Annotated in this window: 52 protein-coding genes (2 of these 52 running past the window's edge); 19 read left to right on the top strand and 33 right to left on the bottom strand. The window is 68.3% G+C overall.

The features are described from left to right. The 3 genes in view from Q9R08_RS12480 to mtrA are tightly spaced (at most 7 nt apart) and all read right to left on the bottom strand, a layout consistent with a single transcriptional unit that may run on beyond the window. A protein-coding gene (locus Q9R08_RS12480) for an LpqB family beta-propeller domain-containing protein (RefSeq protein WP_308868354.1) crosses the window boundary here: on the bottom strand, positions 1-200 show its start. 1,510 nt of this gene lie to the left of the window's left edge; the window shows 200 of its 1,710 coding nt (coding positions 1-200); its start codon is at positions 198-200; its stop codon lies off the left edge, out of view. Continuing rightward, complete coding sequence (gene mtrB / locus Q9R08_RS12475; protein ID WP_308868353.1) at positions 197-1,933, bottom strand: MtrAB system histidine kinase MtrB; 1,737 nt, start codon at positions 1,931-1,933, stop codon at positions 197-199. Before mtrB ends, Q9R08_RS12480 begins: the two co-directional genes overlap by 4 nt. Positions 1,934-1,940: 7 nt before the next feature. After that, positions 1,941-2,621, bottom strand: coding sequence for an MtrAB system response regulator MtrA (gene mtrA / locus Q9R08_RS12470; RefSeq protein WP_308868351.1), 681 nt, complete (start codon positions 2,619-2,621; stop codon positions 1,941-1,943). A 224-nt stretch (positions 2,622-2,845) separates the two neighbouring features. On the opposite strand from mtrA, the gene Q9R08_RS12465 reads away from it, so the two are divergent. From Q9R08_RS12465 to aqpZ, 6 genes are all read left to right on the top strand, one after another. Then, on the top strand, positions 2,846-4,330 hold the full coding sequence (locus Q9R08_RS12465; RefSeq protein ID WP_308868350.1) for a DUF7847 domain-containing protein: 1,485 nt from the start codon (positions 2,846-2,848) through the stop codon (positions 4,328-4,330). After that, positions 4,321-5,007 (top strand): DUF4129 domain-containing protein, encoded by a 687-nt coding sequence (locus Q9R08_RS12460; protein WP_308868348.1) that lies wholly within the window; start codon positions 4,321-4,323, stop codon positions 5,005-5,007. Before Q9R08_RS12465 ends, Q9R08_RS12460 begins: the two co-directional genes overlap by 10 nt. Continuing rightward, complete coding sequence (locus Q9R08_RS12455) at positions 5,004-6,203, top strand: DUF4350 domain-containing protein (RefSeq protein WP_308868347.1); 1,200 nt, start codon at positions 5,004-5,006, stop codon at positions 6,201-6,203. Before Q9R08_RS12460 ends, Q9R08_RS12455 begins: the two co-directional genes overlap by 4 nt. Further along, complete coding sequence (locus Q9R08_RS12450; RefSeq protein WP_418001346.1) at positions 6,200-7,222, top strand: AAA family ATPase; 1,023 nt, start codon at positions 6,200-6,202, stop codon at positions 7,220-7,222. The genes Q9R08_RS12455 and Q9R08_RS12450 overlap by 4 nt, the downstream gene beginning before the upstream one ends. Before the next feature lie 75 nt (positions 7,223-7,297). After that, positions 7,298-8,599, top strand: a complete 1,302-nt coding sequence (locus tag Q9R08_RS12445; RefSeq protein WP_308868495.1) for a DUF58 domain-containing protein — start codon at positions 7,298-7,300, stop codon at positions 8,597-8,599. A 202-nt stretch (positions 8,600-8,801) separates the two neighbouring features. Beyond that, the gene (gene aqpZ / locus Q9R08_RS12440; RefSeq protein ID WP_308868346.1) at positions 8,802-9,599 is read left to right on the top strand and encodes an aquaporin Z; all 798 of its coding nucleotides are present in this window, start codon (positions 8,802-8,804) and stop codon (positions 9,597-9,599) included. A 72-nt stretch (positions 9,600-9,671) separates the two neighbouring features. Here aqpZ and katG read toward each other — a convergent pair whose 3' ends face one another. The 3 genes from katG to Q9R08_RS12425 all read right to left on the bottom strand — a co-directional run bounded on the left by katG (position 9,672) and on the right by Q9R08_RS12425 (position 13,607). After that, positions 9,672-11,981, bottom strand: coding sequence for a catalase/peroxidase HPI (gene katG, locus Q9R08_RS12435; RefSeq protein ID WP_308868345.1), 2,310 nt, complete (start codon positions 11,979-11,981; stop codon positions 9,672-9,674). 46 nt (positions 11,982-12,027) lie between these two features. Beyond that, entirely contained in the window at positions 12,028-12,510 is a 483-nt protein-coding gene (locus Q9R08_RS12430; protein WP_308868343.1) for a Fur family transcriptional regulator, read from the bottom strand. A 101-nt stretch (positions 12,511-12,611) separates the two neighbouring features. After that, entirely contained in the window at positions 12,612-13,607 is a 996-nt protein-coding gene (locus Q9R08_RS12425) for a stage II sporulation protein M (protein ID WP_308868342.1), read from the bottom strand. 16 nt (positions 13,608-13,623) lie between these two features. Here Q9R08_RS12425 and Q9R08_RS12420 point away from each other — a divergent pair, with 16 nt between their 5' ends. From Q9R08_RS12420 to Q9R08_RS12410, 3 genes are all read left to right on the top strand, one after another. Further along, positions 13,624-14,469 (top strand): RDD family protein, encoded by an 846-nt coding sequence (locus Q9R08_RS12420; RefSeq protein ID WP_308868340.1) that lies wholly within the window; start codon positions 13,624-13,626, stop codon positions 14,467-14,469. Positions 14,470-14,806: 337 nt separating this feature from the next. Continuing rightward, a complete protein-coding gene (locus Q9R08_RS12415) occupies positions 14,807-16,417 on the top strand; it encodes a DUF2142 domain-containing protein (protein WP_308868339.1) in 1,611 nt (536 codons plus the stop codon). Beyond that, positions 16,404-17,561 (top strand): glycosyltransferase family 4 protein, encoded by a 1,158-nt coding sequence (locus tag Q9R08_RS12410; RefSeq protein WP_308868338.1) that lies wholly within the window; start codon positions 16,404-16,406, stop codon positions 17,559-17,561. Before Q9R08_RS12415 ends, Q9R08_RS12410 begins: the two co-directional genes overlap by 14 nt. A gap of 7 nt (positions 17,562-17,568) precedes the next feature. Here the strand turns inward: Q9R08_RS12410 and Q9R08_RS12405 are convergent, their stop codons facing one another. From Q9R08_RS12405 to Q9R08_RS12395, 3 genes are read right to left on the bottom strand one after another with little or no spacing between them, the layout of a single operon-like run. Next, positions 17,569-18,669, bottom strand: coding sequence for a glycosyltransferase family 4 protein (locus Q9R08_RS12405; protein ID WP_308868337.1), 1,101 nt, complete (start codon positions 18,667-18,669; stop codon positions 17,569-17,571). Then, positions 18,666-19,865, bottom strand: coding sequence for a hypothetical protein (locus tag Q9R08_RS12400; RefSeq protein ID WP_308868336.1), 1,200 nt, complete (start codon positions 19,863-19,865; stop codon positions 18,666-18,668). The genes Q9R08_RS12405 and Q9R08_RS12400 overlap by 4 nt, the downstream gene beginning before the upstream one ends. Next, complete coding sequence (locus Q9R08_RS12395; RefSeq protein ID WP_308868335.1) at positions 19,862-20,734, bottom strand: glycosyltransferase family 2 protein; 873 nt, start codon at positions 20,732-20,734, stop codon at positions 19,862-19,864. Before Q9R08_RS12395 ends, Q9R08_RS12400 begins: the two co-directional genes overlap by 4 nt. A 57-nt stretch (positions 20,735-20,791) precedes the next feature. Between Q9R08_RS12395 and Q9R08_RS12390 the strand changes: the two genes are divergently transcribed. Further along, the gene (locus tag Q9R08_RS12390; RefSeq protein ID WP_308868334.1) at positions 20,792-21,967 is read left to right on the top strand and encodes a glycosyltransferase family 2 protein; all 1,176 of its coding nucleotides are present in this window, start codon (positions 20,792-20,794) and stop codon (positions 21,965-21,967) included. Between the two features lie 167 nt (positions 21,968-22,134). Here the strand turns inward: Q9R08_RS12390 and ahcY are convergent, their stop codons facing one another. Continuing rightward, entirely contained in the window at positions 22,135-23,634 is a 1,500-nt protein-coding gene (gene ahcY, locus Q9R08_RS12385; RefSeq protein ID WP_308868333.1) for an adenosylhomocysteinase, read from the bottom strand. A gap of 117 nt (positions 23,635-23,751) precedes the next feature. On the opposite strand from ahcY, the gene Q9R08_RS12380 reads away from it, so the two are divergent. After that, entirely contained in the window at positions 23,752-24,666 is a 915-nt protein-coding gene (locus tag Q9R08_RS12380; RefSeq protein WP_308868332.1) for a class I SAM-dependent methyltransferase, read from the top strand. Positions 24,667-24,682: 16 nt separating this feature from the next. On the opposite strand, the gene Q9R08_RS12375 is transcribed toward Q9R08_RS12380, so the two are convergent. Further along, positions 24,683-24,889: a DUF3499 family protein gene (locus tag Q9R08_RS12375; RefSeq protein WP_163616793.1), complete on the bottom strand. Its 207-nt coding sequence runs from the start codon at positions 24,887-24,889 to the stop codon at positions 24,683-24,685. Positions 24,890-25,027: 138 nt separating this feature from the next. Between Q9R08_RS12375 and Q9R08_RS12370 the strand changes: the two genes are divergently transcribed. Beyond that, positions 25,028-25,468, top strand: coding sequence for a metallopeptidase family protein (locus Q9R08_RS12370; RefSeq protein ID WP_308868331.1), 441 nt, complete (start codon positions 25,028-25,030; stop codon positions 25,466-25,468). A 34-nt stretch (positions 25,469-25,502) separates the two neighbouring features. Here the strand turns inward: Q9R08_RS12370 and Q9R08_RS12365 are convergent, their stop codons facing one another. The 4 genes from Q9R08_RS12365 to manA all read right to left on the bottom strand — a co-directional run bounded on the left by Q9R08_RS12365 (position 25,503) and on the right by manA (position 31,627). After that, positions 25,503-26,909 (bottom strand): DUF5719 family protein, encoded by a 1,407-nt coding sequence (locus Q9R08_RS12365; protein ID WP_308868329.1) that lies wholly within the window; start codon positions 26,907-26,909, stop codon positions 25,503-25,505. After that, entirely contained in the window at positions 26,906-29,884 is a 2,979-nt protein-coding gene (locus tag Q9R08_RS12360; protein ID WP_308868328.1) for a glycosyltransferase, read from the bottom strand. The genes Q9R08_RS12365 and Q9R08_RS12360 overlap by 4 nt, the downstream gene beginning before the upstream one ends. Positions 29,885-29,971: 87 nt before the next feature. Further along, on the bottom strand, positions 29,972-30,298 hold the full coding sequence (locus tag Q9R08_RS12355; protein WP_163616798.1) for a WhiB family transcriptional regulator: 327 nt from the start codon (positions 30,296-30,298) through the stop codon (positions 29,972-29,974). 183 nt (positions 30,299-30,481) lie between these two features. Continuing rightward, positions 30,482-31,627, bottom strand: a complete 1,146-nt coding sequence (gene manA / locus Q9R08_RS12350) for a mannose-6-phosphate isomerase, class I (RefSeq protein WP_308868327.1) — start codon at positions 31,625-31,627, stop codon at positions 30,482-30,484. An 84-nt stretch (positions 31,628-31,711) separates the two neighbouring features. Here manA and Q9R08_RS12345 point away from each other — a divergent pair, with 84 nt between their 5' ends. The 4 genes from Q9R08_RS12345 to Q9R08_RS12330 all read left to right on the top strand — a co-directional run bounded on the left by Q9R08_RS12345 (position 31,712) and on the right by Q9R08_RS12330 (position 36,439). Beyond that, entirely contained in the window at positions 31,712-33,211 is a 1,500-nt protein-coding gene (locus Q9R08_RS12345) for an O-antigen ligase family protein (protein WP_308868326.1), read from the top strand. Beyond that, positions 33,208-34,560 (top strand): O-antigen ligase family protein, encoded by a 1,353-nt coding sequence (locus Q9R08_RS12340; RefSeq protein WP_308868325.1) that lies wholly within the window; start codon positions 33,208-33,210, stop codon positions 34,558-34,560. The genes Q9R08_RS12345 and Q9R08_RS12340 overlap by 4 nt, the downstream gene beginning before the upstream one ends. Before the next feature lie 56 nt (positions 34,561-34,616). Beyond that, positions 34,617-35,609 carry a glycosyltransferase family 2 protein gene (locus Q9R08_RS12335; protein ID WP_308868324.1) on the top strand — a complete coding sequence of 331 codons (993 nt, stop codon included), beginning with the start codon at positions 34,617-34,619 and terminating at the stop codon, positions 35,607-35,609. Between the two features lie 68 nt (positions 35,610-35,677). After that, the gene (locus Q9R08_RS12330) at positions 35,678-36,439 is read left to right on the top strand and encodes a polysaccharide deacetylase WbmS family protein (protein ID WP_308868323.1); all 762 of its coding nucleotides are present in this window, start codon (positions 35,678-35,680) and stop codon (positions 36,437-36,439) included. 47 nt (positions 36,440-36,486) lie between these two features. On the opposite strand, the gene Q9R08_RS12325 is transcribed toward Q9R08_RS12330, so the two are convergent. After that, positions 36,487-37,935, bottom strand: a complete 1,449-nt coding sequence (locus Q9R08_RS12325; RefSeq protein WP_308868321.1) for a hypothetical protein — start codon at positions 37,933-37,935, stop codon at positions 36,487-36,489. Positions 37,936-38,118: 183 nt separating this feature from the next. Between Q9R08_RS12325 and Q9R08_RS12320 the strand changes: the two genes are divergently transcribed. Then, a complete protein-coding gene (locus Q9R08_RS12320; RefSeq protein WP_308868320.1) occupies positions 38,119-39,030 on the top strand; it encodes an LbetaH domain-containing protein in 912 nt (303 codons plus the stop codon). Positions 39,031-39,083: 53 nt separating this feature from the next. Here Q9R08_RS12320 and Q9R08_RS12315 read toward each other — a convergent pair whose 3' ends face one another. The 10 genes from Q9R08_RS12315 to Q9R08_RS12270 all read right to left on the bottom strand — a co-directional run bounded on the left by Q9R08_RS12315 (position 39,084) and on the right by Q9R08_RS12270 (position 48,216). Next, positions 39,084-40,091, bottom strand: a complete 1,008-nt coding sequence (locus Q9R08_RS12315; protein ID WP_308868319.1) for a 3-oxoacyl-ACP synthase III family protein — start codon at positions 40,089-40,091, stop codon at positions 39,084-39,086. 28 nt (positions 40,092-40,119) lie between these two features. Then, the gene (locus tag Q9R08_RS12310; RefSeq protein WP_308868318.1) at positions 40,120-40,887 is read right to left on the bottom strand and encodes an SDR family NAD(P)-dependent oxidoreductase; all 768 of its coding nucleotides are present in this window, start codon (positions 40,885-40,887) and stop codon (positions 40,120-40,122) included. Continuing rightward, entirely contained in the window at positions 40,880-41,104 is a 225-nt protein-coding gene (locus tag Q9R08_RS12305) for an acyl carrier protein (protein WP_308868317.1), read from the bottom strand. Before Q9R08_RS12305 ends, Q9R08_RS12310 begins: the two co-directional genes overlap by 8 nt. Before the next feature lie 36 nt (positions 41,105-41,140). Further along, a complete protein-coding gene (locus Q9R08_RS12300; RefSeq protein WP_308868316.1) occupies positions 41,141-42,385 on the bottom strand; it encodes a glycosyltransferase family 4 protein in 1,245 nt (414 codons plus the stop codon). Positions 42,386-42,455: 70 nt separating this feature from the next. Continuing rightward, positions 42,456-43,196 carry an ABC transporter ATP-binding protein gene (locus Q9R08_RS12295; protein ID WP_308868315.1) on the bottom strand — a complete coding sequence of 247 codons (741 nt, stop codon included), beginning with the start codon at positions 43,194-43,196 and terminating at the stop codon, positions 42,456-42,458. Continuing rightward, complete coding sequence (locus Q9R08_RS12290) at positions 43,196-44,002, bottom strand: ABC transporter permease (RefSeq protein ID WP_308868314.1); 807 nt, start codon at positions 44,000-44,002, stop codon at positions 43,196-43,198. Before Q9R08_RS12290 ends, Q9R08_RS12295 begins: the two co-directional genes overlap by 1 nt. A 10-nt stretch (positions 44,003-44,012) precedes the next feature. Next, positions 44,013-45,230: an L-2-hydroxyglutarate oxidase gene (lhgO, locus tag Q9R08_RS12285; protein ID WP_308868313.1), complete on the bottom strand. Its 1,218-nt coding sequence runs from the start codon at positions 45,228-45,230 to the stop codon at positions 44,013-44,015. A 28-nt stretch (positions 45,231-45,258) separates the two neighbouring features. Further along, positions 45,259-46,404, bottom strand: coding sequence for a UDP-galactopyranose mutase (glf, locus tag Q9R08_RS12280; RefSeq protein ID WP_308868494.1), 1,146 nt, complete (start codon positions 46,402-46,404; stop codon positions 45,259-45,261). A 7-nt stretch (positions 46,405-46,411) separates the two neighbouring features. Next, on the bottom strand, positions 46,412-47,095 hold the full coding sequence (locus Q9R08_RS12275) for a UDP-N-acetylglucosamine acyltransferase (RefSeq protein ID WP_308868312.1): 684 nt from the start codon (positions 47,093-47,095) through the stop codon (positions 46,412-46,414). Next, positions 47,092-48,216: a lysylphosphatidylglycerol synthase domain-containing protein gene (locus Q9R08_RS12270; RefSeq protein WP_308868311.1), complete on the bottom strand. Its 1,125-nt coding sequence runs from the start codon at positions 48,214-48,216 to the stop codon at positions 47,092-47,094. The genes Q9R08_RS12275 and Q9R08_RS12270 overlap by 4 nt, the downstream gene beginning before the upstream one ends. Here Q9R08_RS12270 and Q9R08_RS12265 point away from each other — a divergent pair. Both Q9R08_RS12265 and Q9R08_RS12260 read left to right on the top strand, forming a co-directional pair. After that, the gene (locus Q9R08_RS12265; protein WP_308868310.1) at positions 48,194-49,309 is read left to right on the top strand and encodes a DegT/DnrJ/EryC1/StrS family aminotransferase; all 1,116 of its coding nucleotides are present in this window, start codon (positions 48,194-48,196) and stop codon (positions 49,307-49,309) included. The two genes, Q9R08_RS12270 and Q9R08_RS12265, sit on opposite strands and share 23 nt — an antisense overlap. After that, a complete protein-coding gene (locus tag Q9R08_RS12260) occupies positions 49,309-50,256 on the top strand; it encodes a Gfo/Idh/MocA family protein (RefSeq protein WP_308868493.1) in 948 nt (315 codons plus the stop codon). The genes Q9R08_RS12265 and Q9R08_RS12260 overlap by 1 nt, the downstream gene beginning before the upstream one ends. On the opposite strand, the gene Q9R08_RS12255 is transcribed toward Q9R08_RS12260, so the two are convergent. From Q9R08_RS12255 to Q9R08_RS12225, 7 genes are all read right to left on the bottom strand, one after another. Beyond that, positions 50,218-50,724 carry an acyltransferase gene (locus Q9R08_RS12255; protein ID WP_308868309.1) on the bottom strand — a complete coding sequence of 169 codons (507 nt, stop codon included), beginning with the start codon at positions 50,722-50,724 and terminating at the stop codon, positions 50,218-50,220. The two genes, Q9R08_RS12260 and Q9R08_RS12255, sit on opposite strands and share 39 nt — an antisense overlap. A 56-nt stretch (positions 50,725-50,780) precedes the next feature. Continuing rightward, a complete protein-coding gene (locus Q9R08_RS12250) occupies positions 50,781-51,707 on the bottom strand; it encodes an NAD-dependent epimerase/dehydratase family protein (RefSeq protein ID WP_308868308.1) in 927 nt (308 codons plus the stop codon). A gap of 37 nt (positions 51,708-51,744) precedes the next feature. Beyond that, positions 51,745-52,875 carry a DegT/DnrJ/EryC1/StrS family aminotransferase gene (locus tag Q9R08_RS12245; protein WP_308868307.1) on the bottom strand — a complete coding sequence of 377 codons (1,131 nt, stop codon included), beginning with the start codon at positions 52,873-52,875 and terminating at the stop codon, positions 51,745-51,747. Positions 52,876-53,037: 162 nt separating this feature from the next. Beyond that, positions 53,038-53,904 (bottom strand): glycosyltransferase family 2 protein, encoded by an 867-nt coding sequence (locus Q9R08_RS12240; protein WP_308868306.1) that lies wholly within the window; start codon positions 53,902-53,904, stop codon positions 53,038-53,040. Continuing rightward, a complete protein-coding gene (locus tag Q9R08_RS12235; protein WP_308868305.1) occupies positions 53,897-55,108 on the bottom strand; it encodes an ABC transporter ATP-binding protein in 1,212 nt (403 codons plus the stop codon). The genes Q9R08_RS12240 and Q9R08_RS12235 overlap by 8 nt, the downstream gene beginning before the upstream one ends. After that, the gene (locus Q9R08_RS12230; RefSeq protein WP_308868304.1) at positions 55,108-56,019 is read right to left on the bottom strand and encodes an ABC transporter permease; all 912 of its coding nucleotides are present in this window, start codon (positions 56,017-56,019) and stop codon (positions 55,108-55,110) included. The genes Q9R08_RS12235 and Q9R08_RS12230 overlap by 1 nt, the downstream gene beginning before the upstream one ends. Positions 56,020-56,086: 67 nt before the next feature. Continuing rightward, positions 56,087-57,461, bottom strand: the 3' portion of a protein-coding gene (locus tag Q9R08_RS12225; protein WP_470365358.1) for a rhamnan synthesis F family protein. 494 nt of this gene lie beyond the right edge of the window; only the last 1,375 of its 1,869 coding nucleotides appear in the window; its start codon lies beyond the right edge, outside the window; the stop codon is at positions 56,087-56,089.

Below are 57,461 nucleotides of genomic sequence, written 5' to 3'. Positions count from 1 at the left end.
AAGCCCTCGACGATCTGCTGCGGCGTGGCACCGGGCTGCGGCCGGTTCGGGATGAAGGCCACATTCTGCGAGCCGTCGCCTGTTCCGCCGTTCTGCATCCCGTACTCGGGGGGACCGTCCGTCGGGAACCCGGCGCACCCGGTGACGACCACCGCGCACAGCGCCAGGAGGAGGGCGAGGATGCTGCGTGCCCGGGTCATGCGGTTCCTCCCTGCGGCGCGGACGCGCCGTGACCCGATCCGCCGCCCGGCGCTCCCGCGCCCGATGCAGGGGGCACGTCGATCGGGGCGGTCAGCCCGAGGTCTTCCAGCGGTGCGACGGCGTCGTCGCCCGGATCGACCGGGATGGGCGACGCGCCGTTCAGGGGCGCGCCCTGTCGCGGAAGCGTGAGCACGAAGTTGGTTCCCCGGCCGGGCTCCGACCACAGTGCGAGCTCGCCGCCGTGCAGCTTGGCGTCTCCCAGCGCGATCGACAGCCCGAGGCCGGTGCCGCCGATGGTCCGCTTGCGGGAGGGGTCGGCACGCCAGAAGCGGTCGAAGACGTGCTCGACGTCCTCCGGCTTCATGCCCATGCCGAAGTCGCGCACCCCGATGGCGACGGCCTGCTGGTCGCTGTCGACGGTGACCACGATCGGGCGGCCCTCGCCGTGCTCGATCGCGTTGCCGAGCAGATTGCGCACCACGCGCCGCACCCGCCGCGGGTCCATCTCGACCGGGGAGTATCCGCCCGGCGCCACCAGGCGCACGTCGGTGCCGTGCTGCTCGGCCAGCTGCTGCATCGAGCCGATGACGTCTTCCGCCAGGTGCGCGAGGCTCGTCGGTTCGAGCTCGAGCTGCACCGATCCCGCGTCGTAGCGGCTGATCTCGAGCAGATCGGTCAGCAGCGTCTCGAACCGCTGCACCTGGGCGTTCAGCAGTTCGGCCGCCCGCGCGGTGGCAGGGTCGAAGTCGGCACGCTGGTCGTTGATCATGTCGGCCGCGAGGCGGATGGTGGTCATCGGCGTGCGCAGCTCGTGCGAGACGTCTGAGACGAAGCGCTGCTGCACGAGAGAGAGCTCGGCGAGCTCCTTGATCTGCGACTCGATGCTGTCGGCCATCGCATTGAAGGAGCGGCCGAGAGTGGCCAGCTCGTCCTCGCCGTGAACCTGCAGTCTCACGTCGAGCCGTCCGGCCGCGAGCATGGCGCTGGTGTCGGCGGCCTCGCTGATCGGTGCCGTGACCGATCGCAGCACGAACCAGGCGATGCCGCTGATGAGCAGCACCAACCCGATGCCGACGACCCAGAGAGTGCGCTGCACGAACGTCAGGGTCTGCGGCGCGTTCGCGAGATCGTAGGCCAGGTAGAGCTCGTACGAGGCGACGCCCTCGATGGCGAGCTGCTGGCCCACCATGATGCCGGGGACGCTGGTGTCGGCACCGTCGGGCAGCGCGATGGGCTGCCAGATCTGCTGATCGGGATTGGTGCGCACGAGCGCGCGCATGGACGTCGTCAGGAGGCCGGGCATCACGGCCTCGGCCGTGCTGAAGTCCTGAGGCGCGTTCGGCACGGGCGGCCCGATGCGGTAGGCGGCGACCATCTCGGCCGACGACTGGCCGCGCAGCGTATTGAACGCGAGAGTCATGACGTTCTGCATCGGCACGGCGTCGCTCTGCACGGCGGCATCGAGCGTGCGCTGCGCCGCGGCGCGCGCCTGCTCCGCATCGACGAGGACTTGGTCCTTGCGCGAGGCGAAGAGATCGTTCTGGATCGCGAGCCCCATCCACACGCACGCGACGACGACCGCGAGCGCGGTGAGGCCGATCGTCACGAGCAGGGTGCGGAACCGCAGCGAACGCCGCCAGAGGCCGGCGATGTCACCCGGCCAGGCTCGCCACAGACGCCACCACGCGACGCGCGCACGGGTCGGGGCCACGCCCGTGATCGGCGCTGTCATGGGGACCTCAGACCACGGCGCCGGCGCGGTATCCGACGCCGCGCACCGTCGTGACGATCTTGGGGTTGTCCGGGTCCTTCTCGACCTTCGCGCGCAGACGCTGAACGTGCACGTTCACGAGGCGTGTGTCGGCCTTGTAGTGGTAGCCCCAGACCTGCTCGAGCAGCATCTCGCGCGAGAACACCTGCTGCGGCTTCGACGCGAGCGCGACCAGCAGCTCGAATTCGAGAGGCGTGAGCGCGATCGGCCCGTCGCCGCGGCGCACCTCATGCGCGGCGACATCGACGGTCAGATCACCGATGCGCAGCGAGTCGTTCGCCTGCTGGCTCGCCGGGCGCAGCCGCGTGCGGATGCGGGCGACCAGCTCCTTCGGGTTGAAGGGTTTGACGATGTAGTCGTCGGCTCCGGACTCGAGTCCCTTCACCACGTCGGCCGTGTCGGTACGCGCGGTGAGCATGATGATCGGGATGCCGGACTCGGCGCGGATCCGGGTGCAGATCTCGATGCCGTCCATGCCGGGCAGCATCAGGTCGAGGAGGATCAGGTCGGGGCGCTCGGTGCGCCAGACGTCGACGGCCTCGGCGCCGTCGGCGCAGAACACCGTCTCGAATCCCTCCGTGCGCAGCACGATGCCGATCATCTCGGCGAGGGCGGTGTCATCGTCGACCACCAGGATGCGTGAAGTCATCGCGCGCGTTCGTTCCTTCTCTCCAGGCACAGACGGCACGCGCCGTCCCCATGCGCTTCACACAGAGTAGTCGACACGGCCTGTGGAGCGGCCGAGCCTCGCCCGAGCGGGCGCCGAGAGACACCCGAGCCCGGCGGGTGCGGCATCCGGTCGATGTGGAACGATAGGGACCAAGCCGACCCGCGCCGTCACCGACGTCGGGCCGCTGACGGAAAGGGGAAACCGTGACCGCGTACCCGGCCTGGACGCCGGCGTCCCGCCCCGGGATCATCCCGCTGCACCCGCTGTCGTTCGGGACGATCCTGGGCCGCTCCTTCGCGGCACTGCGCCAGAACCCGCGCGTGCTCCTCGGCTTCGCCCTGGTAGTGCAGACGCTGGCCTACGTCGTCGTGCTCGCCGGTGTGCTCGGTGTCATGTGGGCCACATTCTCACGCTTGAACACACTGCAGCCCGGCAGCGACGAGTACGAGACGGTCATGGCCGGTTCGATCGCCCTGACCGCCGTGGCGGGCATCGTGCTGTCGCTGGCCGCCGGCGCCCTGAGCGTGATCGTGCAGGGCATCGTCGTCGTGGAGGTGACGCACGCCGGCCTCGCCGAGAAGCTCACCCTGGGCGCGCTGTGGCGGCAGGTCAAGCCGATCGCCTGGCGGCTGATCGGGTACTCCCTCCTGGTGATCCTCGCGGTCGCGGCTCTCGTCACCGTCGTCGTCCTTGCGATCGTCGGCATCGCCATCGCCGCACCCCCGGCGGCCATCGCCCTCACGATCGTGGTCATCCTCGCCGCCATCCCGCTGACCTGGTGGCTGATGATCAAGCTGCTGCTCGTACCCGCCGCGATCATCGTCGAGCACGCGACGATCCTGCAGGCGCTGTCGCGCTCGTGGACGCTCACGCGCGGCCGCTTCTGGCCGGCGCTCGGCGTGATCATCGTGATCAGCGTCATCTTCGCGGCCGTGGCGCAGGTCGTGAGCCTGCCTATGAGCTTCCTGTCGATGGGGCTGACGACGATCATCGCGCCGACCGGCGCCCCCGAGCCGACCGCCATCATCGGCTTCATCGCAGCGGCCCTGCTCACCCAGGTGCTCACGCTCCTGCTGCAGGCGGTCGCGGTCGTCGTGCAGTCCACCGCGACGGCGCTCATCTACATCGACTGCCGCATGCGCCGCGAAGGGCTCGACCTCGACCTGCTGGCGTATGTGGAGCGACGGGATGCCGGAGCGACCGACCTGGCCGATCCGTACCGCGAGCACATCGGACGCGCGATCGCACCCCGTGGCGTGGCGGCTGCGTACCCGGCCCCGGGGTATCCGGCGTACCCGCCGGGATACGCGGCTCCGGCGTACGCCGGGCAGCAGCCCGTATACGGGGCCCAGCCCGGCTACGGAGCGCCCCCCGCGTACGCCGCACCGCCGGCGTACGGCGCACCGCCGGCGTACGGCGCACCGCCGGCGTACAGCGCACCTTCGCAGTACGACGCGCCGGCCGGCCACCCGGCCCATGCCGCTCCCGCGCAGCCGGCGGCATATCCGGCAGCGGTCGCGCCGCCTCCGTACCCGCCGGCGGCGAACCCCGGTGCCGCACCGCGGACTGCTTCCCCGGCCACGGACGCCCCGGGCGATGTCGCACCCGAGGACGCCACCCCGGCGACGGCCTGGACGGCGCCCGGAGCCGCGCCCGACGGCACGGACCGCGACTCGCCGTGGGCCTGACCACCGCCCTCACGCAGGCGTTCGCGCGTGCCGCCGACGCCGTGCCACCGCTCACCGCCGACGGTGACGAGGCGCGGCGCTGGGCGGAGCAGGAGCTGTCCGATCCGGCCTACGACGTCGCCGAGCCCACCCCGTTCGACCGCATCGCGCGGGCGATCGGCGACTTCATCGCCTCGCTGCTGAATCCCGACCTCTCCGGCGGCTGGGGATCCACCTTCGCGCTGGTCGCGGCCGTCGTCGTCGTCGTCATCATCGTCGCCGCCTTCCTCGTGTGGGGCGTGCCGCGAGTGACCCGCCGCGCGGCAGCGCGCCCGCCGCTGCTCTTCGGTGAGGCGGAGCGTCGCTCGGCCGCCGAACTGCGGGCCGCCGCCGCCGAGCGCGCGGGGGCGGCCGACTGGGAGGCGGCGATCGTGCTGCGCTTCCGGGCGCTCGCCCGCGGGTGCCTCGAGCGCGGCGTGGTCGACCCGCCGCCGGGCGCGACGGTGCACGCCTTCGCCCGCGGCGCCGGTCGCTCCTTCCCTACGCTCGCATCGCAGCTGGAGGACGCCGCGACGGCGTTCGACGACGTCCGCTACCTGCGGCGTCCCGGCACCGCGGAGCTCTATCGCCTCGTCGCCGCTGTCGACGACGCGGTCGCCGCGGCGCGGCCGGCTGCGCGCGAGGAGGTGCCGGCGTGACCGCGACAGCCGCTCCCCCGCGGCGGGAGGCCCCTGCCATCCCCGCGACAGCCGGCCGGCGCCGCCGCGTCGCAGCCTGGATCGCCATCGGGCTCGCACTGCTCGTCGTTGGCGGGATCGGCGGGGCCATCTCGGCTGCGAACCAGTGGGCGCAGCGCGGCGCACTGGACCCCGATTCCACCGGCCCCGCGGGCACGCGGGCGATCGCCGAGATCCTGCGCGAACACGGCGTCGACGTGGTCGTCGTGCGGGATCGGGCTGCAGCGGCGGATGCGCTCGCGACCGCGGAGGCGACCCTCGTCCTGCCCGATGCACCGGCGCTGTCCGACGACGCGGTGACCGCTCTCGCCGAGGCCGCCGCCGACGTCGTGCTCATCGAACCGCGCGCCCGGACGCTCGACCTGCTCGTCGCCGGCTCGGCGCCCGCGGGCGTCGCGCCCGACGAGAGCGTCGACCCCGATTGCGAGGTGGAGGACGCCGTCCGCGCCGGAGCTCTCGCTCCCGGCGGGGTGTACAGCGCCGGCGACGGCACGTCCCCTTGCTATCCGGCCGCCGGCGGCTTCGGACTGCTCGTCAACCCCACCGACGACGGCCGGGTCGCCGCGGTCGACGGTCGGGCCCTCTTCACGAACGAGCACCTCGCCGACGACGGCAACGCGGCGCTGGCGGTCAACCTCATGGGGCGGCATGCGCTCGTCGTCTGGTACATGCCGGGCGCGGGCGACACCGACCTCGCCGACGCCGACCCCTCGCTGGGCGAGCTCACGCCACCGTGGGTGAGTCCCGTGATCGTGCTGCTGCTGGTCGCGGGGGTCGCCGCCGGCATCTGGCGCGGCCGCCGGTTCGGCCCGCTCGTGGCCGAGCGGCTCCCGGTGACCGTCCGGGCATCCGAGACGACGGAGGGCCGGGCGCGCCTGTACGCGCGCGCCAGCGACCCGTTGCATGCCGCGGACCGCCTCCGGATCGGCGCGCTGCGTCGACTTGCCACGCTGCTCGGGCTCGCCGCGAACGCAGCCGCCCCCGAGATCGCCGACGCCGCGGCGGGCCGCACCGGCATCGACCGCCGCGCGGTGCGCGGCATCCTGCTCGATGAGACCCCGCGAAATGACGCCGAGCTCGTCGCCCTGAGCACACGCCTGAGAGACCTGGAGGACGCCGTACGCGCGGCCGTCCGCCCCGAAAGGAGCCCCCGATGACGGATTCGCCTGTGGCACCGAGCGCGACCGCGTCCGACGCGGTCGACCGCCCGACCGCACCCCCCGACGATGCCGCGCTGCGCGAGGCGATGAACCGCGTGCGCCTCGAAGTGGGCAAGGCCGTCATCGGCCAGGACGGCACCGTGACGGGCCTGCTGATCGCCCTGCTGGCGCGCGGGCACGTGCTGCTCGAGGGTGTGCCGGGGGTCGCGAAGACGCTGCTCGTGAGGTCGTTCTCGACGGCGCTCGGCCTCGACACCACGCGGATCCAGTTCACCCCCGACCTCATGCCGGGCGACGTGTCGGGCTCGCTGGTCTACGACGCGAAGACCGGAGAGTTCGAGTTCCGCGAGGGGCCCGTGTTCACGAACGTGGTCCTCGCCGACGAGATCAACCGCACGCCGCCCAAGACGCAGGCCGCGCTGCTCGAGGCGATGGAGGAGCGTCAGGTCTCGACCGACGGCGTGACACGGTCGCTTCCCGACCCGTTCCTCGTCGCCGCGACGCAGAACCCCATCGAGCACGAGGGCACCTACACCCTGCCCGAGGCGCAGCTGGACCGGTTCCTGCTCAAGCTGATCGTCGACGTGCCGGCTCGGGATGCCGAGCTCGCGGTGCTGCGCCGCCATGCAAGCGGCTTCGATCCCCGGGATCTGGCGGGGGCAGGCCTGCGCCGCGCCGCGACGGCCGAGGAGATCCGCGCTGCGCAGCGGGCCGCGGCATCCGTCACCGTCTCGGACGACGTGCTCGGCTACATCGTCGACCTCGCGCAGGCCACGCGACGCAGCCCTTCGGTGCAGCTCGGCGTCAGTCCCCGTGCGGCGACCGCCCTGCTGGCGGCGTCGAAGGCGTGGGCGTGGCTGGGCGCCTACCCCGCCATCACACCGGACCACGTGCAGACGATGCTGCTGCCGACGTGGCGGCACCGCATCCGCCTGCGCCCCGACGCCGAGCTCGAGGGCGTGTCGGTCGACGCCGTGCTCGGCTCGGTGCTGCAGCAGACCCGCGTCCCCATCTGACGCGGGACGATCGCCGCGACCGCCGACGACGTCGATGCGGCCCGGGTGAAGATCGAAGCGAGATCGAAGGAGAACATGTACCTGACCGGCCGCCTGCCGCTGCTCCTCGCCGTAGGAGCGGTGCCCGTGGTGCTGCTCTCGGCGGCAGGTCTCGACCCGTGGCTCGCGGCGGCGGGGTGGATCCTGCTGTGCCTGATCGCCGCGCTGAGCGACGCGGCGGCGGCACCGGATCCGCGCCGGATGACGGTCGAGCGGCGCCTTCCGAGCCGCGTGCTGCTCGGCCAGGCGGTACGCGCCGAGCTCGTGCTGCGCAACACCGGCGATCGCACCGTCCGCGGTCGCGTGCGCGATGCCTGGCAGCCCACCGCAGGTGCGCCGGCGGAGCGCCCGGCCGTCGACATCCCGCCCGGCGAGTCCCGGGCGATCGGAATCCCGCTCCTTCCCCGTCGACGTGGCGAGCTGCGATCCCGATTCGTCGTGGTGCGATCCGACGGTCCGCTGCGTCTCGCCGGACGCCAGACACGGCTCGACGAGCCGGGCGCGCTGCGCGTGCTCCCGCCGTTCACCGCGCGACGGCACCTCCCCTCGCGGCTCGCACGGCTGCGAGAGCTCGACGGCAACACGAGCATCCAGGTACGCGGTCAGGGCACCGAGTTCGACGCCCTGCGCGAGTACGTCCGCGGCGACGACGTGCGCTCCATCGACTGGCGCGCGACGGCGCGCTCGAGCACGACAATGCTGCGGACGTGGCGCCCGGAGCGCGACCGGCACGTCGTGATCGTGATCGACACCGGACGCACGGCGGCTGCGCGCGTCGGCGACGGCGTTCGGATGGATGCCGCGATGGAGGCGGCGCTGCTGCTCGCCGCACTCGCGACCCGGGCCGGCGACCACGTGCACCTGCTGATGTTCGACCGCACGATCCGCGCCCGCGTCACCCGCGTCGACGGCCCGGGACTGCTGCCCGCGATGGTCGACGCGATGGCGCCGGTCGAACCGCAGCTCATCGACACCGAGTGGGACGCCGCGTTCGCCCAGGTGCGCGCGCTCACGTCACGCCCGTCGCTGGTCGTGCTCCTCACGGCTCAAGACGCCCCCGAGGCCGCGCGCGGATTCCTGGGGTCGCTGCCCGCGCTCTCCCGCGGGGCGCACGTGCTGGTCGGCGCGGTGACCGATGAGCAGGAGCCCCTTCCCGAGCGCCCCGACGCCGCCGACGTCTATCGCGCCGCCGCGATGGAGCGGAGCGCGCACGACGCGGCCGTCGTGGCAGCGGCGATCGGTCGCGCGGGCGGAGAGGCGATCGCCGCCACCCCGGAGGACCTGCCGCCCCGCATCGCCGACCGCTACCTCGCACTTAAAGCCGCCGGCCGGCTCTGAACCCCAGCTTCGGGCAAGGTCGTGCGCCGGCTCTGGCGCGGATCTCGGGGCGCGGCATCCGTCAGCCGAACGGATGAGAACGAACCCCTGAATACGAGGGGAAACCTCACGAGATCACCCGTCACAGTGAGACACTCCGCGCGCGGTTCCTGGGAATCCGCTGGGCGTAGCGCTAGCCTCACGACGAGGAAAGGAGTCCGCCATGTCGGATACCACCATCCCGCCCACCACGGTGAACAGGCTCGTCGCGGAGGCTCTGGGAACGTTTCTGCTCGTCTTCGGCGGTGTGGGCGCGGCCCTGTTCGCAGCCAACTTCCCGGCCGACTCGGAGAGCAACCCGCTGGGCATCGCCTTCGTCGGCGTCTCTCTCGCCTTCGGTCTGACCGTCGTCGCCGGCGCCTATGCCTGGGGACCGATCTCGGGCGGACACTTCAACCCCGCGATCACCCTCGGACTCGCCGCGGCGGGGCGTTTCGAGTGGAAGAAGACGATCGGCTACATCATCGCCCAGGTGATCGGCGGGGCCCTCGGCACGACCCTCATCGTGCTGATCGGCATCTTCGGGACCGACAACTGGCTGGCGAACGCTCAGGACGGCGGTTTCGCGTCGAACGGCTACGGCACCGGCGACTTCGGGTCCCCCGGTGGCTTCGAACTGGGTGCGGCGATCATCGCCGAGGTGGTGCTGACGGCGATCTTCGTGCTCATCATCCTCGGCGTGACGCACTCGACGCGCGGCACCGCAGCGCTCGCGCCCCTGGCGATCGGTCTCACGCTGACCCTCATCCACCTCATCTCGATCCCGATCGACAACACCTCGGTGAACCCGGCCCGCTCGATCGCCGCGGCGATCTACGGCGGCCCCGGTCCCCTCTCGCAGCTGTGGGTCTTCATCGTGTTCCCGATCGTCGGCGGCCTGCTCGCCGGCGTCCTGCACCGCGCGCTGTTCGAGCCCAAGGGCACGCTGCCGCCGGTCCAGGCCGAGGCACGCGTCAAGTAGACACGGACGCATCAGACGAAAGAGCGGCCCGCCCCCTCGCCGGGACGGGCCGTTCTTTCGTGCGTCGCGAGGTCAGACGAGGTCGAACCGGTCGAGCTCGGTGACCTTGCCCCACGCCTTGACGAAGTCGCGCACGAACTTCTCGTTCGCGTCGTCCGACGCGTACACCTCGGCGACGGCGCGCAGCTCCGAGTTCGAGGCGAACAGCAGGTCGACGCGCGTGCCGATGCCGACCGGCTCACCCGAGCCGTCCTTCGAGCCCGAGAACGCGTGCGCGCCGGGGTCCAGCGGCTTCCAGGTCGTGCCGAGGTCGAGCAGGTTCACGAAGAAGTCGTTCGTGAGCACGCCCTTGCGGTCGGTGAAGACGCCGTAGTCCGAGCCGTCCCAGTTCGCACCGAGCACGCGCAGACCGCCCACGAGGACCGTCAGCTCCGGGGCGCTCAGCGTGAGCAGGTTCGCCCGGTCGATGAGGTGGTGCTCCTCGGGCATGAACGCCCGCGGCCCGTAGTAATTGCGGAATCCGTCGGTGATCGGCTCGAGGAACGCGAACGACTCCACGTCGGTCTGCTCCTGCGTCGCGTCGGTGCGGCCCGGGTGGAACACCACCTCTGCGTCGACCCCCGCGTCCTGGGCGGCCTTCTCGACCGCCGCGTTGCCGGCGAGCACGATGAGGTCGGCCAGCGACACCTTCTTGCCGTCGGTGCGGCCGTCGTTGAACGAGGCCTGGATCTGCTCGAGCTTCGCGAGCACCGTGGCGAGCTGGGCGGGCTTGTTGACCTCCCAGTCCTTCTGGGGTGCGAGGCGGATGCGGGCGCCGTTGACGCCGCCGCGCTTGTCGCTGCCGCGGAACGAGGATGCCGCGGCCCACGTCGTCTCGACGAGCTCCGAGACCGTGAGGCCCGCGTCGAGAATCTGAGCCTTCAGCGCCGCAGCGTCCGCCGCGTCGATGAGCTCGTGGTCGACGGCCGGCACGCGGTCCTGCCACAGCAGCTCCTCGGCCGGGACCTCGGGGCCGAGGTAGCGGTCGATCGGGCCCATGTCGCGGTGCGTGAGCTTGAACCACGCCCGCGCGAACGCGTCGGCGAACGCCTCGGGGTCGTCCTTGAAGCGGCGCGAGATGGCGTCGTACGCCGGGTCGGTGCGCAGCGCCAGGTCGCTGGTCAGCATGCGCGGCTCGCGACGGCCGTTCGAGTGCGCCAGCGGCACCATGTCGGCGCCGCCGCCGTTGATCGGACGCCACTGGTGGCCGCCGCCCGGGCTGCGCATGAGCTCCCACTCGTACGCGTAGAGGATGTGGAAGAACTCGTTGTCCCAGCGGGTGGGGTGGTAGGTCCACGTGACCTCGAGGCCCGACGTGATGGTGTCATCGCCGTGCCCGGTGCCGTGGTTGTTCTTCCAGCCGAGGCCCTGCTGCTCGAGTCCGGCGGCCTCGGGGTTGTGCTCGATGTTGGTGTCGGGCGCGGCGCCGTGCGTCTTGCCGAACGTGTGGCCGCCCGCGATGAGCGCGACGGTCTCCTCGTCGTCCATCGCCATGCGGCCGAAGGTCTCGCGGATGTCGCGGGCGGACGCCAGCGGGTCGGGGTTGCCGTTGGGGCCCTCGGGGTTCACGTAGATGAGGCCCATCTGCACGGCAGCGAGGGGCTTCTCGAGCTCGCGGTCGCCCGAGTACCGCTCGTCGTCGAGCCAGGTGGTCTCGGGGCCCCAGTACACGTCGGCGTCGGGCTCCCACACGTCGGGGCGGCCACCGGCGTAGCCGAACGTCTTGAAGCCCATCGACTCGAGCGCCACGTTGCCGGCGAGGATCATCAGATCGGCCCACGAGAGGGACTGGCCGTACTTCTTCTTGACGGGCCAGAGGAGACGGCGAGCCTTGTCGAGGTTGACGTTGTCGGGCCAGCTGTTCAGCGGCGCGAAGCGCTGCTGACCGGCACCGCCACCACCACGGCCGTCGGTCACGCGATAGGTGCCGGCGCTGTGCCACGCCATGCGGATCATGAGCGGACCGTAGTTGCCGAAGTCGGCGGGCCACCAGTCCTGCGACGTCGTGAGGGTCTCGGCGATGTCGGCCTTGACCGCGGCGAGGTCGAGCGACTCGAAGGCCGCCTTGTAGTCGAAGTCCTCGCCGAGCGGGTTGGCGACGGCGGGGTTCTTCGCGAGGATCTTGAGGTTCAGCTGGTTGGGCCACCACACGCTGTTGGCGTTGCCGGTGGTCGGGTGCGGCTGGCCGCCGTGGATCACCGGGCAGCCCTCAGACTCGTTCGGGCGCGGGCGGCTCTCGCCGTCCTCGCGCTCGTCGACCGGCGTGTCGATCGGGGTGACCGCCTGATCGGCGTCGGTGGGGTTCTCGCCGATCTCCGGGATCGTGTCGTTGGTGTCGGTCATGAGCTTCCTTCCAATCGGGATGGGCTATCAGAGGTCGGACAGGATGTCAGGGGCGAGCGGCGGTGGCCGGCTCGGCGGTGCTCGCCCCGGCCGTCGCGCAGGCGGGGCACACTCCCCAGAACGTCACCTCGGCCGCCTGCACCGCGTAGCCGTGCGCGTCGGACGGCGTCAGGCAGGGCGCTTCCCCCACGACGCAGTCGACGTCCTGCACGGCGCCGCACTCGGAGCAGATGAGGTGGTGGTGGTTGTCGTCGACACGCAGCTCGAACAGACCGGGCCGGCCCGCCGGCTCGATGCGGCGTGCGAGCCCCGCATCGACGAAGTCGCCGAGCGCGTTGTACACCGACTGCAGGCTCGTGCCCGGCACCGAGCGCGCCACGATGCCGAACAGCTCGTCGGCGCTGGCGTGCGGGCGCTCCTTGAGCGCCTCGACGACCGCGCGCCGGGAGTCGGTCACCCGCAGCCCCGCCGCCCGCAGTCGTGCCGCGGTGTCGACGACATGCGTGTCGACGACTGTGTGCGGGTGCATGCCGTCAGCTTACCGTTGTTTTGATCCATTCAAAACAGTGGTATGCGGCATCCGCCCTCTCCTTCACCGCCACTCGGAACGGGGAAGCTCGGCGGGCGGGGTCAGCCGACGACGAGGGTCGGGGTGCCGGCTTCGTACTCGGTGAGGTCGCCGCTCTCCCCCAGGCGGTGCGCCCGGCGCCCGACCACGAGCATGTAGACCAGGAACAGGCCGAGCGCTGCCGCGCCGATGCCGATCTTGACCGGCCACGGCCAGGGCTGCGCTGTGACGAAGCCCTCGATGATCCCCGAGAAGCCGAGCGCGATCACCAGTCCGATCGCGATCGTTGCGAGAGAGCGCCCGGCTGCGGCCAGCGACTCGCCGCGTGAGCGCGGGCCCGGGGCGACCCATGCCCAGAAGATCTGCAGGCCCGCCGCTCCGGCTACGAAGATGCAGGTGAGCTCGAGCATCCCGTGCGGGAGGATGTACAGCACGAAGACGTCGCCGCGGTCGAACGCCGCCATGATGGCCGCCGCCGTGCCGACGCCGACCGCGTTCTGAACCAGCACCATGATCGGCCACACACCGGTGATGCCGAAGAGCACGCACTGGGCCGCGATCCAGGCGTTGTTGGTCCACACCGTGCCCGCGAACACCGCGGCGGGGTTCTCGCTGTAGTACTCGGTGAACTGGTTCTCGGCGTAGTGCTCGAGCTGCGCCTGGCTGCCCAGGCTCGCCACCAGCGCCGGGTCACCCGACACCCACAGAGCGACGACGGTGACGACGGCCACGAAGCCCAGCGCGATGGCGAGGGTCGTCCAGCGCACGCGGTACAAGGCAGCAGGGAGCTGCAGCGCGAAGAAGCGCGGGATCTGGCGCATGACGTTCTCGGGTGCGCCCGTGAGCCGCAGCCGCGCACGCCCGAGCATCGTCGAGATGTGATCGCCCTGCAGACTGCGTCCGGCGGACGTCTTCGCGTCGGCGAGATCGGCGGATGCCGCTCGGTACCGCGTCACGAGCTCGTCGACCTCCGCGCCGGAGAGGTGCCGGCGCCGGCTGAGTTCGTCGAGCCGCGCCCATTCCTCGCGCCGAGCGGCCGTGAGCGCGTCGAGGTCCATGTGTTTCACTGTAGCCATGACCGCTGAGCGCCCCGCGATCGTCGACATCCATCAAGACGAGGTGCTCACCGGCGAGGCCGTCGCACTGGACGTGCAGCCGCTCGGCTACTTCCTGCGGGCGCTCGGCGTGCTCATCGACATGCTGCTCGGCGTCGCGGTGCTGCTGCTGTTCGCGTGGGGGCTCAGCTGGCTGCTCGGCCTGGGCGCGATCGACCCGGCGGTGGTGCCCATCCTGACGATCGTCGTCCTGGTCCTCGTGATGATCGTCATCCCGACGGTGGTCGAGACGACCACGCGGGGGCGCAGCCTCGGACGTCTCGCGGTCGGCGGGCGCATCGTCCGCGCCGACGGCGGTGCCGCAGGATTCCGGCATGCGTTCATCCGGGCACTCGTCGGCGTCTTCGAGCTGTGGTTCACGGTCGGCGCGGTCGCTGCCCTCGTCGGAGCCTTCACCCCCCGTTCGCAAAGGCTCGGCGACCTGCTCGCCGGCACTTACTCGGAACGCACGCGCACCCCTCGTCTGCCCGACGCGCAGCTCGGCATCCCACCCGTCCTCGCGGAGTGGGCGGCCGTGGCCGACGTCGCGCGCCTGCCGGAACGGCTGTCTCGACGCCTCGCGCAGTTCGCACGCTCGGCCGCCAACATGGAGCCGACGGCGCGTGCCCGGGTGGCGGCATCCCTCGCCCGGGAGACGGCCGTGCACGTCTCGCCGGTGCCGGCCGTCGACCACGAGACCTTCCTCATCGGCGTCGCGGCCGTGCGGCGCGAGCGCGAGCTGCGCGCGCTGCGTCTGGAGACCGCGCGCGCCGACGCGCTCGCGGCTCCGGTCTCTGTGCCGCCCCGCGGCTTCCCCGAGCGCTGATCCCGGAAAAGCCGCGTTCTCCCCGTTCGTTCCTCACATATGTATGCGGAAATCGCGGGCGATCTCGAGTGGATGACGAACGAACATCAGCGGCGGGGCGGGACGAATGCCGCTGCCGGCGTGCGATCCGGGGCTCAGGTATGAGGTCGGCGCTGCCGATATCGACCAGACGACCGGCACGGTCGGCCGCGGGACAGATTTCATCTGCGGGCGTGGGTGCGGTTGCCGGTCCGGTGCGCGCGACGGGTTATCCTGGACCGAGCTCGAGGCAGTAGAGGGCCGAGCAAGGCGTAGCGGGGAGGCCTCGCGCAGACTGAAAGGTTCATCGGCACGCGCGATGGCGACACCGCACACACAGACCGTCTCCGCACTGACTCCTGATGCGCCGCGCATTCCGACACTGCGGATCTGGCTCTCCTCTTTCATCCTGTTCTCCGTACTGTCGGGTCTGTGGGCGCTCGCGAGCCCGATCTTCTCCGTCCCGGACGAGAACGCCCACGCCGTGAAGGCGATCGGGCAGCTGCAGGGTCAGGTCTTCGGGCGCACGGTGGAGGGAGTACGCCACCTCGTCGTGGACCTCGCGCCTGAGGACCAGTACACGCAAGACCTTCTCTGCTACGCGACGCACCCCGAAGTCCCCGCTTCTTGCGACGCCGAGCTCGGCGATCCGGGCGGCCAGATGTGGTTCAACACGTGGGTAGGCACCTACAACCCGCTGTACTACTACATCGTCGGATGGCCGACCGTGTTCCTAGATGGCAACGCCGGGGTCTACGCGATGCGTCTGGTGAGCGCGCTCGTGGGCTCGGCGTTCCTGGCGAGCGCATTCGTCTTCGCCGTCGCGGGGCGCCGCTCCCGGTGGATGCCGTTGGGCGTCGCGTTCGCGGCGGTGCCGATGAACCTGTATCTGATGGGCGCGGTCAATCCGAACGGGCTCGAGATCGCGGGATCCGTCGCCCTGTGGGTGGGTGTGTTGAGGCTGCTCGAGACTTTCGACCGCGAGCACGCAGACGCGCCGACTCTGGACCGCGCGCCGCTGTGGGCGCTGGTCACGGTGTCGGCGATCGTGGTCGCGAACGTGCGCGCCCTCGGCCCGCTGTGGGTCGTCGTGATCGTCGCGCTCGCCGCGATCACCGCCGGGTGGAAGCCCGTACGCCGGCTGTTCACAACCCGCGCGAGCTGGGGGTGGCTCACCGCCATCGCTGCGGGCGCCGTGTTCTCGGTCGCGTGGACTCTCGGCGGCGGCTCGCTGTCGGGTCGGGCTCAGCCAGGCGATGCACCCCTGGTGGGGGCGAGCCTGCTCCGCGGCGCCGCGTACATGGTGCGCACGACACCGGACTTCCTTCAGCAGGCGGCAGGATGGTTCGGCTGGTTTGACACCGTGCTCCCCACATGGGCGTACTGGCCGCTCGTGGCGGCTGTCGCGGTGCCCCTGACGCTTGCTCTGAGTGCCCTGCGGCGACGCGCCACGATGGTGATGGCAGCGGTGCTCGCCGCTGCCTTCCTCGTGCCTGTGGTCGTGCAGGCGCGAAGCGTCGCGCAGACGGGCATCATCTGGCAGGGGCGCTATGGCCTGTTCCTCTATCTCGGCGTGGTGATCGTCGCGGCGTGGCTGCTCTCTGGTCGTGACGGGCGGCGCATCGCGCACCTCTCGGTGCGGATCACGGCGATCGCCGCGACGCTCGTCGCGGCGTTCGGGCTGTACGCGTTCTGGTTCGCTCTTGTGCGCTACGTCGTGGGCATGGAACAGCCGCTCAGCGCGATGTGGCGGGATCCGCAATGGCAACCGCCGCTCGGCTGGCCCGCCCTCACGCTCGTGTTCACGGCCGCATCCGCGGCGTACGTCGTCTTCGTGGCGTGGCTCGCGAGGGGCGCGGCGCGGCGCGAGGCGGACCCGCAGCCCGAGCAGCCTGCTCCCGAGGCAGAGCGCGTCGATGCGCGCGACTGAGCCGCGGATCGCGATCGCGTACGACTGCTTCTTTCCTCTGCAGACCGGTGGCGGCGAGCGCGTCTACCGCCGCATGGCCGAACTGCTCGTCGAACGTGGCGCACACGTCACGTACGTGACCCGCTCCGAATGGGAGACGGATGCCGCACCTCCCGCGCCGTTCGACCTGCACGGCGTCTGGCGGGGCGAGATCTACGACGCGAACGGCACCCGCACGACTTCGAGCGCGGTGGCGTTCGCGTTTGCGCTCTTCAGCCACTTCGTGCGCCGGCGTGATGCCTACGACGCGGTCGTGGTCGCGGCGCTGCCGGTGCTGAACGTCTTCGCGGTTCGCCTCGCCCTGCTCGGCAGCGGCACGCGGCTGGTCGTGGACTGGCTCGAGGTCTGGTCCGCGCGCAAGTGGCGCGCGTACGGGGGCGTGCTCACCGGGACGATCGCCTGGCTGCTCCAGTCGCTCGCGATCCGGATCGGCGATGTCGCCACCGTAAACAGCGGATTCACGCGGAACCGGCTGCGGGTGTATCGGCCCAGGGCGCAGCCTATCGTCCTGGGGCTGGTCGACTTGGTCGGGTCGGAGCCCGAAGCCTCGGTCGTGCCGTCCGCGCCGCCCATCCTGCTGTTCGTGGGTCGCCATATCCCTGACAAGCGGCTCGACGCATTGCCGGGAGCCCTCGCGCACGCACGGCGGGAAATCCCCGAACTCGTCGCGCAGATCGCGGGGCGCGGCCCCGAGACCCAGCGGGTACGTGCGGCCGCGGCAGCGGCGGGCGTCGCCCATGCCATCGAGTTCGTGGGTCGCATCGACGACGACGATCTGCGCCGCCGCTATCGCGCCGCCGCCGCGCTCGTGAACCCGTCCGCCCGCGAGGGCTTCGGGCTCGTGGTCGCCGAGGCGGCCGCGGCCGCAACCCCGAGCGTCGTCGTAGCGGGGGACGACAACGCGGCCGCCGAGCTCGTCGAGCCGGGGGTGAACGGCGCGATCGCGGTTGATGCGTCGGCTGCCACGCTCGGCGACGCCATCGTGCGTGTGGTGAACGCGGGTAAGCCACTGCGTGCATCGACGCTGGCTTGGTTCGAACGCGAGCGCGTCGAGCGCGGGCTCGCGCGGTCGGTGGACGAGCTGCTGCGGCGGCTCGGGTACTGACGCGGGCTCAACCCTCGAGCGCGCGTAGGAGCGCCGTACGCGTCGCCCGGGCTGTGGCATCCCAGGAGAACGTTGCGGCGCGTGCGAGACCGGCATCCGCCATCCGCGCGCGCCGTGCGGGGGAATCACGCAACGCCCGGATCGCGGCGGCGATCGCCTCGGCGTCCGCCGGATCGACATAGACCGCCGCGTCGCCGGCGATCTCGCGCACGACGGGAATGTCGGACGCGATGACTGGGCAGCCGCGCGCCATCGCCTCCAGCGGCGGTAGGCCGAATCCCTCGAAGCGCGTCGGGAACACGAGAGCCGTCGCTTGGGCGTAGAGCTCGTCTAGCTCTTCGCGGCCCAGCCACCCACGCAACTGGACGGATGCCTCCAGCCCGAGTCGTTTCACGATCGGGGCGAGCGGGTCCTCGCCGTGGCTCCCGGTGATCACGAGCGTCGGCCGCTCGTCCGGTGCGATGCGGGCGAGGGCGTCGAGCAGAGTTTCGAATCCCTTGTGCGGCATCCTGTTGCCTACTGCGAGGAGCAGGTCGTCCCGGCGGGCGGGGCGCGCTCCACTGTCAAAAGGTGCGTGCGCCGACCCGGCGAGCGGAGTCACGTCGATGCCGCCGGGAGGGACGCCGAGAAGGCGCACGATGTCATCGCGCGATGCGCCGCTCACCGTGACGACGCGTCGGGCGGCCCGCGCGGCGCAGCGGATCATCATGCGCAGCACCCGTGCGTATGGTCCAGGGACGTACTCCGGATGCCGGAACGCGATCAGATCGTGAATCGTGAGCACGACTGGCACGCGCGAGCGCAGTGGGCCGAAGTTCGCTGGGCAGTGCACGAGCGCCGCGCCGTGCGTGCGAGCCGCGCGGGCCACGCCGAACAGCTCGCCGCATGCCCACGCGGCCCGGTCATCGCCGCGGACGCTCGACGCGATCACTGTTCCCGGGAACCACGACGTGTCAGACGCTGCGAGCTCGCGCGAGACATACGCGACGTACTCAAGTTCGGGGTCGTGGGGCGAGAGCCGCGAGTAGACCTCGCGCGCGTACGACTCCATGCCGCCCTTGGTTCCGGTGAAGAACTGCAGGTCCACGAGGACGCGGCGCCGAGTCATGCGTCCTCCGCGTCGGCGTCGAGGGTGGTGGTCTCGCGGTGGCTCGCGGCGGCACGGCGCCTTCGGGCCACCTCGTAGAAAAAGGCCGACAGTAGTTCGGCAAGCAGGAGCCCGAAGAACACGGTCGGCAGGCTCTGTAGCGCCAGCCCCAGCGCCGCCAGAGCGAAGGTGAGCGCCGATGAGATCGCGCGTAAGCCCGTAAGCAAACGCACTTCGCCCATGCGACGCAGACTCGTGAAGGGGAGCGTGGTCGCCAGCGACGCGGCGCGCCAGCCACACGCGAGCAGCAGGGGGAGCAGCGTGGCTGACCCGGTCCACGCCGTGCCGAACAGGAATCCGAAAATGCCAGTGAACTCGAGGACGAGCAGTGCGACCACTGCGGCGAGGACTGATGCCGCCGACAGCACGACATCGGCGCGCGAGTGCTCCTTCAGAAGCCGCAGTCGCATGAAGTTCAGCGGGATCGCGAGCAGTCCAGACACCGTCGCGATCGAGGCGAACAGCACAGCGTCGGCCGAGCCGAGAAACGCGAGGATCATCGAGTTCAAGAGGGGATACACGACGCCGGTGATGGCGGTGTCGGCGATCACCCAGCCCATCACAGCTGGGTGTGGGCGGCTCGCCCGGTGCTGCACCGGCAGCGAGCGCACGCACGTCGCGAACGCGATGCCGAGCACGAGCGGAATCAGCGCCCACTGCAGGCTCGCGAAGCCGGCGAGCACGCCGATCAGGGCGCCCGCGCCGACCGCGATCGATGCGGCGATCTCACGACGGTCGAGGCGCTCGGCGACCGAAACCCCGCGCCCGACCTCCAGAGCCGCGAGCAGGATCGGCAGGGCGACGGCGAGCAGAACTGCGTTCGGCGGCACGATCGAGACCACCAGCGCAGTCACGACCGCGATCGATGCGAGCCATAGCGGGAAGACGACGCGCCGCTCGCTAACCACCGAGCTGAGGCGCGACTCCACCACAACGGCGAATGTGATTTGCCCGGTGAACGTCGCCACCAGTACGGCGACCGCCAGCAGGCCCTGCTCGGGCACCGTGAAGAGGCGAGACGAGATGGAGATCGTGGCAGCGGGGATCACCGCCAGCGACACGCCGCCGAGCAGCGTAATCAGGCTCATCGCGGCGCCGCGCAGCCGGATGGGGGCCGGTAGGCCGTCGCCTGCGGGTCCGCCCGCGAGGTCGGTCATCGCGACACCGCCGTACGCGCGGTGCCGATGGTGCGCCCGAGTGCGCCCTCGGCGCGGCCGAGGAACACCCATCCGCCGTCGGCGACGACATTCGTCGCGCGATGACGGAGGCCGAAGGCCAGTCCCCCGCCCACGAACGCGCACCGCCACCACCAAGGGTATGGATGTCGCATCACGAGGCGACCGAGACCGCGCCCATACGCGCGCAGCTTGCGGCGACGCTCCGGCGTGCTGAGGCCGCGCGCATCGGCCACGCCGCCCACGGCGACATCGTCGGGTAGCCAGCGGAATCGCTCGGCGAGATCGGGCCTGCGCGCGAGAAGACGCAGCAGCAAGTCCGTTGCTTCGCCCGCCTGCCATGGAGTCTGCGCGCCGGTACCGATGCCGGAATCGAATCCGCCGAGCTCGTCGAACACCGTGCGGCGCAACAAGAGACCCATCTCGATCACGCTCCACACGTTCCAGCGGTCCAACGGGGTCTCCGGGGCAGGCAGCTTGAACTTCGGACCGTTCTCGTCGATGACAGTGAGTGCACCGACTTCCGTGTCGTCCGCGTACTCCCGCAGAGCGGCGATCGATCCGCCGGGGAACCACGTGGTGTCGTTCGGGAAGAGCAGCAGGAACTCGCCCGCCGGGAGGTGCGCGACGCCGGTGTTGCGTCCGAGCGAGGCCCCTCGCTCGGACGCCGTGACTGTGATCGCGAAGTCAGGGCCGCGGTACGCGGCCGCGAGGGCTTCGACTTCGGGTGCGCGCTCCTGCGCGACGATCACGAGGCGGTCGCCGGCCTCGAGCTGGCCGACAAGGGACCCGAGAAGTCGTTTCAGAGGGTCAACCCGACCGAGCGTTGTCACCACGAGTCCGAGATCCACCCGCACCATTCTGTACGATTAAGTGCCCACCCGCGCACCGTCAGGAACCCCCCTCGCATGTCAACTTCTACCGAGACGATTGAGCTGTCGATCGTCATGCCGTGCCTCAACGAGGCCGAGACGCTTGCCGTCTGCATCGACAAAGCCCAGCGGTATCTCGCCCGCAGCGGTGTTGTCGGCGAAGTCGTGATCGCTGACAACGGCAGCAACGACGGGTCGCAGGAGATCGCGCGCGCCCACGGCGCCCGTGTCGTCGACGTTCCCGCGAAGGGATACGGCAGCGCGCTCATGGGCGGAATCGACGCCGCGCGTGGGGAGTACGTGATTATGGGCGACGCGGATGACAGCTACGACTTCTCGCAGCTCGACCCTTTCGTGGAGCGCCTGCGCGCAGGCGATCAACTCGTGATGGGCAATCGGTTTCAGGGCGGGATCGCCGAGGGCGCGATGCCGCCGCTGCACAAGTACCTCGGGAACCCAGTGTTGTCGTGGATCGGACGGGCACTGTTCCGATCACCGATCGGTGACTTCCACTGCGGACTTCGCGGTTTCGACCGACGCGCGATCCTCGATCTGCACCTGCAGACGACGGGCATGGAGTTCGCGAGCGAAGTCGTTGTCAAGTCCACACTCGGCGGGCTGCGCGTCTCGGAGGTGCCGACGACGCTGTCTAAGGATGGCCGCAGCCGTCCACCACACCTGCGCAGCTGGCGGGACGGCTGGCGTCACCTGCGGTTCCTGCTGATCTTCAGCCCGCGGTGGCTGTTCCTGATTCCAGGAGCGACTGCGTTCTTCCTCGGGCTGCTGGGCACGATCTTCCTCGCGATCGGCCCCATCGAGATCGGCGGCCTCGGGCTCGACACCATCAGCCAGGTCTACCTCGCCGCGCTGTGCGTCGTCGGCTACCAGTCGGTAATCTTCGCGATTCTGACCAAGATCTATGCCCAGCACGAAGGTTTCCGCATCCCACGCTCCCGCAACTTCGAGCGCCTCGAGCGGCGCATCAGCCTCGAGAGCGGTGCGCTCGCCGGTCTCGCGCTGTTCCTGGTGGGACTCGTGATCGCAATCTGGCAGTTCGCCGCGTGGGCGGCGCTGGGTTTCGGGGCACTCGATCTCGCACCAACGCTGCGGATTTCCGTGCCGGCCACACTCCTGATGATCCTCGGTGCGCAGACGATCATGTCGGGCATGTTTCTGGGGGTTTTGAACGTGGGCCTCAGGCGCGAGCGCTGAGCACGCGCGCACCCTTGCGCGACGGGGCGGCTCGACCTGTCTGCCGGCCCCTCCTGATCTTCTCTCGCCGGGTGTGAACGCGTATTCCACGGCGACTTCGTGTGGTGTCTGGCGAACGAACGCGGAAGATGCTCCGCGCGACTGGGCGCGGACGGATGGTGCCTGCCTCAGTAGCGGTAGTGGTCGAGCTTGTAGGGGCCCTTGACCGGGACCCCGATGTACGACGCCTGCTCGGAGGTGAGCTCGGTGAGCTGTACGCCGAGCGCGTCGAGGTGGAGGCGCGCGACCTTCTCGTCGAGGTGCTTGGGCAGCGTGTACACGGCGATCGGGTACTCGTCGCGCTTCGTGAACAGCTCGATCTGCGCGAGCACCTGGTTCGTGAACGAGGCGCTCATGACGAACGACGGATGCCCCGTGGCATTGCCGAGATTCAGCAGGCGGCCTTCACTCAGCACGAGCACGCTGCGTCCGTTCGGGAGCCGCCATTCGTGCACCTGGGGCTTGATCTCCACCTTCTCGACCTCGGGCAGCGCCTCGAGTCCCGCCATGTCGATCTCGTTGTCGAAGTGGCCCACGTTGCCGACGATCGCGAGGTGCTTGAGCTTCAGCAGGTCCGCGATGGTGACGACGTCCTTGTTCCCCGTGCCCGTGATGACGATGTCCACCTGACCGGCGATGTCGGCGAGGCGCGCCACCTGATAGCCGTCCATCGCGGCCTGCAGCGCGCAGATCGGGTCGACCTCGCTGACGATGACGCGGGCGCCCTGACCGCGCAGGGCCTCGGCGGCACCCTTGCCCACGTCGCCGTAGCCGCAGACGAAGGCGACCTTGCCGCCCATCAGCACGTCGGTCGCGCGGTTGATGCCGTCAGGCAGCGAGTGGCGGATGCCGTACTTGTTGTCGAACTTCGACTTGGTCACCGAATCGTTCACATTGATGGCCGGGAAGAGCAGGTCGCCGGCCGCCGCCAGCTCGTACAGCCGGTGGACGCCCGTGGTCGTCTCCTCGGTGACGCCGAGCAGGTCCTCCGCCATCCGCGTGAAACGCTGCGGGTCGCGCGCGAGGCTGGCGCGGAGCGTGTCGAGGATGATCCCGTACTCCGCGGAGTCGTCGGCCGCGGCATCCGGAACCGATCCTGCCTTCTCGAACTCGACGCCCTTGTGCACGAGGAGAGTCGCGTCACCGCCGTCGTCGAGGATCATGTTCGGACCGTCGAAGCCCTCCGCCGACCAGTCGAAGATGCGGTCGGCGAGACGCCAGTACTCCTCGAGGGTCTCGCCCTTCCACGCGAAGACGGGGACGCCGGCGGGTGCGTCGACCGTGCCCGTCGGACCGACCACGACGGCCGCGGCGGCTTCGTCCTGCGTGGAGAAGATGTTGCAGCTCGCCCAGCGCACCTGTGCGCCGAGCGCGACGAGCGTCTCGATGAGCACCGCGGTCTGCACCGTCATGTGCAGCGAGCCGGCGATGCGCGCACCCTTCAGAGGCTGCGACGGGCCGAACTCATCGCGCAGCGCCATGAGGCCGGGCATCTCGTTCTCGGCGAGGCGCAGCTGATGGCGGCCCGCTTCGGCCAGCGAAAGGTCGGCGACCTCGTACTCGAACCCCTCAGCGAGCTCTGAGACCGCAGGGGTGGAAGGCGTGGCGACGGGCGTGTGGGTCGGCATCCGCCCATTCTCCCACGCAAGGACCCGAGCCCGCCGCTTCTCGCGCACGTATGCTGGCAGGACCTCGAGCGACGGAGCAAAGAGTTGACCATGCCCTTGGCGTCACGACGAGCACCGATGATGGACCAGAGCGCTTTCTGGTTGCGGCCGACCTCGTACTGGCTGCCGGTCCAATTCCCGGTGAGTGCGTGGAACACGCACGCACCCTTCGCTGCGTGGCTCATCGACGTTTTGCGTCCGGCATCGGTCGTGGAACTCGGGACGCACAACGGATTCTCATGCTTCGCCTTCGCGGAGGCCGCCGCGCGTCTTGGTCACACGATGGTCATCAGCGCACTCGACAGCTGGCAGGGGGACGACCACGCCGGGTTCTACGGTGAGGAGGTCCTGGAGTCAGTTCGGTTAATCGCCGAGCGCGACTATCCGGGCTCGGTCAGGCTCGTGCGCGGGTGGTTCACCGAGTCCCGCCCGCTCTTCGAAGACGCCTCCGCGGATCTGCTCCACATCGACGGCCGGCACGGGTATGAGGACGCGGTCGAGGACTACGAGGAGTGGCGGAGCGTCGTTCGCGAAGGCGGTGTCATCCTGTTCCATGACATCGCGGAGCGAGACCGAGGATTCGGCGTCTGGCGGCTCTGGGAGCGACTCGAGAGGGAGCACCGGACGTTCGTCTTCCATCACGGCCACGGGCTCGGCGTGCTTTCGGTCGGCGATGTGAAGGTCGACGCACTCCAACGGCTGTTCTCGGCGGACGAGGCGACTGCCCAACGCATCCGCAACGACTTTGAGCGCCTGGGTGCAGAGGTCGAGTTACGAAGCCGCCTTGCCCCGTTACCCGAGGAACTTCGTCACACGGAGCTTCATGCAACCCAACTCGAGGACAAGGTCGCGTGGCTGGTACGCGAGGCAGAGGCCTTACGGCAGGCCGTCTCCGAACGGGATCAGCGCATCAGTGAGCTGGAATCGAGTACGAGCTGGCGGGTGACCGCGCCATTGCGGGCGGTAGGCCGCATGTTGCCCCACCGCGATTGATGACGTCTGCGCCGGCTCAGGCGCGGAGGGTCTCGTGCCGCACGACCACCCAGCCCTTGGGCACCGACAGCCGGTCGGTGTGGATGGCGCACAGGTCGTGCGCGTGAGGATCGCCGCCGGCGCCGAGCGGACCGAGTGCCGCCATCTGGTCGCCGTAGTCGTAGGTGAGCGTCGACACCGCCTCACGGGCGCAGCCGACCTTGGAGCAGACTCTCTCGCGCATCGGGTCGACGCTACCGCGCGCCGGGCACATGCCGACGGATGCCGCGCCGCGCCGTCTCAGCCGCGCCGGCGTTCGCAACGCCCGCACCACCTCCTCGGGAAGCGGAGCCGGGCCGCCACCCCGTTCTAGGATGGGCGTATGGCGTGGCGGCGTACCCGGACGAGCGAGCGCGCGCAGCCGCGCGCGTCCCGCCATGGACGGCACGGCCGCGAGGGCCGCAGCCCCGTGGTGCGTCCTCCCCTCCCGCCGCTGGACACCCGTGTCGACCGCTTCGACCTGTCCGTCGGCACCGCGGCGGAGTTCCTCCGCTCGGCCTGGCCCGAGCTCCGTGACGTGCGGTTCGAGGTCGCCGACATGCCCGCCGCGACCGACGACGACGGCATCCCCCGCTGGACGGTGCTTCCCGACGCGGGCCGCATCATCCTCTATCGGCTGCCGATCGAGCGGCTCAGCCACCTGCACCGCGACGACGAGCTGCATCGGCGCATGCTCGTCGAGGGCGCCGTCTTCCGGGCCGCGGCGGAGTATCTGGACCGCGACCCGTGGGATCTCGGCCCGGAGCGGTTCCGCTACTTCTGACGCCAGACGGGTCGATGCCCTGCCGTGCGCATCGTCAGGGGTAGACGACGATCTCGGACGTCGCGACGTCGGCCGGCCACAGCGGCACGCCCGCGAGCGCACCGTCTCCCGCGAACGACAGGCCGGCGCGCACGGGCGCCTCGGGCTCGAACCGGTACACCGTGCGCGCCGCCAGTCGCACGGCGACGGAGCCGTTCGCCGGGATCGTGAGATCGAGCGGGGATCCGCCGTCGACCGCCGTGACGGCGACCGCGACCGGTTCGCTCGACGGGTTCACCACCGAGAGCGACGGGGTCGGTCCTCCCGGCGTCGCGAAGAGGGATGCCACCCCCACCTCGGGCGCCGGGGTGTACCACGCGAAGTCGTCGCCCTCGCCGACACCGGTCGCCTGCCACACCGCCGCCACGACGGGCGTGTCCGCGTCGATCGTCACCGAATACGAGCCGGCGGTCAGGCCGTCCAGCGCAAGCTCGAGTGGCTTGCCGGCCTCGAGCGCCACCTCCTGCGGCTCGCGCACCGGTTCGCCGCCGCCGACCGAGGTGACGGTCACCCGCGCGGTCGCCGGGGCAGCGGGGGCCAGCATCCGCAGCACGGTCACCTCGTCCGTCGCGCCGTCCGCGGCTGTCGCGCGCGTCACGGTGACGCCGGTGATGACCTCTGTCGTCTCGGCCTGGGCCACAGGACCGACCTGGTCCACGCCGCCCGGCGTCAGCGTGCGCGTGATGCTCGCCTGCAGCGACGCCCGGATCGGGGCGCCGACAGCCGACACCCGCACGACCGGGGTCTCTTCGCCCAGCGCGATGCCGGCGAGCGGCACGACGCGCTGGGTGCCGGGCGGGACGACGAGGTCGACGCCGCCCGGAGGCGCTTGCGGCCCCGCAGCCCCGAAGACGGTCAGCTGCACCGTCGCGGGGACGGTGCCCGGGTTCGCGAGCAGCACGAGGTCGGAGGCGCCGGTGGCACCGGAACCGCCGACGAGCCATGAGTCCAGCAGCGGCGGGCGGCACGCCGAGGCGGCGAACCCCGAGAGGTCTTCGGCCGACGCGGTCGCCGCACCCGTGGCCGCCACGTCGACCGCCTGACCGTCGCGCGGCGGAGCCGTGTAGGCCAGCGGGCCGGGCCCGACGTCGGTGGTGTCGAGTCGCTGCTCCGCAGGCGGTTCGCCGTCCGCCACGCCGACGACGACCGATTGCGGCGCGACAACGGTGACGGCGTCGGCGGCCGTGGGGTTGCGGCCGATCGACAGCAGCGCGCCGTCGCAGGCGATCACGGACGCCGCGGGCGCCGGTGTGGCCGGCACGCTGAGCGGCTCGCGCACGACCGTCGGCCACGGCACCGAGACGGCGGTGACGACGGCGACCGCGGCGACGATCGACACGGCCGTGCCGATCAGCAGGCGGGCGCTCGTCGTCGCCCAGCGGAACACCCGTCGGTCGCTCATCGACCCTCCTGCCAGTGAGGTCCCACCACGCGTGGTGTGCGCCGGGCCTCGCGGATCGACGTCGCCGTCGGCAGCGCGAGGAGCAGGGCGATGCCCAGGACGGCGAACTGACCGAATGCGATCCATCGTGCGAGGGCCGACACGGATGCCGCTTCCGTCGGACGCGGCGCGATCTCATCGACGACGCGCCAGAGCTCGCCTTTGGCGGTGTCGCCCACGACGACGAGCGTGTCGCGCTGGCCGAGCGCCGTCATCGCCGACAGCCGCATCGTCCGGGCGGCATCGGTCTCGGGCGGCGTCGTCGGCGCCAGCAGGATGAACCCGATACCGCGGTCGGCGAGTTCGGCGACGACATCCTCCGACGACGGGGTGACCAGATCGGCGGCGAGAGACGCCAGTTGTTGATCCTGAGGACTCGCCTGGGTGCGGGTCGACAGCAGTGTGGTCTGACCGCCGACGGTCTCGCTCGCACCCCAGACCACCTGGGCAGCGACGCCGGCGTCGGCCTGCGGCGTGAGCACGATGGTGCCGACGTCCGGGTCGTCGCGCCCTTCAGCCGCGACGAAGGCGGGAAGCGTGCTGGCCGGTCCATTGGCGATCGTCGCCGTGCCCCGGGTGAAGGCGGTGAGCGACGGCACGGCGAGCATCACGGCGGCGACGAAGACCAGCGTGGCCGCCAGCCCGCGCGCCAGCGCGACGCGCGGGGCGAGACCGGCGTCCAGGGCGACCAGCGCGCCTCCGAGCGCTCCGAGCCACGCGAGGCTCAGCCCGGTACCAGGCCACAGCGGGACGGTGAGCGACTGCACGAACGACACCGACACCCCGACCGCGGCGAACGCCGTGCCGAGACCGAGCGCCGTCACCACGAGCAGCACGATTCCGGCGGCCCAGCGCTGAGTCAACGGCGCCGCCAGAGCGAGCAGAGCCAGCGGCACGCTGAGCAGGGGCACCCACCACGTCGGCCCCTCCGGCAGGAGAGTCGCCCAGCCGGCGAGATCGGGGGTGGGGATGCCGGCCGCCAGAAGCGCGCGGCCGGCGGCGTCGGCCGCGACCTGCGGTCCTGCCCAGGGCACGCCCGGGTCGGCGACGAGTCCCCACGCCCGTCCGTGTGTCAGCGCGTTCCATACGAGCGGGGCCGCGAGCGCGAGCGACGGCACGAGGGTCCACACCGTCCGCGCGACGCCGCGGCCGGCGCGGACGACGATGCCGAGCACGACGGCACCGAACCACAGCAGCGCCATCGCCGGCGCCAGGGACGGCGCCGCCGCCAGCACGGCGGCGAGCAGCAGCGAGGCCGCTCCGGCACCTGCCCACGACCGATGCGCGACCGCCCCGGCATAGAACAGCCACGGCAGCAGCAGGTGCACGAGCACCCCGGTGGGCCGGCCCTGGGTGAGTGCGACGAGCAGCGTCGGCGACAGCGCCCACACCGCGCCGCCGAGGAGCCGCAGGCTCGCCCGTTCGGTGACCCGCGTCGCGGCGAACCAGCCGCCGAGCGCGGCGAGCGGCAGCGCGAGGATCCAGAGCAGTACGAGTGCCCGCGACGGCGCCCACGGCCAGAGCGAGCCGAGCACCGCGATCACGGCCGAGAACGGATCCGCGGGACCGATCGTGTCGAGTCCGAGCGCCCGCTGTCCGTATGCCGCGTCATCCCACAGCTGACCGACGGTGTTCGCCAGGGGCTGGAGCGCTCCCCCGCCCAGCACCGGCCACGCCAGCAGCGCGGGAAAGGCGGCGACCGAGACCGTGAGCGCGGCGAGGACCAGCCACGCCCCGCCGCCGGCGAAGAACCTGAGGTCGCTGCGCCGGTGGCCGCCGATCGCGACTTCGGGGTCGTCGTCGAGCCGTTCGCGGAGGTCGGCCTGCGTCGTCCGCAGGGGCGCAACCTGCGCCCAGGACGCCGCACGTGCGCGCGCGATGCGACGACGTGCGCGCCAGACCGGCACGATCGCGACGAACGCCACTGCCGCCGCGCCCCACTCGGAAGCGATCCGCCCCGGCTGCTTGCGCACCAGATCGACGACGGTGCGCCAGAGCGCGAGCGGCAGCACCGACAGCCAGTGCAGCGGTGTCGCGACGGCCGGCGCGTACGCCAGCCGTCGGCGCAGCTGCGCGACGCGCTCGGCGTAGACGGCTCGACGTCGGCGCTGCGGGGTCAGCGGCACGGGCAGACCCGCGACGCCGTCTCCGGCCGTGGCGACGAGCGCTGCCGGGACCAGCGACACGCGCCCTCCGGCCAGTCGCGCCCTCACCCCGAGGTCGAGTCCCTCGTCGGCGCCCGCGAGTCCGCGATCGAGACCGCCGAGCCGGGCCCACGCATCGGAGCGGACCAGGATCCCGCGCACGTCGGCACCGAGCACGTCCTCCTGCGCATCGTGCTGCCCTTGATCGAGCTCGTCGTCGGCGAGGCCCACGGTGCGGCCGAACCGTGTCATGCTCACGCCGAGGGAGACGATCTCGGAGCGGTCGTCCCAGCGCACGAGCTTGGGTGCCACGAACGCGACCGACGGCGACAACTCGAGGGCTCCCGCCAGCCGGGCGAGCGCGTCGGGCTCGGGCGCGGTGTCCTGGGCGAGCAGCCACAGGGCGTCGCCCTCGACGCTCTCGCGGCCGCGCGGAGACGCGAGCGCGGTCGCCGCAGCGAAACCGGTGGATGCCGGGGCCTTCACGACGGACTCGGCTTCCGCGGCATCCACGACCTCGAAGAGGTGGTCGTCACCGCCGCAGACCACGATCGTCAGGGCATCGACGGGCCGCGTCTGCTCCGCGAGCGCCGCGAGGGTGCGTCGCAGGTGGAAGGCGGCGGGCGTGCGACCGTCGGGACGCACGACCAGAACGGCGTGTATCCGGTTCGACGCGGAGGCGCCCGGCAACGCGGAGTCCGAGGGGGCAGCGTTCGTCAGCGCAGTGTTCGACGGGACACCGTCCGACGACGGAGTGGTCGGCGGCACAGGGGTCGGCGAAACGGTGGGCATGTCCTGGTCAGCCTAGGTCGCGCTCCATCGTCACCTCGGGCGAACGCGCCGGGTCGGCCGGATCGAACCGGCCGACCGGCGTGCGTTTCAGCCCGCTCGACGCTTCAGCTTGCGACGCTCGCGCTCGCTGAGACCGCCCCAGATGCCGAATCGCTCGTCGTTCTGCAGCGCATATTCGAGGCATTCGCCTCGCACGTCGCACGACGTGCAGATGCGCTTCGCATCACGCGTGGAGCCGCCCTTCTCAGGGAAGAACGCCTCCGGATCGGTCTGCGCACACAGTGCGTCGGTCTGCCATGCGAGCGGATTGTCCTCTTCCGCGTCGATGTTGCGGCGAACCCCCGGTACCCCCAGTTGAACCGGATCGACGAACCAGTCGTCGGGAACGCCGGAACGGTATTGAGAAACCGTCATGTCGTTCTCACCCCCCGTGATCCTGCTCCACGCTGGTGCGTGTACGCATAATTACACCCGTGTAGTTCACCGAGGTCAAGTCGCAGATAGTAAACGCTCAACCACCTCTTGAACCTTCACGACGCGCCGACGGCGTGTCGCGCTGAGGTAACGGTCCGATGAGAAACCGATGAGCCGGCGGTGTCAGCGTCCCGGGAGGGCGATGAAGAGCTCGCCTTCACCGACCACGCGGAGCCCGCCTTCGTCGGGAGTGACGAGCACCGCCGCCCCGGGGACGAGAGCCGACGCCGCGCCGGAGACCAGTCCCACGACCTCCGGCGACCCGGCGGTGGCCACCGCGATCGCCGGGCCCGCCAGGGGGACCTCGACCCCCTCCCGCGTCGGGGTGACAGCGAGGAGCGCGAAGTCCGGGACCGGCACGTCGTACTGGCCGATGCCCTCCCCGAGCGCACGCGCCCGGATCACCGGCGGCAGACCCGGCGTCGGGTCGAGCACGCTCACGAGCTCGGCCGCGTCGACGTGCTTCGGCGTCAGACCGCCGCGCAGCACGTTGTCGCTCGCGGCCATGAGCTCGACGCCCAGTCCGTCGAGGTAGGCGTGCAGGACGCCGGCCGGCACGAACAGTCCTTCGCCGCGATGCAGGGTCACGAGGTTCATCAACAGGGCCACGACGATGCCCGGATCGCCGGGGAAGGCGGCATCCAGCGTGCGCGCGAGGTCCAGTTCGGCGGCGAACTCGTCGGACTCGGCGGAGACCGCGGCGGCGATGACGTCGCGAGCGGCGTCGGCCCCGTCCGACAGGAGCCAGCCGATGACGGCCGAGAGCGAGTCATCGGCGTCCAGCCGCTGTGCGAGCGGTGCACCACCGGGTCCGAGCGCGGCGACGAGCCGGCGGGTGGCGTCGAGCTCGCGCAGGCCCGCGAGCGCCCGGAAGGTGTCGCTGAGCGCCACGATCAGCTCGGGCTTGTGATTGGCGTCGCGATACGTGCGGTCGGCGGCGTCGCGCGGGATCCCCGCGGCCTCCTCGCGCGCGAACCCCGCCTCGGCCTGCGCCTTTGACGGGTGCGCCTGGATGGAGAGGGCGGATGCCGCCGCGAGCAGCTTCAGCAGATACGGCAGCGGCGCATCGATTCCGACCGACGCACCGTCCTCGGCGATCCAGCGGTCGAGCGTTCGGCCGTCGGGGGTCGCGGAAGGGTCGCCCGGGTGATCCCCGAACCACACCTCCGCCTCGGCGCGGCCGGACGCCTCGCGTCCCTCGAGTTCGGCGAGCAGGGACAGGGAGCCCCACGCGTAGTCACGGGGGTCGTTGGCAAGCGGGATCAGCACCCGATCAGCCTAGCGACGCGGCCGTCGCAGACCCCGCCCGCCGGCCCGCTGATCGGGCGGCCCGCCGGGGTACGCTGTGAGGCGATGGCCGTCCACTCCAAGCACCCGGCGTCGGCGCCGCCGGGCCCGCCGGTCCGCGAGAAGACCGGCCACCTCATGCTGCGCGGCTGGTGCATCTTCGTCCTGTTCATGTCGCTGTCGGGAACCGCCTGGGTGCACGCGTTCGGCGAACTCACCGCCACGGTCGTCACGATCGCCGGAGGCGTGCTGTCGGCGGTGCTGTGGATCGTCCTGCGCCCACCCGTCCAGTGGCGCCGCCTGCCCTGGTTCGTCGTCGCCTACGTCGTCTGGGCGACGCTTTCTCTCGCATGGTCGGCCTGGCCGCAGGCGACGGCGCTCACGCTGCTGCTCCTGTACATCACCACCCTTCAGGCGCTGTTCGTCGGCAGCGTGCTCACCTGGCGGGAGCTCGTCCGCGCCGTCGCCTCGGCGCTCAAGTGGGTCCTGGCGCTGTCCATCCTCTTCGAGCTGTGGGTGGCCGTGTTCATCGGCCAGCCGGTCCTGCCTGGATTCGTGGTCGAGAAGGCGGACGACCCGATCGAATACTGGTCCCGCGACAACCTGTTCGACTTCCCGGGCCGGCTCCAGGGCATCATGGGCAACGCGAACCTGCTCGCGCCGGTCGCCCTGCTCGCCATCGTCGTCTTCGCGATCCGGCTGGCGTCGGGTGCGCCGCGCCGCACGTTCCTGTGGATCTGGATGGCGCTGTCGGCATACCTCTTCGTCCGCGCATCGTCGGCGACCGCCTATCTCGCGGCCGCCGCGGTCGCCGTGGTCCTCGTCACGGTCCTCCTCATGCGGCGCGCGACGAGACCGGGCGAGCGCACCAAGTACTACGTCGCGTACGCCGCCGTCGGCGTCGGGGGCCTCCTCGGGCTGTGGGTGCTGCGGGATGCGATCTTCACCGCCCTCGGCCGCAGCGCGGACCTCACCGGACGGGAGGGCATCTGGGAGAAGGTGCTGGCTCGCGCCGCGGAGCGCCCGTGGGTCGGCTGGGGCTACTCGACCCCGTGGGTGCCTTCGGATCCGGCTTTCGACGAGTGGATCATCGACCACGGCCAGACCGTGCTGCAGGCCCACAACATGTGGGTCGATGTCGCGATGCAGCTCGGCATCATCGGGGTGGTGCTGCTGGCATTCCTCTACTTCGCGTTCGTGTGGCGGGCGTGGTTCTTCGCCGTCGACCGGCCGCGGTGGGACCTCCGCGCCGACCGTCCGTATTCTCCGCTGACCCTGCTGCCCACGCTCGTGGGGGCGATCCTGCTCGTGCAGGGCCTTGCCGAGTCCACCCCCCTCCTGCTCTGGGGCTGGCTCTTTGTCGTCATGCTCGGCGCGAAGATCAAGCAGTCGCCGCACGTCGGCGTCGGCCCCGCTGAGCAGAGCGAGGCCATCGAGCGCGGCGACGCCGTCGAGCGGGACGAGCCCACGGGACGGCGGCTCCCGGCACGGCCGCCCCGACGGCGCGCGCCCCGTTCCGAGACGAGCCCGGCCGCAGCGGGCGACCCTGCGGGATCCGGCGCGTGACCGACACGCCGCGGTCCGCATCGCCCGGCTGGCTGGGCGCGCTGCTGGACTCGGCATCGTTCGCCCGCGCCTTCACCCTCGTCGTCTTCGCCACCGTCTTCTCGGCATTCGCGATCGAGCGGATCGCCGGACAGGTGACCTACGTGACCATCGTGGCCGGGCTCTGCATCCTCGGTCTGTCGGTCATGGTGGCGCGCCGGCGGGAGATCTCGCTGCTGCGGCTGGTGCCGACGACGGTGCTGATCTTCATCGGGTGGGCGTTCGCCAGCATCGTCTGGAGCAGTGAGACCACAGCGTCATTCTGGAGCTGGGTCTCGATGGCAGCGCTCGCGTTCCTCGCCGTGGTCATCGGGCACGTGCGCGACACCCTGCAGACAGTCCGCGCGCTCGGCGACGTGCTCCGCGTGCTTCTGGGCGTCTCACTGGCGCTCGAGGTGCTGTCGGGGGTCCTCCTCGACGTGCCGTTCGCCTTCCTCGGCATCCAGGGCAACCTCGCCCAGCTCGGCCCGGTGCAGGGCATCTTCGGCACGCGCAACCTGCTCGGCTTCGTCGCCGTCATCGCGCTCATCACCTTCCTCATCGAGTACCGGACGCAGTCGGTCCGCCCCGGGGTGTCAGTGGCTTCCGTCGTACTGGCCGGAGGCCTCGCCGCACTGAGCGACTCCCCCACCGTGGTCGTGCTCGCCCTCGGCGTCGGGCTCGCCGTCGGTGCCCTCGCCCTCGTGCGCCACGCTCGACCGGAACGCCGCGCAGGCCTGCAGCTCGCACTCGGAGCGCTCGTCGTCGTCGGGGTGTTCGTGGGCTATGCGGCGCGGCATCCGATCATCGCGCTGCTCGGGGCCGGCACCGACTTCTCGATGCGCGTCGAGCTGTGGAACTTCATGGTCGACATCCTCCGCCAGAAGCCCGTGCAGGGGTTCGGCTGGTTCGGCGTCTGGGACCAGCAGGAGTACCCGTTCAACGCGATCAACTTCTGGCTCGACACGAAGCACGCCAGCGGCCTCAACGCCTACTTCGACGTCGCGCTGCAGCTCGGCTGGGTCGGCCTCGTGCTCTTCCTGGCACTGGCGGCGCTCGCGCTGGCGCGTTCGTGGCTCGTCGCCGGCGAGCGCCGCTCGGTCGTCTACGCCTGGACGCCGCTCATCCTCGTCACACTCCTCATCGACTCCATGTTCGAGAGCTTCGCGCTCACCGGCCTCGGGTGGCTCATGCTCGTGCTGTGCGCCGTGAGAGCGGGCCAGTCCCGCTCGTGGCGCGAGAACCTCGACAGTGGACCGGATGCCGGTCGCGGCGCCGCGGAGGGCTCGGGGCTGCCCCACGCCCAGGGAGAGCAGGGGACAGCAGGGTAGGCTTCTCTCCGGCCCGACGTCTCGGCGCCCGCCGCCTTTTTTCGGAGATCAGCCCCGTGACCCACGATCCGTCCGCCTCCGCGCAGTTCGATCCGACCACCGCAACGATCGCCGTCGTGACATACAACCGCTCGGGACTTCTCACCCGCCTGCTGACGAGCATCACCGAGATGGATCCGAAGCCAGGCCAAATCGTCGTGATCGACAACGCATCGACCGACGACACGACCGACGTCGTCGAGTCGTTCCGTGAGCGCCTCGAGCCCGCGACGCTCGTGTACCGCCGCATGGAGACCAACACTGGCGGATCCGGCGGGTTCAGCGAAGGAATGCGCGTCGCGTACGAACTCGGCTCGCAGTGGATCTGGCTGATGGACGACGATGTCGAGGTGCTTCCAGACGGGCTCGCCAAGATGGGCAAATGGGCGCCCCGCTTCAAGAGCATCCAGGGTCGCCGTTACGACTACGACGGCAGCGCGTTCTACTGGCAGTACCGTGTCGCCGAGCCGCTGGCCATCCCGATCCCGTTCGCCCCCGCGGAGTTCGACGAATCCGGCTACAAGCCGATGAACTCCGGATGCTTCGAGGGCATGTTCATCCACCGCGACATCGTCCAGCAGATCGGTCTGCCGGACCCCCGGTTCTTCATCTACTGGGACGACCAGATGTACGGCTGGCTCGCCTCGCGCAAGACCAAGTCGGTCATCGTCGACGAGTTCGTGCTGCGGCGCACGCGCGAGATCAAGCAGTGGGACATGGGCATCCGCCACATGAACGCGTCGAGCAACGCCTACCGCTACTACATCATGCGCAACCGGGCATACATCAAGAAGTACTACCGCACGATCGGCGTTTACAACCCGGTGCTGTTCGGGGTGGGCACGAGCCTGACGTTCGGCAAGGAGCTGATCCGCCTGCTGTTCGTCGAGCGCACCGTGCGTGGCACGTCGAACCTGTTCCGCGGCCTGCGTGACGGGCGGAAGATCGCGAAGGACGCCTCGTGGCAGCCGATGCCGCCGCTCGAGGCGGCCAAGGCGCCGACCGACTGAGACGCTGACAACGGCGCGGCACGTCGCCACGCGACGAGACCCCCAGCAGCATGAAGGAAAGGATTGACATGCACGAAGCATTCGTCACCGTGGATGTGGACTGGGCCCCGGACTGGGCCATGCAACGGCTTCTCGCCGCGCTCGTCGAAAACGACATCCGCTCGACATGGTTTGTCACTCACGAGACGCCAGTGCTCGACGACCTGCGCGCACGCCCCGACCTCGTCGAGCTCGGAATCCATCCGAACTTCCAACCGGCATCGAGTCACGGCAACACCCCCTCGGAAGTGCTGACCGAGTGCCTGCGCATCGTCCCAGAGGCCAGGACCATGCGTACACATTGCCTGGTCCAGTCGACCCCTATCCTTCAGACCGTCGTGGATCAGAGCGAGATCGCAGTAGACAGCAGCATCTACCTGCGGGACGCGACCGACGTGCGAGTCTCCGAACTCGCGCTGGACCGTGACCGTTCGATTGCCCGCGTCCCCTACGTGTGGGAGGACGATCTCGAGTTCTTTTGCCGCCAGCCGCGATGGGACGCAATGGCGTTCCTCAGGGACCGCGATTCAGAACGCGAGATCACAGTCATGGATGTCCATCCGATCCACTTTGTGCTCAACAGCGCCGATGTGAAGCCGTACCAAGCATTGAAGTCGAGTATCGGTGACACACGCCTGGTGACCGAGGAACAAGTCCGACCGTTCGTCCATGCCGGGGGTGGGACCGCTGGATTCATCGCATCGCTCGCCGCGGCGCGGCGGCAGCTCGACATCGAGTTCGGCACGCCACTGGGCGAGCTGTCCAGCCGGATCAACCTCGTCAGATCGTGATAGCGCTCGGGGAGCGGGTCTGATGAGGGTCCTTGACGCTGGTCCGCCTAGATCCACACGCCCGCGGTCGCGACCAGCCCCACCACCCCGATGACGGCAAGGACGATCGCGAACGCTTGGCGACGCACCAGCAGCAACGCGAGCAGAACGAGCAGCGGGGCGAACGCCATCGAGTACCTTGCGACGATCCCGAAGTCGACACCGAAGTTCAACGCATTCGACACCCGCAGGGCCGCGGGGTAGAGGATGATCGTGAGCAGCGTTCCGGCCGCCAACATGCGATGCGCGTCGAACGTCCGGGGGGCGCGCTTCGAGAAAGGCACGACTCGGGTGCCTGCGGCGGCGGTGCTGTTCACGAGGGCGCTCGCGCGGGCGGCGGTGATGATCCCGAAGATGGCGAGCACAAGCGATCCGACGACGACCACGGTGATCCACAGGGGCACGCCAACGGCGGCGGCTCGCAACAGCATCGACGCCGTGCCGCCAGTCGCAGGCATGCCCATGTTCCAATCCGTCCATGGACTGTGGAATGCGAACAGCTCTTGCACAGCGCCCACGATGACCGGCCGCCACCCCTGCAATTGATAGGGACCATAGACTTCGGCGTTCGTCGCAGTCGCCGTCGCGGCGATGTACCGTCCCCAGGCGATGACAGGCGCGACCACGATCGCGGAGAGCACCAAGCCTTGCCACAGTCGTGGCTGCCAAGGCCCTTCGAACTCCCACTTCGCAGCACGAGCGATCGAGGCGGCGAAGATCAGCAGGATGAAGCCCCCCACCGGGAGCGAGCTGATCACGACAAGACAGGACGCGAACACAGAGGACAACGCGAGCCAGATGAATCCGCGTCCTCGTTTGATCCAGAGAAGTCCCGTTCCCGCCACCAGAGCGCCCGCCAGGATCGCTGTTGAGTTGGGAGTCACCATTGTCGCCATGACCAGAATGCTCGTCGCTGCCGCAGGCAACGTGACCGCGGCGACGAGGCCCCACCGCCTGATACCCAGAGCAAACGCGAAAACACCGCACAGAGCGACGCCAAGCCACATGAGAACCGCGCTGAAGAGGCGGTATACGCTCAGGTCGAAGTGCTGCCCGAACAGAGCATCGACGCCAGCTCGGAACATCTCGGCCACGATGAAGTAGGTCGGGTAGTGGATGTACCCACTCGTGTATTGGCCAGATGTGACATCGCGAACGTTTAGGAGCGGGTCACCGCAGCCGTGGACGAGACCCCCCGCCTGATGACCGACACCGCACGCCCACTCGTGGACCACTTCCTCCTCGTAAAGGGCACCGCGGTGCGAGAGTTCCCCTTCGTGCATCTTCAAGGCAGTGTCGTAGTGAACATGCTCATCGAGGAATGACATCGCGTGACCATCGGTCGCCATCACGGCCATCGAGACGCCGAGGAAGACGAGGATGACGGCCGAGGCCCACACGAACAATGCCTGCTGGTGGCGGCTCGCCCAAACACCTACCGCTCGATGCGCTTTCACGGGCCGTGCACTCCTTCGACTGGCCACGCGTGGCATGGAGATCGGATGTAGGACCGCGAGATGCGATCGAGGGGCTTCCTCATCCTAACGGTGCCCTTTCCTCGGACCTGACGCTTTCCCGTGAGGGCGAGCACCGCTCGACGACCTCACCATGCGAAGAACGCAGCTGTCTAGAATCGACGCGTGATCACCCAAGAAGACCTGAGCCGTGCGACCGGCTGGCGCGGCGACGCGGAGTTCTCCGTATCGACTCTCGATCTCGCCGGCAATAATCCCGGAAGCGCGATACTCGGATTCCTCGACGATGGGCGTTTTCTGCCCGGGGCCGCCCGGAACCCTGCCCTGAGCGCGGTGCTGGTTTCGGAACAGCTGGAAGTTGAAGCACGGCGCCGCCTCGGTCGCGACATCACGATCGTCGTCGTGGACGACCCTCGCTGGCACTTCTACACGCTTCACAACGAGATCGCATTGGCCGGCCCCCTCGAGAACGAACCCACCGTCGTCCACCCGGATGCCGTCATCCATCCGGGAGCGTTCATCGACGGCGTCGGCGTCCACATCGCAGCGCGCGCCGTGGTCGAGCCGAACGCGACTGTGCTGCGGTCGGCTCGGATCGGCGAGGGAGCAGTCGTACGCGCGGGGTCAGTCATCGGAACCCCAGGCTTCGAACACAAGCGAACTAGCAGGGGCATCCTGAGCGTGACGCACGACGGAGAAACGCGCATTGGGGCCCGCACCGAGGTGGGCTCATTGACGACGGTCGCCCGAGGGTTCGCGCGCCGCCACACTGAGCTGGGCGCTGATTGCCGGATCGACAGCAATGTGATGATCGCACACGGCAGCCACCTCGGTGATCGCGTGTTCGTGGCAGGGGGGACGGTGATCAGCGGAAGCACTGACATTGGTGACGATGTCTGGATCGGTCCCGGAGCGACCTTGATCGATCGAGTCAAGGTAGGGGTGGGGGCCCGCGTAGCCATCGGAAGCGTGGTTTTCACCAAGGTGGCCCCGGGCGCCCGCGTCGCAGGCAATCCGGCTCGTGCGTCCCGCGCCTCCAATCCGCGGCCACGGAGCATCGAGAATCCAGACGACTGATCGGTCATCTGTAGCGGCGGGGCGTGCGCCGCGCACTCGCCGCTGCGAGCGGATTACCAGGTGACGACGAGGCCACCCCAGGACAATCCCACGCCGAATCCGAGCAGCATCACTTTCATGCCATCGCGCAGCGCGCCTTGCCGCACGGCCTCCGTCAAGGCGATGGGAATGGTAGACGACACCGTGTTTCCGAAGCCCTCGAGCGCCACGAAGAACTTCTCGCTCGGCACGCCGAGCTTCTTGCGCAGATGCTCGAGCATGAATGCGTTCGCCTGATGGAAGACGTAGAGGTCGATGTCGTCCGCGGTCAGCGAGGACTTCCTGAGAATCGCATCTACCGAAGCGGGAACAACCTCGAGGGTGAAGTTGAAGATGTCCGGGCCATCCATGTACAGGTCGTAGCCCGTGGGCTCAAGTGACCTGGCCCGCGCGTCGGACTTGGGCTGAAGCGCCTCCCCCGGACGCAGCCCGCCCTGCGGCACGATGAGACTCTTCGCCCCCGCGCCATTCGTGCCGTAGGTGATGCCCGTGATCGCGGTGGCCTCCCCAGCGTCGGTGACAAGCGTGGCTGCGGCACCGTCGCCGAAGATCGTTCGTACGGACTTGTCCTCCGGGTTGATGAACTTCGTGTACGTGTCTGCGGTGATCACCAACACGTTCGAGACCTGTCCCGACTCGATGAGCCCCTTTGCCAGCCCGAGCGCATAAATGTATCCGGAGCACCCCAAAGTGATGTCGGTGGCACCCGTCGTCGTGGGCAGGCCGAGGCGTTCTTGCACAAGGCATGCCGTCGAGGGCAGGTAGTAGTCGGGGCTCTGCGTGCACACGATGAGGTACTCGATCGAGTGCGGATCGATCCCGTGATTCGCGAAGAGCGCCTCACCCGCGGCGGTCGCCAGGTCCGACGAGAACTCGTCCGGACCAGAGATATGACGCCGATCGATTCCGGTCTTGGCGGCGATCTTCTCGACGCTCCACTCAGGGAATTGGGCGGCCAGATCTTCGTTGGTCAAGACCGCTGGAGGGAGGAAATAGTCGACGGCGGCGATGCGAGCGCTCATGCACCGAGCTTACTCGAGCCGCGTCTCCTCACCTCGCGGTATAGCCGCCGTCGACCACCAGCGCCGTGCCCGTCACCCACCGGGAGGCTGGGGACAGGAGATAGAGCGCGGCGTTCGCGACGTCCTCCGCGGAACCCAACCCGAGGGGATGAGCCGACTCGATAGCGGACCACGCCGATTGGCCGACTTTATGCCGAATCCCTTCGGTGAGCGGTGTCTCGACGACACCTGCGGCGATGCAATTCACACGGATGCCCTCGCGGGCAAGTTCCAGGCCGAGCGATTTGGAGAACGACGCGATCGCGGCCTTCGTCGCCGCATACACACTCACACCCGCCTCGCCGACGATCCCGACCGCGGAGGACATCAGCACGATGCTCGGCGCGGCGCCACGAACCTTCGCATGGCGAAATGCCTTAGCGATCATCACTGCACTGGTGACGTTGACGTTGAACAGACGCGCGACCTGCTCGTCGGAGACCGCCCTCAGGGGGGTCGCATCGTGGATGCCCGCCGCGTGGACGACTCCGTCCAGCGGACCCACCTCGGCGACCACGTCGCGAAGCATGGCCGGAATGAGCGAAAAGTCTGTGACGTCGAAAACCACTGCGAGATGCCCGTCACCAGCGAGCTCCTCCAACACCCGATCCAGCGCGTCCTCACGGCGTGCTACGCACACGACGCGAGCTCCCGCACGCGACGCCGCTACGGCCGTGGCTCTTCCGATACCCGAAGTCGCCCCCGTTACAAGGACGACAGTGCCGGTCAGGCCCAGAAAGTCAGAGGCTTCACGCACCAGCGTTCACGAGTGCCTGGAGGTCGCTCACCTTGGCCGCTTCGGCCAGGGCGTCCGCGTCGATGGTGATGCCTGCGACGGTGTCGACCTCGGCGATGAAGCTGATGTTCGACAAGGAATCCCAGCCGATCGCGTCGAGTTCATCGGTCAAGGAGACCTCCTCGACATCGACTTCGAGAATCTCCGCGACGATCTTCAGCAAGGCGTTTTCATCCATACGCCAACCCTACCCCCGCACTTGAGACGCGGTCCTTCAAGCCGTCCGCCCGATACCACGGCCAGAGCGCTGCCGTTTCTCCGCCATCTCAGTCAGCACCTCGAGGTGGCGTTCAGCGACGCGCCCGATCGTGAAGTGATTCTCGATAAGCAGCTGTGCGTTCGCAGCGACTTGGTCTCGCGCCCCCACCGGGTCCTCCAGCACCCGCAGCAGAACGCCTGCGAGAGCGCTCGGATCCGCTCGGGGGTCGGTGCTGCTCACCGGCGGGGCGATGAAGAGTTCACGGCCGTCATGGACGATGATGTCCAAGAAGTTGTCGGGCTCGATCGCCGCGATCACCGGTGTGCCCGCGGCGAGCGCCTCCAGGCTCGCCGTGCCGAACCCGAGTCCCTCCAATTCATGCACCTCCGCGTCTGCTGCAGCGAGGAAGTCGGGGATGCGGTTCTGCGGAAGAACACCCGTGGTCACAATGGCGTGTTCGACGCCGAGCTCCTTCGCCAAGTGAAGGAACTCATCGTGATACACACCACCGATGACGACCACGACGAGGTCCGGGAAACGTTCCAGGACCAGTGGCAGTGCCTTGACGAGCGCGATCCGGCTGCGCTGCGGAATAACGTGACCTATCGAAACGACGACGCGGCGGCCGTCGAGTTGCAAGGATTCCAACACACCTTGTCGATCGCCGCCTCGAAGGGCTTCCGGCTCGATGCCGACGGGAATCGCAACCTTGCCGCTGATCACGTGCCGATACCGCTTGTCGATGTAGCGGTCCATCAGGATGTCCATCACGACGAGCTTCGGACGGTGCAGACGCATAAGCGGAGCGACCAGCAGGCGGTCGGCCATCATATAGACGAAGTCGTTGAACCGACTCAGCGGAGTCTCGAGGCGAGTGTGAATGCTCAACAGTGTGGGGATCCGCCGTTTGCGAGCCCACCACCCCGACAGCCACGTGAGATCGAAGAACTGCCCGTGCTGGTGAACCACATCAGGCGAGAAATCGTCAAGAAGCTCAAACACGCGGCGCTTCGCCTTCGGCGAAGAAGTGAACCCGATATCGAAGTTCGCCGCAAATCGATTCTTCGGGAGCGTCCAGGCATGAATGCGGACGATTCGCACACCATCGCGTACCTCTTCAGCCGGTGAGTCGCCGTAGGTGGCTGTCAGCACCAGCACCTCGTGTCCGGCTTCGGCATACTTGTGCGCAAGGTGCTGAGAGAGGTGAGCAGATCCACCCGGTCTCGGGGGGTAGAAGTTGTTTACGACTGCGATTCTCATTGACCAACCGATCGGCGACTCAGACGACGCTCTCGCGCATCGGACCAGCCTAGCAATCCGGCGACTCCGGCTACGCGTAGTCCGCGTTGTAGCGGTCAAGCACCTCGCCAATGGGTGCATCCATCGCGAGCCGATGCTTGTCGAGATAGAGCCCCCGTGAACAGAAGCGGCGCAGGTCCCGCTCGCTGTGCGACACGAAGAAGAGTGTGCGCCCGTCGGCGAGCAGTTCGTCGATGCGCGCGTAGCACTTCTCACGGAACGCCTTGTCGCCCACCGCAAGCACCTCGTCGACGAGGAGGACGGGCTCCTCTAGTTGCGAGACGACCGAGAACGCCAGCCGCACCTTCATCCCGTTGCTCAGGTGCTTGTATGGCGTGTCGACGAACTCCCCGAGCTCCGCGAAATCGATGATGCCGTCGAAGCGGCGTGTGACCTCTGCCTTCGACATCCCGTGAAGGCCGGACGTCAGCCGGACGTTCTCCCGGACCGTGAGATCGCCTACGAATCCGCCGGTGATCTCGATGAGGGGCGCGACCCCCCCGTTGACTGAGACGGAGCCCTCATCAGGCAGCAGCACGCCGGCGACGAGCTTGAGGAGCGTGGACTTGCCCTGGCCATTGCGACCGACAACGCCGATCGACTCGCCTGGCTTCACATCGAAGGAGACATCGCGCAGTGCCCAGAACTCGCCGGGCTTGGACCGCCGCGATGAGTCGGAGAAGAGGTCCTTGATGCTTCTGCGTCCGCGCCGGTTGCGGCGGAAGCGCACGCCAAGGCCCTGCACCTCGATCGCGAGACCGGATGCCGTCATCACAGCTCCTTCAGCATGGGAGGCTCGAGCCGACGGAACACGTAGATTCCGAGGGCGAGGAAGAGGAACGACATGACTGCGCCGATCCCGATGACCCAGGGATCCCACTCCTCCGCGAAGAACCCGACGCGATACAGCGCAAAAATGCCCGACAGAGGATTGAACGCCGCGAGCGTCTCGAACGCACCGGGCAGATCCTCCACCCCATAGATGACCGGGGACGCATAGAACAGTGCCCGCAGAATGAGCTTCGTCGTGCGTTCGAGGTCGTTCCACAGCACGCACAGCGGCGCCACGAGCAGGCCGAGCCCTACGAGCAGGACCGTCTGCAGAACGATCGCGACCGGAACCCAGAGCAGACCCCAATTGAGCTGCGCCGGCGTTTCCGAGAATTCGGAGATGATGACGAAGATCGCGAGGACCGGGAGCGAGCAGAGAAACTCGACGCCCTTGCCGAGGACGATCCGGTTGACCCAGATGGATCGGGGAATCGCGGTGGAACGCACGAGGCGCGCGTCTTTATTGAACGCACGAGTGAAGTCCGACACCGACGAGTTAAACCAGACCCAGGGCAGCAGCGCGGTAATGAGGAACACGATGTACGGCTCATGCCCCACCGTGCGCTGGAACACCTGCGTGAAGACGAACCAGTAGATCGCGCTCATGACAAGCGGGTCGAGGATCGACCATAAATATCCGAGAGCGCTCGTGGCGTAGCGCACCTTCAGGTCGCGCGCCGACAGCAGCCACAGCGAGTGGAGGTAGCGCCGGGGGGAGCCGGGGGCGCCGACGGCGGCTGTGGTCACGCTGACGAGTCTATGCGGAGGCCGAACCGGCGCGCGGTGCACCGAGGTAGTGGTCGATGACGTATTCGGCGATGGCGATCGAGCTGGTGGCGGCGGGCGAGGGGGCGTTGCGCAGCAGCGTGACGGGCCCGACCTGGTCGACAACGAAGTCGTCGAGGAGCTCGCCGGCGCGTCCCCATGCCTGCGCCCGCACTCCGGCGCCGTGCTTGTGGGTCAGGTCGGACGAGCGCAGCTCGGGGATGAAGCGGCGCGCCCTGCGGTAGTACAGCGGTTTGATCAGCGACCCGGAGATCTCGTCGACGCCCATACGCCAGTGCTGCTTCGCCAGCGGCCACGCACCCGGCCACCGCAACGACTCGACCGTGTCCTTGGCCGACCACTGCAGCCAGTTGTAGCCCTCGCGGGCGAGCGCGGGCACCGCGTTCGGTCCGACGTGCACGTTGTCGTACACACCACGGGTGAAATGTACGCCGAGGAACGGGAACCGTGGGTCGGGCACCGGGTAGATCATGCTCTTCACCAAGCCGGTGCGCTCGGGCGCGAGTTCCCAGTACTCGCCGCGAAACGGCAGGATCTTGGGCGACGGGTCGGCGCCGACGAACCGCGCGACCACGTCGGACTGCAGGCCGGCGCACACGATCACCCTGTCGAACACGTCCTCCGACACCGGGGTCACCACCCGAACCCGGCCGTTTTCTAGCGCCATCGCGGTGACCTCGTGTCCCAGCCGGATCGTGCCGCCCGCGGCGCGGACGTCCTGAGCCATCGCCTCGGTGATCGACGCGTAGTCGACCACCGCCGTGTGCGGCGAGTGCACCGCGGCGACCCCGGCGACGTGCGGCTCGATCTCACGCAGCCGTGCCACATCGTCGATGCGGGCCACGTCGGGCACGCCGTTCTCCAGCGAACGCCGCTCGATCTCGGCCAGCGCCGCCAGCTCGGACTTGTCCACCGCGACCACGAGCTTGCCGACCTCCCGGTACGGCAGCCCCTTCTCTTCGCAGAACTCGCGGATCGACACCCGCCCAGCCGCGCACAGCGTCGCTTTCAGCGACCCCGGCTTGTAGTACAGCCCGGCATGCACCACACCCGAGTTGTGCCCGGTCTGATGCTGCGACAGCCGTGCCTCCTTCTCGAGCACCGTGACGTCGTCACCGCGGGCGCTGAGCGCCCGCGCCAAAGCCACCCCGACGATGCCCCCGCCGATGATCCCGACGAGATCAGTCACGCATTTCCCTTCGCTTCTGTCGCGCAAGTCACGCGAGGTGGTTCTTCCACATCGACAGCGCCGCACCGATCGCCATGTGCATGTCGAGGTACTGATAGGTGCCGAGCCTGCCACCGAACCGAACGTCCGGCTGTTCCAGGGTCATGGCGCGGTACGCAAGCAGCTTCTTGCGATCAGCTGGCGTGTTGACCGGGTAGTAGGGCTCGTCACCGCGCGAGGCGAACCGCGAGAATTCCCGCATGATGACGGTGCGATCAGTCGGGTAACGCCCCGCGCGTTCGGGATGGAAGTGTTTGAACTCGTGGATGCGGGTGAACGGCACATCCGCGTCGGCGTAGTTCATGACGGACGTGCCCTGAAAGTCGGTGACCTCTATCACTTCCTGCTCGAAGTCGAGCGTGCGCCACGATAACGGGCCTTCGGCGTAATCGAAGTACCGATCCACTGGCCCCGTGTAGACAACGGGTACGTGTCCGACCGTCGCCCGCCGATGGAACGGCTGGGCATCATCGAAGAAGTCGGTGTTCAGCCTCACCTCGATGTTGTGATGATCGGCCATCCGCTCCAGCCACGCGGTGTAGCCGTCCACGGGTAGCCCTTCCCAAGTGTCGTTGAAGTACCGGTTGTCGTAGTTGTAACGGACCGGGAGACGACTGATGACGTCTGCGGGCAGCTCCTTCGGATCCGTCTGCCACTGCTTCGCCGTGTAGTCGCGGATAAACGCCTCATAGAGCGGGCGACCGATGAGTGCGATCCCCTTCTCCTCCAGGTTCGCCGCATGGTTCGCATCGAACTCGCCGGCCTGGTCGTGCACGAGTGCGCGTGCTGAGCTGGGCGAATACGCGGCGTTGAAGAACTGGTTGATGGTACCGAGGTTGATGGGCAACGGGTACACGACGCCCCTGTGTGTGGTGTACACGCGGTGCACATAGTTCGTGAAAGACGTGAACCGGTTGGCGTACTCCCACACTCCGGGGTTCGACGTGTGGAAGAGGTGGGCACCGTAACGGTGTACCTCGATTCCCGTCGTCGGCTCGGGTTCGCTGAACGCGTTGCCGCCGATGTGCGGTCGGCGATCGATGACCGTCACTCTGCGACCCGATGCGGCGGCCCGCTCTGCAATGGTCAGGCCGAAGAATCCCGCGCCGACGATGAGGAGATCCGTGTGAGACATTTCAGACTCAGGCACTCGCTGCTGCGAGCAGTCGTGCGACCTCAGCCGGAAGCTTCACGCGGGCGAGGTCATGTTCCGACGACGTCCTGTACGCGGTGTCAATCAGATCGACGGCAGCGGCACTGACACCCCGCCGCTCCAGGCCGACTCGGTTGGCTCCCCGGACCCGTGCGGGCGCGCCGTACACCATCGCAAAAGGTGGGACGTCTCTTGTCACGATGGAACCCATTCCCACCATTGCGACTGCGCCGATCGACCGGAACTGATGAACCTTCGCCCCGAGACCGAGGTTTGCGCCAGCGCCGACGTGGACGTGACCCGCCAACAGGACACTTGATGCCATCGTCACCGCATCGCCCACGTCGCCGTCGTGCGCGACGTATACCTGATTCATCAGGAAGCAGCCGTCGCCCACCCTCGTCGGAGCGAAGAGCCCGCCGTGGATCTGCGCGCTCTCGCGGATAACATTGGCGGAGCCGACGACGACGCCGTGCCCCATCGCGTCCCCGGGCTTTCGTGGATGTTCGAACGAGCGCACTTCGGGCGGGGCGCCGATGACGACGCCTGCGCCGATCCAGTTGTCGTCGCCGATCTCCACATCGCCCATCAGGACGGCGAAGGGGCCGATGGCGTTACCACGGCCGAGTCGCACACGGTCGCCTATGACGGCGGTCGGATGGATGTCGTTCACGGAGTCCCCCTCTCCACATTTGCCTCGCGCTCCCACTCTTCGTCATACGGCGCTCGCTCGACGTTGACGGACCCCTCGGCCGCCAGCCGCCGTCTCATGACCATGACCGCGATCGCGGCAGCACCTGCGGCCGCGATGTCCGCCAGCGTGATCATCATTCGGGAGACGACCGTCATGGCCACCGCTTCCGGTACCGTCAGCAGCAGCGTCATCGCGGCGATGAGGACGGCTTCCCGCGCTCCTAGGCCAGATGGGAGCAGAAAGGCGACCAGTCCCGCCGTAAATCCGATCGCCATCGCTCCGGTCAGCAAGATGAAGGTGCCGAAGTCGGGGTCCACAAGCGAATTGACCAACAGGAACAGGTGCACGCCGTAGCAGAGGTACGAGGCCAGAGCGGCCCCCAATGCGCCGGCCACGACCCCGAAAGAGACCTCGTGATCCAGAGGCGGCCGGCGGAAGATCTTCAGCACCAGGGAAGCGAGCCAGGTCATGACCTTGGGATGCAAGCAGACGAGACCGATCGGCAGTAACACGTACAGCCAAAGAAGCTCAGGGTGTTCCTGGACGATGATCGGCAGCGCGAACGAACCGAGGATGAGCGACGCAACGACGCCAACACCTGCCGCATACAGGGAAGTGATCAAAACTCTTGGTCGTGCGACGCCATACTGTCGCCCGAGCTCCATCTGCATCACGTAGGACCACACAGATCCGGGCACGTACTTGCCGAGCTGACCGACGAGCAGGATCTGCGCGCCTCGCAGGACGGGCACGCGCGAACCCAACCCGTTCAAGATGATGATCCACGATAAGGTGCCGAAGCCGAGCCCTGCGGCCACCATCACCATCGACAGGACGATCGACGCGGGGGCGATGACCTTCACCGCCTGAGAGACCTCGTCCCACTGAGAGATGAGGTAGTAGACAGCGAAACCGATGACGGTTACGAGCAGCGCATAGCGCAGGATGGTCAGCGCCCACGACCGTGGACTTCTCTTGGAAGAGATGGGATCAGCCTCTCTGCGTTTCCACCGACGATCGACGCCGGAGGCCGGTCGATCTCGCAAGTATGCTTGTGTGGTTCGCACCAAAACTTGAATGAGTAGGTTCATGATACCCATCACCGTCGTGGAGTTCGGCAGCGAAGAGGAGCAGCTCGTCCTCGAGGTGCTCCGCTCGGGACGCGTAGCGCAGGGACCTCTTGTGGCAAGATTCGAGCAGATGTTCGCCGAGATGACGGGTGTCAAGCACGCGATCGCAGTGAACAACGGCACGACTTCGCTCGTGGCCGCACTGCAATCGTTCGACCTCGAACCAGGTGACGAGGTGATCACGAGTCCGTTCACGTTCGCCGCCACGCTCAACGCCATCCTTGAGGCGGGGGCAACGGCACGATTCGCCGACATCTCCGAGGCCGACTTCAACGTGGACCCCGATTCCGTAGCTTCGAGGATCTCCAACCGGACGCGCGTGCTCATGCCGGTCCACTTGTACGGACAGGTCGCCGACATGGAACGGCTCATGCCCATCGCACGCCGGCATGATCTGCTCGTTCTCGAGGATGCCGCACAGGCGCACGGCAGCACGCAGTCCGGCAAAGCCGCCGGCAGCTTCGGCGTCGGCTCGTTCTCGTTCTACGCGACGAAGAACATCACGACAGGTGAGGGCGGAATCATCACCACGGATGACGACGAGTTCGCGGATAGATTGCGTGTCCTCCGCAATCAAGGCATGCGTGCTCGCTACGAGTACGTGATGCGCGGGCACAACTATCGCATGACCGATCTGCAGGCAGCCCTCGGCATACCGCAGATCTCCCGATACGACGCAACGGTTTCGCAGCGAGCGAAGAACGCGGCGTATCTGTCGGCAGGGCTGAATGGGATCCCCGGCCTCATCACGCCGAAGGAACTGGTCGGCCGACGCCACGTTTGGCACCAGTACACCGTGAGGATCACCGAGGAAGCGGCGGTTTCCCGCGACGAATTCGCGGAAAAGATCACGGCGGCTGGCGTCGGTGCCGGCGTCTACTACCCGCGCCTCGTGTTCGACTACGACGCGTACCGCGATCGGAGCGATGTCGTGATCGAGCCGACTCCCGTCGCCAACCGCATCGCGCGCGAGGCGGTCTCCCTTCCCGTCCACACGCACCTCAGTCGTGTCGAACTTGATGAAATCATTGCAACCACTCGACGGATACTGGGCGCGAAGTGATGCTGAACGTCGCTTTGATCGGTGCCGGCACGATGGGCTCATACCACGCGCGAGTAGTCTCCTCATCCGGCCGTGCGCGGCTCGCACGCGTGGTGGATGCTTATGAACCATCGGGCACGTCCGTCGCCGAGCGGTACGGTGCCCGATGGACCGACTCACTGGGCGACCTCGACGGCGTGGACGCGGTCATCGTCGCTGCCTCCACGGAGGCCCATTACGGGCTGGCCAAGGAGGTCATCGCCGCCGGCGTTCCGCTGCTGGTGGAGAAGCCCGTCGTCAACGACTACGAGCGGTCGCGGGAGATCGTCGAATTGTCCGCGGCAGCGCGGGTTCCGCTGCTGTGCGGGCTCCTCGAGCGCTTCAATCCGGCGGTGCTCACTGCACGTCACATGATCGATGCACCGGTCCACATCACGTCCACGCGTCATTCACCGTACGCGCCGCGCATCAAGACCGGTGTCGCTTGGGACCTCCTGATCCACGACGTCGACCTCGCGATCGGGTTCTTCGGATCAGCCCCTGTCAGCAGTTCCGGTGGGTTCGGCTATTTCCACCCTTCGTCTGTGAGCCAGGCGGAGGACGTCGCCTCAGCGACGCTGTTGTTCGGCGACGGTCAAATGGCACAGGCTTCGGCGAGCCGTATCGGCCAGAAGAAGGATCGCACGATGACCGTGCACGAGCTGGATAGGCTCATCGAGATCGACCTGCTACGACGGGATGTGACGATCTATCGCCACGTGTCGGCAACGACGACCACAGACGATGGGAGGGGCTACCGTCAACAGACGTCGATCGAGATCCCCGAGATCACCAACGCGCGCGAGCCGCTCGCCGCGCAGTTCGATCACTTCGTCGATCTCATCCAGGGCGAAGCGGACGTTGATGCCGAGCGGGAGTCGATCCTCGGCTCACACCGTGTCATCGCAGGGCTGCTCGCTCAAGAGTGAGGCCGATGGGCTGGCTGGCGAGAGAGCTGCCGGCCCGCCCATTGACCTGAGCTGCGGGTCTCCTGGGTCGGACAGATCGACGGTGCCGATCACCCGCCCAGGTACTCCCGCGACGATCGACCGAGCGGGAACGTCCTTCGTGACCACCGCGCCGGCACCGATGACTGCCTCGGGGCCGATCGTGACCCCCATGTTGATGACGGCATTGGCGCCGATGAAGACCCGATCGCCGATCACGACAGCTGCACGATCGACCACCCCGTACGATCGTCCCGAGACGCATCGGCGAGCGCTCGAGTGCGTGTAGATGTGGACCCCGGACGAGATGTCGCAACCCGTCCCGATCGTCAGGCCTCCCGAACCATCGATGACCGTGAACGCACCGATCCATGTACCGTGCCCGATATCGGGCTCACCAATCACCCAAGCGTGCTCGTTGTAGGGATTGCCCGGAAGACCGCCTGTCATGATGTTCCCTTCACCTGCCGCGCGGGGAGCGATCCGCGCACGGCAGGCGTTCTGCGTCAGGAGTTGTGAACGAGACGCGTCATGCCGTCGTTGACGTCGACGAGCGCCTCGAAACCGAGCACCTCTTTGGCGCGTGTGATGTCGGCAGCCCGGCGGGAGACCAGGACGTCGCGCGGGTTGAACTCGGGCTCGACGTCGGACCCCACCGCAGCGATGAGGATTCGCGCGAGTTGTTCGACCGTCGTGTCGATGCCAGTGCCGACGTTGATCGGCACGTTCGCCTGTTCGGAAGTGAGCGAGAGAACCACGGCGCGAGCGATGTCGGTGACGTGGATGAAGTCCATCGACTGCTTGCCCTCGCCATCGATGACAGGAGCCTCGCCGCGCTTCAGCCTGTTGACAAAGTGGTTGATGACGGACGTGTAGTACGCGGTCGTCTTCTGGCCCTCGCCGTAGACGTTGAAAAAGCGAAGAGCGATCCAGGAGAGACCGGAACGGCGCTGGTAATATCCCAGGATGTCCTCACCGGTGCGCTTTCCGATGCAGTACGGCGTGAGCGGATTTAGCCGGTCGTCCTCGTGCATCGGAAGCTTCTCGGGGTCCCCGTACACGGAAGCGCTCGACGCGTAGACGACGCGTTTGACACCGAGCGCCGCGGCCGCGGCGACCACATTGTGGGTGCCGACCACGTTGATGTCGAACGACGAGTACGGGTCCGCGACGCTCTTGTTGATCGAATCGGCCGCGAGGTTGATGACGTAGTCGTAACCCTTCATGGCCGCGAGCACAGCCGCACCGTTGCGAATGTCCTGATCGACCACGTCCACTCGACCGGTGGCCACCAGGGCGTTGGCACGATCGCGATCACCGCGGACCATGTTGTCGAAGATGCGGACTGTCCACCCCTCGTCGAGCAGACGATCTACGACGTGGAGTCCGATGAAGCCGGCACCGCCGACGACGAAGACCTTCTTCTCAGACATACTTCACGAACCTCTTTCTGTTGCTTTCTTGTAGACGTCAGCGCGCCACGGTTACCGAATCGCTCAGAACCTCGACGACGCGATCGACATCGGCTTCGGTGAGATTCGCATGCATGGGGATCGCGAGATGGCGTGTCCACAGGTCGGCCGAAACGGGCAGCTGGCCATCGAACTGATACACGGGCTGGACGTGCGATGCGTACGTTCCGAAGTTGCATTGCACACCGTTCGAACGCATGTGGTGAGCGACTCGACCGCGATCGACGCCTGGCGCGAGCGTTATCACGTATGACTGCCAGGGGTGCACACGATCCTCGAGCGCGACCGGAGCGGTAACTCCTTCGATCTGCTTCAAGCGGTCGGCGTAGAGTGCGGCGATCTCCCCCCGATGCGAAACGAGCGAGGTCAGACGGTCCAGCTGAGCAAGCATGATTCCCGCGGCTATATCTGACATGCGGAAGTTGTAACCCGCCTCATCGAAAGAGGGAATCGGCAGATCAGTGCTGCCTTCTCGCGTCAGCGCTGGCGCGATTCCATAGGTGTGCAACTTGCGTGCGTGGTCTGCCCACAGCAGGTTATCGGTGGTCAGGGCACCGCCCTCGCCCGCCGTGATGCCCTTGCGTCCGTGGAAGCTGAATGTGGCAATGTCGGCCAGGCTGCCCGCCGGGCGGCCCTTGTACGAGGCTCCCGCTGAGCACGCGGCATCTTCCACGAGCCAGAGCCCGTGCCGATCGGCGATGGCGCGCAACTCATCGAAGTCGGCCGGTTGGCCGAAGACATCGACAGCGATGATTCCCACGGTCCGCGGCGTGATGGCCGCCTCTACCGCCGCCGGGTCCACAGTCCAAATGTCAGCACGGATGTCGGCGAAAACGGGCGTCGCACCAGTCCACATCACGGAGTGCCCAGTAGCGGGGAACGTGTAGTCGCCCACGATGACCTCGTCACCAGGGCCAGCGCCCAGAACGGAAAGCGCCAGGTGGAGGGCGGAACCGCAATTGCTGGTCGTCAACACGTGCTGCGTGCCCGCCGTCTCGGCGAACCGCGACTCGAACTCCCGGCAGGTAGGCCCTGCACCAGAAAGCCACCCCGACTCGAACACGCGCCTCACCGCGTCGAGTTCCGCCTCTCCGACGGTGGGTTCGCCGAGCGCGACCGTGTGCGGCATGAAACGCCTTTCATGAAGGGGAGGATTCGTGTCGGCAGCGGCATGCGCGATCTTCGACTGCTCCAGTCTATCCGACCACAACGCCAGCCGAAGGCGAGCGGACCTCGCCCACAGCGCTGGACCGTGCGACGTCGTGCCGCGCTCTCCGACACTATTGGCGGATCACCGATCTGAATCAAGGCCTCGGTAACGGAGGCCGTCGCGGAGACCGCGGAGGAATGCCCCGAGCTTGGCGGCACGATCACGCTCGCAGAACAGCACCTTCGCCCAGGCTTTGGTCGCAAAGCGGATGTCGTCCCGCAGCCACCGGCCGTAACCGAATCGCCGTGCCACGATGACGCGGTTACGTGACGTGTAATAGTGCCGCATCGGCGAGTAGTTCGAAAGGTACACCTGTCGCCAGAGGAAGCGGGCGGGCTGCGAGTCGCCGAACCGGTGATCGAGAAGCGTGTCGAACACCTTGAGATTCGTGTAGCCGGCGCGTCCCGCGCGCAGCGAGATGTCGTGGTCGACATAGTCGATGAACAACGCTTCGTCGTGTAAGCCGATGTCGTCGAGCAGCGGCCGTGAGAAAAGCGCTCCCGACGAGATGAGCGCTTCGATGGGCGCACTCCCCTGCCCACGGTCAGCGTCGTAGACGTTGCCCGTCTCGGCCGCGCGTAACGCCGGTCCAACGATCCCTACCTTGAGATCGGTGCGTGCCTGCGCTCTGAGCAGGGCATCCAGCATCCCATCGGCGACGGTGCTGTCCTGATCGAAGATCCAGACGAAGTCGAACCCGGCGTCGAGCGCCGCCCGCATTCCTGCATTGAAGCCGGCCGCAACTCCGACGTTGCCCGCCTGCTCGAGGACCTCGACGCGTTCTGCGCCGAGTTCTGCGAGCAGGCCGCGAGACGCGGCATCCGGTGAGTTGTTCACGACGTAGACCCGCGGCACCTGGGTCAGCAGGCGCGCGACATTCTCGCGGATCTCCTCGGTCGGATGATAGGCCAGGACGACCCCGGCCGTGCGATCGGCAGCGTCAGTCACGGTCAGTGCTACCGGCGCTGTCGACGGTCACCGCGGCGGCCACGCTGCCGAACGTCGGGTGTTCGCTCGTGACGGTGAACAGCGCACCCTGCATGAGCCCGTGACTGCTCTCCTCGCTGACACCGGCCGCGTTGGCGTTGACGTAGTACTGTCCCGGCCCGAGGTGGACCTGCTCGATGTGCAGATCCACGTGCACCGGGCCCGAGATCGGGGCCAGGCGCACGCCCAGCACCTCCGTGTTGCTCGCCAGCGCCATGTGGCCCAGCGGAGTGTCGATGCTGAAGCCGAGCTCCCACCGCTCGATCGGCCGCAGAGAATCAACGTGCACGCGGATCGTGAGAGGCGCGCCGGCCGTCACGGTGCGAGTCGGCTCTCCGTCGGTGTCGAGGAGCTCGATGCGCTTGACCTGGATGGGGTGCATCGTGCCCTCCGGCGGCGCCTCCCCCACGCGACGACCGTCCAGCACATCGCGAAGCGCGCCGATCGCCGCGTTCGTATCGCCGTCGAAGACGACTTTGCCGTCACTGAGCACGATGCCGCGATCGCAGAGCTCCGCCACCTGCTGGGCGGAGTGGCTGACCAGGATGATCGTGCGGCCCTCCTCACGGAACTGTGCGATGCGCTCCATGCACTTGCGCTGGAACGCTTCGTCGCCGACCGCGAGCACCTCGTCGACCAGCAGGATGTCGGGGTCGGTGTGCACCGCGACGGCGAACGCGAGGCGCACGTACATACCGGACGAGTAGAACTTCACCGCCGTGTCGATGAAGTCTCCGATGCCGCTGAACGCGACGATCGCATCGAACTGCTCGTCGATCTGGTCGCGCGTCAGACCAAGGATCGAGGCATTGAGGTAGACGTTCTCGCGGCCGCTGAGGTCCGGGTGGAATCCGGCACCGAGCTCCAACAGCGCCGCCATGCGACCGCGGGTCTCGATCTTGCCGGAGGACGGCGAGACGATACCGCCGATGAGCTTGAGCAAAGTGCTCTTACCCGAACCGTTGGCACCCATGAGGCCCACGGTCGTACCGGCCTCGATCGACAGCGACACATCGTCTACCGCGATGAAGTCCTGACGGTGAGTATTCCCCAGGCGACCGAAGTAGACGATGCGGTCCTTGAGGTTGTTGTCTTTGCGTACAACGAAGTGCTTGCTGACGTCGGTGAGGCGGACGAGGTCGGGACGCGGAGTGGTGGCGCGCATCAGAGCTCCTGAGCGAAGTTGCCCTGCATGCGGACGAACGCACGATGGGAGATGACGAGGAACACGAGACCGACCACGCCGGCGATCGCCATCCGCAGACCGAGGTTGTCGGGATAGTCGGCCGGAGTCCCGGCGTTCCAGAACGCCTTGTGGAAGCCGAGGACACCGATCGTGATCGGGTTCGCCGCGTAGACCTCGAGAACCCACGCAGGCAGCGAGGAGCGCGCGATGGAATCGCTCACCATCTGCCACGAGTACACGATCGGCGACCCCCACATCGCGAGCATCATGACGACCTCGGTCAAGTACTGGATGTCTCGGAGGTAGACGTTCAGCGCGGCCAGAAGAAGCCCGATCGCGAGCCCCCACACAAGGATGAGACCCACGGACGGAAAGAACCACAGCATCTGCACCGGATCGGGCAGCGCGCTCAGGACAAGTGCCGCCACGAAGAGGATCACCAGCTGCACGAAGAACATGAAGGATGCCGCACCGACGCTCGCGAGCGGGAAGATCTCCCTCGGAAGATAGATCTTCTTGACCAGTCCAGCGTTGCCGATGATCGATCCCGTGGCTCCGAAGACCATGTCGCTGAAGAAAGCGAACAGCGTGAGTCCTGAGAACAAGTAGATCGCGAACTGATCGATGCCACGAGCGGCACCGAGGAACTGCCCCAGGACGATGTAGTACATCAGGAACTGGATGAGCGGACGGATCACGGTCCATAGGAAGCCGAGCGCGCTGTCGCGGTAGCGCGCCTGCAGATCACGGCGGACGAGGAGATTGAGAAGCTCGCGGCGCGAGAAGATCTCGCCGAGCTTGCCGCCGCGCCCGCGGGGGCGATGACCGCGGGTGTCGACGACGGTGAACGGCTCAGCCGCAAGCCGTGCGAATCGTGCAGAAGTGTCCAAGGGGGTGCTCACTATCGGGTCGACCAGAGAACTATAGCCGCACGATTGCGCGCGGCAGACGCGGGGTTCATCGCCTTCGGCGCAGCGCCCCCGCGAAGGCGTTGCGCGGGTGACGCAGGCGGCGCGCCCAGCGACCGAAGAAGCGGTCCGGTTCGAACGCCCCGAGGATCCTGCCCTCCGCACCGGGGTGGTTGAGGCGCAGATACATCCGCAGGAAGTCACGCGCGCGCCCCTGGCCGACATATCCTGCCCGGCGGATGAAGCGGATCTGTTCGTATGTGTAACCGGGCGTCGTGGCGGAGAGCTCGTCGAAATTGAACTCGAACGCGGTATGCGAGATAGAGGTGTATTCGGTGGTAGCAGCCGTGCGGGTGTGGAATCCGAGCTCTGCCGCCGCATACGACGGCATTCGCTCCAGGATGTGAGCGAGGCCGCCATCGCGGTAGGCCTCCGCACCGCCGAACTCGTCGTAGCGCCACTCGCGCTCAACCAGCGGTCGCAGGGCCTCCGGACGCGCGATGTACATGGATCCGTATGGCGCGAGCGGCGAGATGTCGTCGAGCGGGACACGGATGCCGAGTTCCGCGGCCAGCTTCTCGAAGCCGGGCTTGTTCGACCACCAGCCACGCCCCATCGACGGGTAGCCGATGTGGATCATCGGCGGATAGACGAGGCCGAGTCCAGACTCCCGCTGGAACAGTGCGAGCAGGTTGGCGGCATAGCCGGGGCTCGCGAGCAGGTTGTCGAATTGCTGTGATTTGAAGTGCCGGCCCACGTTGAAGCCGTCCTGGGGCGTCTTCTTTGAGTGCAGCTTGACGACGAGGTCGTAGCGGTCGCTGAGGAGCACGTCGCGGCATCCGATCAAGAAGGCGCTCTGGTCGCGGCCATCGTTGATCACCACGCGCACGTCGACCTCGCCACGAGACGGGCGCTGGGCGATGATCCGACCGATCGCTTCGGCCTTCTCGGCCGTCGGCGTGGTCACGACGAGGTCGTACCCGCCGGGCAGGCTGTCCGCGAGGTCCAGGATCTCGTCGGTCATCTCCTCGTAGAAGACGTGCGCGGTGACGACGATCCGGAATGGTCGCTCCGCGTCGTACGAGACGTCGATGTCGGGGAGCACATCGAACAGACCTGCGTCGGCGTTGAGGTCACGAGGAGCGACGTTGCGGGCGAGATGCCGCAGCGCGAGCTCGACGGGGTAGCCACGGTTTGCCGCCCTGGCCAGGGTCCACCGACCGATGACCGAGTGCCGGTCCAGGAAGGGCGGCCACTCGACGAACGGGCGACGACGAAGCACTGGGCAGCCTGCGTCGATCAGAGCTTCGGCCGCCAACAGCGACGGGTTCGTGAAGCCGTAGTTGGCGCTGGTGTAGGCGACGTCGACGGTGTAGCCACGCTCCGTGAAGTGCTCCGTGAACATCGCCTCGTGCTTGAGCACC

It is taken from the genome of Microbacterium psychrotolerans (genome assembly GCF_031085295.1).
Classification (GTDB): domain Bacteria; phylum Actinomycetota; class Actinomycetes; order Actinomycetales; family Microbacteriaceae; genus Microbacterium; species Microbacterium psychrotolerans.
This window is presented reverse-complemented; position numbering and strand designations above follow the sequence as displayed.

Bases quoted from the DNA above. Each gene is read 5' to 3' on its own strand.
- Q9R08_RS12330 (WP_308868323.1), top strand. From the start codon at position 35,678: ATGCACGAAGCATTCGTCACCGTGGATGTGGACTGGGCCCCGGACTGG.
- Q9R08_RS12235 (WP_308868305.1), bottom strand. From the start codon at position 55,108: ATGCGCGCCACCACTCCGCGTCCCGACCTCGTCCGCCTCACCGACGTC.
- Q9R08_RS12305 (WP_308868317.1), bottom strand. From the start codon at position 41,104: ATGGATGAAAACGCCTTGCTGAAGATCGTCGCGGAGATTCTCGAAGTC.
- Q9R08_RS12405 (WP_308868337.1), bottom strand. From the start codon at position 18,669: ATGACTCGGCGCCGCGTCCTCGTGGACCTGCAGTTCTTCACCGGAACC.
- Q9R08_RS12370 (WP_308868331.1), top strand. From the start codon at position 25,028: ATGGCGTGGCGGCGTACCCGGACGAGCGAGCGCGCGCAGCCGCGCGCG.
- Q9R08_RS12445 (WP_308868495.1), top strand. From the start codon at position 7,298: ATGTACCTGACCGGCCGCCTGCCGCTGCTCCTCGCCGTAGGAGCGGTG.
- Q9R08_RS12415 (WP_308868339.1), top strand. From the start codon at position 14,807: ATGGCGACACCGCACACACAGACCGTCTCCGCACTGACTCCTGATGCG.
- Q9R08_RS12265 (WP_308868310.1), top strand. From the start codon at position 48,194: ATGAGTAGGTTCATGATACCCATCACCGTCGTGGAGTTCGGCAGCGAA.
- Q9R08_RS12420 (WP_308868340.1), top strand. From the start codon at position 13,624: ATGACCGCTGAGCGCCCCGCGATCGTCGACATCCATCAAGACGAGGTG.
- mtrA (WP_308868351.1), bottom strand. From the start codon at position 2,621: ATGACTTCACGCATCCTGGTGGTCGACGATGACACCGCCCTCGCCGAG.
- Q9R08_RS12300 (WP_308868316.1), bottom strand. From the start codon at position 42,385: ATGAGAATCGCAGTCGTAAACAACTTCTACCCCCCGAGACCGGGTGGA.
- Q9R08_RS12345 (WP_308868326.1), top strand. From the start codon at position 31,712: ATGGCCGTCCACTCCAAGCACCCGGCGTCGGCGCCGCCGGGCCCGCCG.
- mtrB (WP_308868353.1), bottom strand. From the start codon at position 1,933: ATGACAGCGCCGATCACGGGCGTGGCCCCGACCCGTGCGCGCGTCGCG.
- Q9R08_RS12365 (WP_308868329.1), bottom strand. From the start codon at position 26,909: ATGAGCGACCGACGGGTGTTCCGCTGGGCGACGACGAGCGCCCGCCTG.
- aqpZ (WP_308868346.1), top strand. From the start codon at position 8,802: ATGTCGGATACCACCATCCCGCCCACCACGGTGAACAGGCTCGTCGCG.
- Q9R08_RS12400 (WP_308868336.1), bottom strand. From the start codon at position 19,865: ATGACCGACCTCGCGGGCGGACCCGCAGGCGACGGCCTACCGGCCCCC.
- Q9R08_RS12315 (WP_308868319.1), bottom strand. From the start codon at position 40,091: ATGAGCGCTCGCATCGCCGCCGTCGACTATTTCCTCCCTCCAGCGGTC.
- ahcY (WP_308868333.1), bottom strand. From the start codon at position 23,634: ATGCCGACCCACACGCCCGTCGCCACGCCTTCCACCCCTGCGGTCTCA.
- Q9R08_RS12410 (WP_308868338.1), top strand. From the start codon at position 16,404: ATGCGCGCGACTGAGCCGCGGATCGCGATCGCGTACGACTGCTTCTTT.
- Q9R08_RS12355 (WP_163616798.1), bottom strand. From the start codon at position 30,298: ATGACGGTTTCTCAATACCGTTCCGGCGTTCCCGACGACTGGTTCGTC.
- Q9R08_RS12255 (WP_308868309.1), bottom strand. From the start codon at position 50,724: ATGACAGGCGGTCTTCCGGGCAATCCCTACAACGAGCACGCTTGGGTG.
- katG (WP_308868345.1), bottom strand. From the start codon at position 11,981: ATGACCGACACCAACGACACGATCCCGGAGATCGGCGAGAACCCCACC.
- Q9R08_RS12390 (WP_308868334.1), top strand. From the start codon at position 20,792: ATGTCAACTTCTACCGAGACGATTGAGCTGTCGATCGTCATGCCGTGC.
- Q9R08_RS12425 (WP_308868342.1), bottom strand. From the start codon at position 13,607: ATGGACCTCGACGCGCTCACGGCCGCTCGGCGCGAGGAATGGGCGCGG.
- Q9R08_RS12380 (WP_308868332.1), top strand. From the start codon at position 23,752: ATGATGGACCAGAGCGCTTTCTGGTTGCGGCCGACCTCGTACTGGCTG.
- Q9R08_RS12450 (WP_418001346.1), top strand. From the start codon at position 6,200: ATGACGGATTCGCCTGTGGCACCGAGCGCGACCGCGTCCGACGCGGTC.
- Q9R08_RS12295 (WP_308868315.1), bottom strand. From the start codon at position 43,196: ATGACGGCATCCGGTCTCGCGATCGAGGTGCAGGGCCTTGGCGTGCGC.
- Q9R08_RS12260 (WP_308868493.1), top strand. From the start codon at position 49,309: ATGCTGAACGTCGCTTTGATCGGTGCCGGCACGATGGGCTCATACCAC.
- Q9R08_RS12430 (WP_308868343.1), bottom strand. From the start codon at position 12,510: ATGCACCCGCACACAGTCGTCGACACGCATGTCGTCGACACCGCGGCA.
- Q9R08_RS12270 (WP_308868311.1), bottom strand. From the start codon at position 48,216: ATGGGTATCATGAACCTACTCATTCAAGTTTTGGTGCGAACCACACAA.
- Q9R08_RS12245 (WP_308868307.1), bottom strand. From the start codon at position 52,875: ATGCCGCACACGGTCGCGCTCGGCGAACCCACCGTCGGAGAGGCGGAA.
- Q9R08_RS12360 (WP_308868328.1), bottom strand. From the start codon at position 29,884: ATGCCCACCGTTTCGCCGACCCCTGTGCCGCCGACCACTCCGTCGTCG.
- glf (WP_308868494.1), bottom strand. From the start codon at position 46,404: ATGTCTCACACGGATCTCCTCATCGTCGGCGCGGGATTCTTCGGCCTG.
- Q9R08_RS12250 (WP_308868308.1), bottom strand. From the start codon at position 51,707: ATGTCTGAGAAGAAGGTCTTCGTCGTCGGCGGTGCCGGCTTCATCGGA.
- Q9R08_RS12375 (WP_163616793.1), bottom strand. From the start codon at position 24,889: ATGCGCGAGAGAGTCTGCTCCAAGGTCGGCTGCGCCCGTGAGGCGGTG.